Source organism: Streptomyces spongiae (genome assembly GCF_009377185.1).
GTDB lineage: Bacteria > Actinomycetota > Actinomycetes > Streptomycetales > Streptomycetaceae > Streptomyces > Streptomyces spongiae.
This window is the reverse complement of sequence record NZ_VJZC01000018.1, coordinates 1-49,165: the sequence shown is the minus strand read 5'-3', so window position 1 is coordinate 49,165 and position 49,165 is coordinate 1. Positions and strand designations below refer to the sequence as shown.

Annotated in this window: 42 protein-coding genes and 3 pseudogenes; 17 read left to right on the top strand and 28 right to left on the bottom strand. The window is 69.0% G+C overall.

Going from position 1 to position 49,165, the window contains the following annotated elements:
- Positions 1–53 precede the first annotated feature (53 nt).
- The 4 genes from FNH08_RS05120 to FNH08_RS05110 all read right to left on the bottom strand — a co-directional run bounded on the left by FNH08_RS05120 (position 54) and on the right by FNH08_RS05110 (position 6,051).
- Positions 54–1,115: a zinc-binding dehydrogenase gene (locus tag FNH08_RS05120; RefSeq protein WP_152770035.1), complete on the bottom strand. Its 1,062-nt coding sequence runs from the start codon at positions 1,113–1,115 to the stop codon at positions 54–56.
- Positions 1,116–2,600: 1,485 nt separating this feature from the next.
- Positions 2,601–3,047, bottom strand: a complete 447-nt coding sequence (locus tag FNH08_RS50600) for a response regulator transcription factor (RefSeq protein ID WP_194238382.1) — start codon at positions 3,045–3,047, stop codon at positions 2,601–2,603.
- Positions 3,048–3,925: 878 nt separating this feature from the next.
- Complete coding sequence (locus tag FNH08_RS51590) at positions 3,926–4,501, bottom strand: helix-turn-helix transcriptional regulator (RefSeq protein WP_228033911.1); 576 nt, start codon at positions 4,499–4,501, stop codon at positions 3,926–3,928.
- Positions 4,435–6,051, bottom strand: a complete 1,617-nt coding sequence (locus FNH08_RS05110; RefSeq protein ID WP_228033910.1) for an ATP-binding protein — start codon at positions 6,049–6,051, stop codon at positions 4,435–4,437. The genes FNH08_RS51590 and FNH08_RS05110 overlap by 67 nt, the downstream gene beginning before the upstream one ends.
- Before the next feature lie 321 nt (positions 6,052–6,372).
- Between FNH08_RS05110 and FNH08_RS05105 the strand changes: the two genes are divergently transcribed.
- From FNH08_RS05105 to FNH08_RS05095, 3 genes are read left to right on the top strand one after another with little or no spacing between them, the layout of a single operon-like run.
- The gene (locus tag FNH08_RS05105; RefSeq protein ID WP_322723721.1) at positions 6,373–7,719 is read left to right on the top strand and encodes a flavin-containing monooxygenase; all 1,347 of its coding nucleotides are present in this window, start codon (positions 6,373–6,375) and stop codon (positions 7,717–7,719) included.
- Positions 7,716–8,594, top strand: coding sequence for an SDR family NAD(P)-dependent oxidoreductase (locus FNH08_RS05100; RefSeq protein ID WP_152770033.1), 879 nt, complete (start codon positions 7,716–7,718; stop codon positions 8,592–8,594). The genes FNH08_RS05105 and FNH08_RS05100 overlap by 4 nt, the downstream gene beginning before the upstream one ends.
- Complete coding sequence (locus FNH08_RS05095; protein WP_152770032.1) at positions 8,591–10,015, top strand: aldehyde dehydrogenase family protein; 1,425 nt, start codon at positions 8,591–8,593, stop codon at positions 10,013–10,015. Before FNH08_RS05100 ends, FNH08_RS05095 begins: the two co-directional genes overlap by 4 nt.
- Positions 10,016–10,023: 8 nt before the next feature.
- Here FNH08_RS05095 and FNH08_RS05090 read toward each other — a convergent pair whose 3' ends face one another.
- Positions 10,024–11,091 (bottom strand): AraC family transcriptional regulator, encoded by a 1,068-nt coding sequence (locus tag FNH08_RS05090; RefSeq protein WP_152770031.1) that lies wholly within the window; start codon positions 11,089–11,091, stop codon positions 10,024–10,026.
- A 111-nt stretch (positions 11,092–11,202) separates the two neighbouring features.
- Positions 11,203–11,655, bottom strand: a complete 453-nt coding sequence (locus FNH08_RS05085) for a MarR family winged helix-turn-helix transcriptional regulator (protein WP_152770030.1) — start codon at positions 11,653–11,655, stop codon at positions 11,203–11,205.
- Between the two features lie 152 nt (positions 11,656–11,807).
- Between FNH08_RS05085 and FNH08_RS05080 the strand changes: the two genes are divergently transcribed.
- Together FNH08_RS05080 and FNH08_RS05075 are read left to right on the top strand one after the other, a co-directional pair.
- Positions 11,808–12,488 carry an alpha/beta hydrolase gene (locus FNH08_RS05080; RefSeq protein WP_228033909.1) on the top strand — a complete coding sequence of 227 codons (681 nt, stop codon included), beginning with the start codon at positions 11,808–11,810 and terminating at the stop codon, positions 12,486–12,488.
- A gap of 51 nt (positions 12,489–12,539) precedes the next feature.
- Complete coding sequence (locus tag FNH08_RS05075; protein WP_152770029.1) at positions 12,540–13,292, top strand: isochorismatase family protein; 753 nt, start codon at positions 12,540–12,542, stop codon at positions 13,290–13,292.
- Between the two features lie 63 nt (positions 13,293–13,355).
- Here the strand turns inward: FNH08_RS05075 and FNH08_RS05070 are convergent, their stop codons facing one another.
- Complete coding sequence (locus tag FNH08_RS05070; protein WP_152770028.1) at positions 13,356–15,377, bottom strand: SpoIIE family protein phosphatase; 2,022 nt, start codon at positions 15,375–15,377, stop codon at positions 13,356–13,358.
- A 604-nt stretch (positions 15,378–15,981) separates the two neighbouring features.
- On the opposite strand from FNH08_RS05070, the gene FNH08_RS05065 reads away from it, so the two are divergent.
- On the top strand, positions 15,982–17,382 hold the full coding sequence (locus FNH08_RS05065; protein ID WP_152770027.1) for an AI-2E family transporter: 1,401 nt from the start codon (positions 15,982–15,984) through the stop codon (positions 17,380–17,382).
- Between the two features lie 353 nt (positions 17,383–17,735).
- Positions 17,736–17,942, top strand: coding sequence for a hypothetical protein (locus tag FNH08_RS52985; protein ID WP_265579745.1), 207 nt, complete (start codon positions 17,736–17,738; stop codon positions 17,940–17,942).
- Positions 17,943–18,078: 136 nt separating this feature from the next.
- Here FNH08_RS52985 and FNH08_RS05055 read toward each other — a convergent pair whose 3' ends face one another.
- The 5 genes and pseudogenes from FNH08_RS05055 to FNH08_RS05045 form a co-directional block, all read right to left on the bottom strand.
- Positions 18,079–18,687 carry a TetR/AcrR family transcriptional regulator gene (locus FNH08_RS05055; protein WP_152770026.1) on the bottom strand — a complete coding sequence of 203 codons (609 nt, stop codon included), beginning with the start codon at positions 18,685–18,687 and terminating at the stop codon, positions 18,079–18,081.
- A gap of 117 nt (positions 18,688–18,804) precedes the next feature.
- Complete coding sequence (locus tag FNH08_RS50595; RefSeq protein ID WP_194238383.1) at positions 18,805–19,038, bottom strand: hypothetical protein; 234 nt, start codon at positions 19,036–19,038, stop codon at positions 18,805–18,807.
- 96 nt (positions 19,039–19,134) lie between these two features.
- Positions 19,135–19,333 (bottom strand): annotated as a pseudogene (locus tag FNH08_RS53920) (2-oxoacid:acceptor oxidoreductase subunit alpha); the annotation flags it as partial.
- A 28-nt stretch (positions 19,334–19,361) separates the two neighbouring features.
- Positions 19,362–19,514 (bottom strand): hypothetical protein, encoded by a 153-nt coding sequence (locus FNH08_RS53915; RefSeq protein ID WP_407704334.1) that lies wholly within the window; start codon positions 19,512–19,514, stop codon positions 19,362–19,364.
- Entirely contained in the window at positions 19,511–20,731 is a 1,221-nt protein-coding gene (locus tag FNH08_RS05045; RefSeq protein WP_152770025.1) for an MFS transporter, read from the bottom strand. The genes FNH08_RS53915 and FNH08_RS05045 overlap by 4 nt, the downstream gene beginning before the upstream one ends.
- A gap of 210 nt (positions 20,732–20,941) precedes the next feature.
- Between FNH08_RS05045 and FNH08_RS05040 the strand changes: the two genes are divergently transcribed.
- The 5 genes from FNH08_RS05040 (at position 20,942) to FNH08_RS05020 (ending at position 27,235) form a co-directional block, all read left to right on the top strand.
- Positions 20,942–22,231 carry a cytochrome P450 gene (locus FNH08_RS05040; RefSeq protein ID WP_228033908.1) on the top strand — a complete coding sequence of 430 codons (1,290 nt, stop codon included), beginning with the start codon at positions 20,942–20,944 and terminating at the stop codon, positions 22,229–22,231.
- Complete coding sequence (locus FNH08_RS05035) at positions 22,228–23,232, top strand: alpha/beta fold hydrolase (protein ID WP_322723718.1); 1,005 nt, start codon at positions 22,228–22,230, stop codon at positions 23,230–23,232. The genes FNH08_RS05040 and FNH08_RS05035 overlap by 4 nt, the downstream gene beginning before the upstream one ends.
- Positions 23,229–24,089 (top strand): SDR family NAD(P)-dependent oxidoreductase, encoded by an 861-nt coding sequence (locus FNH08_RS05030; protein ID WP_152770023.1) that lies wholly within the window; start codon positions 23,229–23,231, stop codon positions 24,087–24,089. Before FNH08_RS05035 ends, FNH08_RS05030 begins: the two co-directional genes overlap by 4 nt.
- Positions 24,086–25,588, top strand: coding sequence for a flavin-containing monooxygenase (locus FNH08_RS05025; protein WP_152770022.1), 1,503 nt, complete (start codon positions 24,086–24,088; stop codon positions 25,586–25,588). The genes FNH08_RS05030 and FNH08_RS05025 overlap by 4 nt, the downstream gene beginning before the upstream one ends.
- A 96-nt stretch (positions 25,589–25,684) precedes the next feature.
- Positions 25,685–27,235, top strand: coding sequence for a long-chain-fatty-acid--CoA ligase (locus tag FNH08_RS05020; protein WP_322723716.1), 1,551 nt, complete (start codon positions 25,685–25,687; stop codon positions 27,233–27,235).
- A 112-nt stretch (positions 27,236–27,347) separates the two neighbouring features.
- On the opposite strand, the pseudogene FNH08_RS51585 reads toward FNH08_RS05020, so the two are convergent.
- Positions 27,348–27,755 (bottom strand): annotated as a pseudogene (locus tag FNH08_RS51585) (pyridoxamine 5'-phosphate oxidase family protein); the annotation flags it as partial.
- Between the two features lie 175 nt (positions 27,756–27,930).
- On the opposite strand from FNH08_RS51585, the gene FNH08_RS05010 reads away from it, so the two are divergent.
- On the top strand, positions 27,931–28,515 hold the full coding sequence (locus tag FNH08_RS05010) for a helix-turn-helix domain-containing protein (RefSeq protein ID WP_322723714.1): 585 nt from the start codon (positions 27,931–27,933) through the stop codon (positions 28,513–28,515).
- 56 nt (positions 28,516–28,571) lie between these two features.
- On the opposite strand, the gene FNH08_RS05005 is transcribed toward FNH08_RS05010, so the two are convergent.
- The 10 genes from FNH08_RS05005 to FNH08_RS04960 all read right to left on the bottom strand — a co-directional run bounded on the left by FNH08_RS05005 (position 28,572) and on the right by FNH08_RS04960 (position 39,095).
- A complete protein-coding gene (locus tag FNH08_RS05005) occupies positions 28,572–29,357 on the bottom strand; it encodes a MoaF C-terminal domain-containing protein (protein WP_152770018.1) in 786 nt (261 codons plus the stop codon).
- A gap of 45 nt (positions 29,358–29,402) precedes the next feature.
- Complete coding sequence (locus tag FNH08_RS05000; protein WP_152770017.1) at positions 29,403–31,022, bottom strand: amidohydrolase; 1,620 nt, start codon at positions 31,020–31,022, stop codon at positions 29,403–29,405.
- Complete coding sequence (locus FNH08_RS04995) at positions 31,019–31,840, bottom strand: ABC transporter ATP-binding protein (RefSeq protein ID WP_152770016.1); 822 nt, start codon at positions 31,838–31,840, stop codon at positions 31,019–31,021. Before FNH08_RS04995 ends, FNH08_RS05000 begins: the two co-directional genes overlap by 4 nt.
- Entirely contained in the window at positions 31,833–32,831 is a 999-nt protein-coding gene (locus tag FNH08_RS04990) for an ABC transporter ATP-binding protein (RefSeq protein ID WP_152770015.1), read from the bottom strand. Before FNH08_RS04990 ends, FNH08_RS04995 begins: the two co-directional genes overlap by 8 nt.
- The gene (locus tag FNH08_RS04985; protein WP_152770014.1) at positions 32,828–33,685 is read right to left on the bottom strand and encodes an ABC transporter permease; all 858 of its coding nucleotides are present in this window, start codon (positions 33,683–33,685) and stop codon (positions 32,828–32,830) included. Before FNH08_RS04985 ends, FNH08_RS04990 begins: the two co-directional genes overlap by 4 nt.
- Positions 33,682–34,686 carry an ABC transporter permease gene (locus FNH08_RS04980; protein ID WP_322723713.1) on the bottom strand — a complete coding sequence of 335 codons (1,005 nt, stop codon included), beginning with the start codon at positions 34,684–34,686 and terminating at the stop codon, positions 33,682–33,684. Before FNH08_RS04980 ends, FNH08_RS04985 begins: the two co-directional genes overlap by 4 nt.
- Positions 34,683–36,119, bottom strand: coding sequence for an amidase (locus tag FNH08_RS04975; protein WP_152770013.1), 1,437 nt, complete (start codon positions 36,117–36,119; stop codon positions 34,683–34,685). Before FNH08_RS04975 ends, FNH08_RS04980 begins: the two co-directional genes overlap by 4 nt.
- Entirely contained in the window at positions 36,116–37,747 is a 1,632-nt protein-coding gene (locus FNH08_RS04970; RefSeq protein WP_152770012.1) for an ABC transporter substrate-binding protein, read from the bottom strand. Before FNH08_RS04970 ends, FNH08_RS04975 begins: the two co-directional genes overlap by 4 nt.
- A 28-nt stretch (positions 37,748–37,775) precedes the next feature.
- Positions 37,776–38,471, bottom strand: coding sequence for a TetR/AcrR family transcriptional regulator (locus FNH08_RS04965; RefSeq protein ID WP_194238381.1), 696 nt, complete (start codon positions 38,469–38,471; stop codon positions 37,776–37,778).
- Between the two features lie 234 nt (positions 38,472–38,705).
- A complete protein-coding gene (locus tag FNH08_RS04960) occupies positions 38,706–39,095 on the bottom strand; it encodes a hypothetical protein (protein WP_152770010.1) in 390 nt (129 codons plus the stop codon).
- A gap of 839 nt (positions 39,096–39,934) precedes the next feature.
- Between FNH08_RS04960 and FNH08_RS04955 the strand changes: the two genes are divergently transcribed.
- Positions 39,935–40,990: an MBL fold metallo-hydrolase gene (locus tag FNH08_RS04955; protein ID WP_152770009.1), complete on the top strand. Its 1,056-nt coding sequence runs from the start codon at positions 39,935–39,937 to the stop codon at positions 40,988–40,990.
- A gap of 557 nt (positions 40,991–41,547) precedes the next feature.
- Here the strand turns inward: FNH08_RS04955 and FNH08_RS04950 are convergent.
- From FNH08_RS04950 to FNH08_RS04940, 3 genes are read right to left on the bottom strand one after another with little or no spacing between them, the layout of a single operon-like run.
- Entirely contained in the window at positions 41,548–42,486 is a 939-nt protein-coding gene (locus FNH08_RS04950) for a PDR/VanB family oxidoreductase (protein ID WP_322723711.1), read from the bottom strand.
- Positions 42,483–43,700 carry a Rieske 2Fe-2S domain-containing protein gene (locus FNH08_RS04945; protein ID WP_152770008.1) on the bottom strand — a complete coding sequence of 406 codons (1,218 nt, stop codon included), beginning with the start codon at positions 43,698–43,700 and terminating at the stop codon, positions 42,483–42,485. Before FNH08_RS04945 ends, FNH08_RS04950 begins: the two co-directional genes overlap by 4 nt.
- A 41-nt stretch (positions 43,701–43,741) precedes the next feature.
- Complete coding sequence (locus FNH08_RS04940) at positions 43,742–44,242, bottom strand: HAD domain-containing protein (RefSeq protein ID WP_152770007.1); 501 nt, start codon at positions 44,240–44,242, stop codon at positions 43,742–43,744.
- Positions 44,243–44,749: 507 nt separating this feature from the next.
- Between FNH08_RS04940 and FNH08_RS04935 the strand changes: the two genes are divergently transcribed.
- Together FNH08_RS04935 and FNH08_RS04930 are read left to right on the top strand one after the other, a co-directional pair.
- On the top strand, positions 44,750–45,919 hold the full coding sequence (locus FNH08_RS04935) for an acyl-CoA dehydrogenase family protein (RefSeq protein WP_152770006.1): 1,170 nt from the start codon (positions 44,750–44,752) through the stop codon (positions 45,917–45,919).
- A 109-nt stretch (positions 45,920–46,028) separates the two neighbouring features.
- Complete coding sequence (locus FNH08_RS04930; protein WP_152770005.1) at positions 46,029–46,304, top strand: hypothetical protein; 276 nt, start codon at positions 46,029–46,031, stop codon at positions 46,302–46,304.
- Between the two features lie 295 nt (positions 46,305–46,599).
- Here the strand turns inward: FNH08_RS04930 and FNH08_RS04925 are convergent, their stop codons facing one another.
- Complete coding sequence (locus tag FNH08_RS04925; RefSeq protein ID WP_194238380.1) at positions 46,600–46,896, bottom strand: hypothetical protein; 297 nt, start codon at positions 46,894–46,896, stop codon at positions 46,600–46,602.
- Positions 46,897–47,243: 347 nt separating this feature from the next.
- Here FNH08_RS04925 and FNH08_RS04920 point away from each other — a divergent pair.
- Positions 47,244–47,429, top strand: a pseudogene (locus tag FNH08_RS04920) (helix-turn-helix domain-containing protein); the annotation flags it as partial.
- Between the two features lie 29 nt (positions 47,430–47,458).
- On the opposite strand, the gene FNH08_RS04915 reads toward FNH08_RS04920, so the two are convergent.
- Complete coding sequence (locus tag FNH08_RS04915; protein WP_265579742.1) at positions 47,459–48,958, bottom strand: MDR family MFS transporter; 1,500 nt, start codon at positions 48,956–48,958, stop codon at positions 47,459–47,461.
- Positions 48,959–49,165 lie beyond the last annotated feature (207 nt).

Genomic DNA, 49,165 nt, shown 5'->3' with positions numbered 1-49,165 from the left:
GCGGTGGGCCGCTCACCACCGCCGGAGCCTGCCGGTTCAGGGAGACCGGAAGGTCAGGGGACCAGGACCAGCCGGATGGGGTCGCCGACCTTCTTCTCCAGCCGCGCGACCGCGTCCGCGGCCTCGGCCAGCGGGATGTGGTCGGTGATGGACGGGGCCAGGTCGAGACGGCCGGTGGAGGCCAGACGGACGAGAGCCTCGACGTCCTCGGGCTGCGAGCCGTACTGCCCCCGGACCTGCTGGCCCAAGTAGCAGAACTTGATGCTGTCCTGCACCGTGAGCGGTGCGGGAGTGAGCCCTGCGAGGACCATGACACCGCCGGGTCCAAGGGTGGTGGCGGCCTGCTCACGAACGGCGGGGTGCCCGGCGAAGTCGAACGCGACCTCGATACCGCGGCCCCCCGTGGCCTGCGCGACAGCCTCGTCGAATTCCGGGTCGGAGGGGTCGAGCGCCACGTCGGCGCCGAAGAGCAGCGCGCGCTCACGGGCGGCGGGCAGCGGGTCCACGGCGACGATCGGCGCCCCGCCGGCCAGCCGGGCGATGCGGATGCCGTGGGCGCCCAGGCCACCCACGCCCCAGATCCCCACGGACTGCGCCGGACGGACCGCGCCGGTGCCCACGATGGAGGCGTAAGGGGTGGAGACGGCGTCCGGAATGATCGCGGCCTGGTCGAACGGCAGGTTGTCGGGGATCGGGACGAGGGTGTCCTCGCGCGCCACGGCGTACTGCGCCCAGCCGCCGTGGTAGTCCACGCCCCGGGTGAGGGGCTGTGCGCACGACCGGCCCCTCACACAACCGGCGCACTTCCCGCACGACTGCCCGGCCTGCAGAGTGACCCGGGCCCCCACCGCCCAGTTCCCCCGGACCTCCGGACCGAGGGAGTGGATGACGCCGGCGACCTCGTGCCCGAGGGTGACCGCACCCGTACGGAGCACTTCCTCGACGGCGAGGTCGGGGCTGAGGCTGCCGTCGATCAGATGGATGTCGGACAGGCACACCCCTGCGGCCTTGACCTCGATCAGCACCTCCCCGGGACCGGGAACCGGAACGGGAACCTCTTCGACGGCGAAGGTCTTGTCGTCCAGCCGAAGACGTCCGGCAAGCATGGTGCTCATGGGGGTACCTCGGTTCTATGAGTAAGTGAACGGAGAAACTGCGCGGATGATGGTCTGGAAGCCGACGGGTGGCCCGCCGGTCCGCTACCGGGAGCGGTGATCGGGCCCTCAGCGCGGGTCAGGGTGCTGAGCGGGCCTGGGCCGACGGTGAACAGTTCTGACGCGTCAGGGGTGTTCGGTGCCCCGCACCCACGGTGAGACGCACCCTGACCGCTCTGACCACGACGCCATCAGCCCGGCGGCTCCCGTCGGAATCAGTGAGAGCCCTGCTCTGGGCGACGTTCATGGGACTCCCCTTCATGCTGCCGCTCCCCCGGATGCCGGTTCGGTCCCTGTGGTGCGGCGGCTCGAGAACCAACATACACAGAAGTTTGTCGATTGACAATGTCGATTGATTCGATTGATTGACGAGGTCGCTTGATTGGGTCAGGGTGGCGTAGCGGAACGACCAGGCGCGCGGCGGCGCCGCATCTGTGGACCACGCGAGAGGACTGCCTGTGTGACGTGGGCATCGACTCCGGCAGTCCGTGCGGAGCCGACCGCTCGCGTGCGAGGACACGGCCGACGCCGATCCGGGCTGTGTGTCGGCACCGGCGCCATGTCTGCGAGGGCGATGGTGGCCGGTACCTTGTGGGCCGGTCGGCGCCGCCGATCTGATGGGCTCTTGATGGGCACAGCACTCCGGACATCGGATCTCCGACCGTCAGTTGACGGTGCGTGGGCTGAGAGGCGGGGCGGCTGGTCGGCCCGACTGGCGCTCGGCTGACGAGAGCCAGAGCCGGGTGTCGGACCTCCGCGTGCCGCGGGTGCGTCTGGTTCGGTACGTCCCACCCTGGGAACGCCGACGAGCGTCGACGTGTGCTGTGCACCGTGACAACAGGATGACGAATGCCGTACCTGAGCGGCAGAGCCGTCCCCTGCCGCAGCCGTCGAGCTCTGGACCTTCGCTGCGGTGCGAAGGCCGAGACGAGGGCCGGGGCATGGGTCAACGAGGACCGCCCACCGGCTCCGGTAGGGGGAGTGCCGGCGATCCGGTGGGCGGAGAGAGAGGGCGGCTTGAGGGGCCGTGGACGTCGAGCACCCCAGCTCGCCATCGCTGTCAGGTGATCGGATCAATCACAGAACCAGTGCCGGTAAGACCTTCCCGTACGGGCCGTCGGCCATGGGGTCCTTACTCATCCGATCGTGGTCCCGGTGTGACTCGCGCGTTCGCGTGCCAGGCGGCTGGTCTCTCCGCCATGCGCCCCGCCGCCCGCGCCAATGGCGAGACCAGCGGCGGTCATCTTGCCCGAGACCCAGGAAGCGTCGGTTTTCCACAGTGTTTTCTCTTTGTATTCATAAGATCTTCACGGCGATGACGAGAGGTGAATGCCTGTGCCCTCTCGGGACCGTGCGGTCCGCTCGCCTCATTCTCTGTGGCGGCCACTTGAGGGAACAGAGCAAAACATCACGACATGCGGGGATCGTCTGAACCGCTAGGAGCTCTTACCGAACTTTGACCGCCCCGGAATTGACCCACAGCAGGACAGCTGATACGCGGCTGGAGACTCCGAGCTTGCGATAAATATTGGCCAGATAGTTGTATACGGTCTTGGACGTCAGAAAGAGTTGCTTTCCGATCTCGCTGGCGTTGAAGCCGAGGGACAAGAGGTCCATCACGTCCTGCTCGCGCGGTGTCAGTGCGTCCCGCGTGAGTTTTCCGGCGTGCATGAATTCGGTCGGAAAGGTTGTTTCGCGCATCAGGGCCGCTCGGGCGGCGGGCGAGAGGTGCGTATGCCTCTGTGCCGCACTGGTGACGGCGTTGAGCAGCGTGTTGCTGGTGAAGTCGTTCTCCACCAGGTAGCCCGACGCTCCGTGCATCAGGGACTTCGTCACCTGCTCATGCGTCGCGGTGGGGCACACGATCAGGACGGGCCGCTCCTGATCACCCATGGCGCCACGGAGAAGGGCGAGATCTCTGGCGGGGTCGAGCGATCGCAGAACGATTACGTCACCGGGGTAGCTCCGTAATTCTTTGAATGGTGGATAGATTTTTGTTGGCTTCAGGGCCGTGCTGGCGGCAGACCATTCGCGGCAGGGCCAGTATTCATTGCTGCACGCGAATATGACGGTCAGGTCGGAAAGCTGTGGACACCGGCAGCAAATAGTCATCACTTCGCCTCTTTTGTTGAAGAGGGGTTCGCTCGATCTCGACATGGCGAGCGGGGGGTGTGGGGTCGCTCGCTCCTGGGAGTGGAGTGTACAGGCGATGTGGTCGGGTGACAATGTCGATCGACATGGCCAGGCGAACGGGGTTGGCGTGCGGGCCGGGTTCGTGTCGACCGTGACGATCCACCTCCAGAAGGGACTGGGTTGCGGATAAACGCCTGATCGGTGGTGGGTCACCACCGCCGGGTGCGCCCGGAACAGGTAACGACCCCGTACGAACTACCCATGTGTTCGTGTCGCTGCTCGGCCATCCTTCTTGTGCGACGCGCACTGACCTGGACGAGGTGCGAAATCCAGATGTCGACACTCAAGAGGTTCGGGACTCATGGGCAACTCGCTGATCAGCTCGGTCTCTACGCGGGATGCCGAAGACGGGCCGGGGCGGATGCCTGGTCGCCGCGGCCGAGGCGCCCCGGTTGAGCCTCGCGATGAACGCCGCCGACCTGCACGTCGTCGGATTCTACGATCATGCGAACAGGATCTACTACCGCATGGTGGCGGAGCCGCCCCATCGGAGACGCAGGCCATCTCCCTCAGCACCGTCCGAGCTCCGTCGGCCTGCTGAGCGACAGCGCCGAGCTGGGCCGGCGGGCGAAGCGCCGCTACGTGGCGGGTGTCCGACTCGCGGTCCACCAAGCCGCTATCTGCGCACGCCGGTTGAAGCCGAGCTTGGTCATGATGTGGTCGATGTGCCCGCCGACCGTACGCGGGGACAGGACCAGTTCGGCGGCGATCTGAACATTCGTCAGCCCCTGGGCCACAAGCGTGGCCACCTCGCGCTCCCGCCGTGTCAACGGGTTCGGTTCGGCCGCCGTGGTCCCGCTGGGCTTGACCTCCATGCCCCTGTCCAGGACGAGTGAGACAGCCCGGCCGGAGCTGCCGCACTTCGTTCCTTCCTCCAGTGCCTCCTCGGCAGCCGGGCCGAGGGCCTCCCAAACCGCTGTTTCGCAGGCGGAAAGAGATTCCAGGAGCCGTCTGTGGAACTCGGGGTTCATGCCCACCTCATGGCCGCGCAGCAAGGCACGCGCCGCACCGAGCATCCGTCCTGCCTGCTCGTGGTCGCCGCTCTGGACCGTCTTCTGGACCGTCTTCTCGACAAGGTCCGCCACCATCATCCCGGTGCCGGCGTAGTCGTTGAAAGCCCGTTGAATTCCCAGCCCCTCCCGCAGCAGCGCCATACCCTCGTCCCGGTCACCCCGTCCCCAGGTGGCCTGGCCCATCGCCCACAACAGGTAGGACCGGCTCCACCGCTCACTCGCGCCTCTGTGAGAGCCAGCCCGTGAGCCCCGGTCTGAAGGGCACGCGGGTCTCCCAGAAGGCTCTGGCAGAGGGACAGTTGGAAGAGCCAGAACGGCGCCGCCGCCTCGTCGTCGGCCACCTTGTGAGCGGCCAGCGCACTTTCGAAGTGGTGGATGGCCCGCTCGACCTGCCCACGGAACTGTGCCGAGGAGCCACGGAACCCTTCGACATAGGCCCGGACGACGGCATCGTCGAGATACTCACCCAACTGCTCCGCCTCGTCCAACCACAGCTCGGCGGTGTCCAGGTCGCTTTGGAGCAGAGCTACCCAGGCAGCCGCCCACAGGGCACGCGCCCGGCCCGGTGTCGGCTCGGGCGCTGCCGCCAGCAGCCGGTCGAACTGGCGTCGGCCCTCGCCGAGGTACCTGTCGGCGCACCAGTGGAATCGCAGCGCCGTCGCCAGTGCGAGGGCCGACTGCGCGTCTGCCGGACTCGGCAGCGTCTCCGCCGGGACAGCCGTGCGGTCGTCACTCCTTTTCTGGCCGGGCGACGGGGCGGGGGTACCGGTCGGCCCTCCGTACTCCAAGGCCAAGCGAAGATCGTCGTGTTCCAGGCGGAGCCGCGCAAGCGCCTCAGCCTGGCCGGGACCGAACCAGCCGTCAGCGATGTGCTCGGCCAGGCCGAGGAAGAAGTCCCGGTGCCGACGGAGCAGCGTGTACTCCTCCCCCGACTCCGTGAGGCGGTCCCGGCCGTACGCACGGATGGTCGTCAAGAGACGGTATCGGGGCAGGCCCTCGCGTTCGGTGGTCAGCACGATGGACTGACCGACCAGCCGGTCGAGAAGGTCCATGACCTCGTCCTTCGTGATGCCCTCGCCGGCACACACCTCTTCCGCGGCGTCCAGAGCGAAAAGCCCCGCGAAGACGGACAGCCTGCTCCACAGGATTCGCTCCGCCGGCGTGCTCAGCTCGTAACTCCAGTCGACGAGCGCACGGAGGGTTCGCTGCCGCGGACCCGCCGTCCGGTCTCCTCGGCTGAGCAGGGCGAACCTGTCCCGAAGCCGCTCCAGTGCCTGGCCGACGGTGAGCGTCCGAAGCCGGGAGGCAGCCAGTTCGATGGCGAGCGAAACACCGTCCAGCGCGGCACAGAGCTTGACGACCTCCGTCACGTCCAGGGCCTGTCGGCTCGTCGCCGGAATCCGCATGTCCGGAGCCGCGGACAGCAGCGTTCTCGCGAGTTCCGCACAGGCGCCGACCACATGCTCACAGTTGTCCAGGACGAGCAGAGCGTGATGCGAGGCCAGGCGCGCGACGAGTTGGGCGAGTACCTCTCCGGGCCCGCAGTCCGGTATGCCGAGAACGTTGGCCACGGTGGCTGCCACCACCGTCGGATCATCGTGCGCGGAGGCCAGGTCCACCAGCCGTACGCCGTTCGGGAACGCTTTGCTGGAGCCGGTGGCGGTCTCCAGCGCCAGTCGCGTCTCGCCCACCCCGCCGACTCCGGTGAGAGTCAGTAGCCGTCCCACCCCCAGGAGCCGGCGCACTTCCGCGGCCTCACGTCTTCCGCCGACAAAGGTGGTGAACGACGTCGGCAGATTTCCCGTATTCGAAGTCATCCTGGGCATGCCGCGCCTCGAATTCTCAGGGATGACGTAAAAGGTGGATTTCTCCACTCGGCGGGCGGGACCCCAACGGCCCCTTCTTGGCCGTTGTGGTCCTCTCCGTGGCCGCAGGAGTCAGTCCCGGCCCGGCTTCCGGCGCCATATGTTCCCCAGAACGCCTGCTGGGTGTCAGGGAAAGGAGGACTGCTGGTGAGCGAGAACCAGTACGACACATGTGTGGTCGGGGCCGGTCCCGCGGGGCTGGCGGTGGCCAGAGCACTGGCGGAGCGGGATCTTCCGTACACGCACATCGAGCGCCACACCGGGCCCGGAGGTCTCTGGGACATAAACAATCCCGGCAGCCCGATGTACGAGTCGGCCCACTTCATCTCCAGCAAGACGCTCTCCGGGTTCGGCGGTCACCCGATGCCGGACCACTTCGCGGACTACCCGCCCCACCGGCAGATCCTGTCCTATCTGACCTCGTTCGCCGAGGCGTACGGGCTGAGGGAGCGGATCGAGTTCGGTACCGAGGTCCGCACCGTGGAGAAGAACACGGACGGTACCTGGACCGTCACCCGGGCCGACGGGCGCGCGAGCGTGCACGCCCAGGTCGTGATGTGTACGGGTTCGCAGTGGCACCCCAACATCCCCGAGATACCGGGGGAGTTCACCGGCGAGATCCGCCACACCGTCACCTACCGCAGCGCCGACGAACTGCGCGGCAAGCGGGTGCTGGTGGTGGGGGCGGGAAACTCCGGCCTCGACATCGCCTGTGACGCCGCCCGCACGGCGGATCACGCCGTGATCAGCATGCGGCGTGGCTACTGGTTCATCCCCAAGCACCTGTTCGGGCGGCCGGTGGACACCATCGCCGCCGGTGGACCGCACCTGCCGATGTGGCTCCAGCAGAAGGTCTTCGGCACCCTGCTGCGGCTGCTCAACGGCGATCCGCGGCGACTCGGTCTGCAAAAGCCCGACCACAAGCTGTTCGAGACCCATCCGGCCATCAACACCATGCTGTTGCACCACCTCCAGCACGGTGACATCACGGCCAGGCCGGGGATCGTCCGCACCGACGGCCGTACCGTCCACTTCACGGACGGCACCAGCGACGAATTCGACCTGATCCTTCTGGCGACCGGCTACGTCCACAGAGTGCCCGCCGCACAGAAGTACTTCGGCGACGAACAGCACCCCGACCTCTACCTGTCGTCGTTCTCCCGGGACCACGAGGGTCTGTTCGGTGTCGGCTTCGTGGAGACGAACTCCGGGGCCTACCAGCTCTTCGACAGCCAGGCCCAGTTGATCGCGTCCTTCATTCGTGACGCGCGCCAGGGCCTGCCGACGGCCGAACGATTCGTCCGTATGATCCGCAGCGACCGGCCCGACCTGACCGGAGGGCTGAAATTCGTCGACTCCCCGCGCCACACCGGTTATGTCCACAGTGAGGCGATCGTGAAGTACCTCGACAAGGTGGCCGCGCAGATGGGCTGGCGCACGCAGGGCCGGCCGCCCCGAGTGACGTCCGCGGGCCGCACGGCGGTGACGTCATGACGTACGACTTCCGTGACAAGGTCATCGTGGTGACCGGCGGCGCCGGAGGCATCGGCAGCGCGATGTGCCACCGGTTCGCCGCCGGCGGCGCCCGACTCGTCGTGGTCGACATCGATGAGACGAGGGCGAGGCGGACGGCGGCGGAGCTGCCCGGGACGGGCCATGTCGGGCTGGGGTGCGACCTGCTGGACCGCGGCGCGGTGGAGGGGATGGCCGACCACGTCGCCGCCGCCCACGGCCGGATCGACGTCCTGGTGAACAACGTCGGCATGACCAGTGCCGAGCGCTTCGACGTGCGCAGCGTGGAGAGCATCGAGCGGGAGATCAACCTCAACCTGCTCTCGCCGCTGGTCACCACCCGGACAGCCATCCCCTTGCTGCGGGCCTCCGACGACCCGCGCGTGGTCACCACGGTGTCCCTCGGCGGAATCTTCCCGCTGGGCGAGACCCCGATCTACACCGCGTCGAAGTTCGGTCTGCGTGGCGCGATGCTCGCCATCGGGCTGGACCTGGGGTCCAAGGGCATCAAGGCGGGATCCGTACTGCCGTCCGCGACCGACACCCCCATGCTGCGTCAGGAGGCGGTCGACGGCGGGAACTCCATGCAGTTCCAGGATCCGCCGCAGCAGCCGGCCGACGTCGTGAACGCGGCCGTGAGCCTGCTGGACAAGCCGCGGCTCGAAGCCTACGTCCGCCCGGGGGAGTCCCGTCTGGTGCGGTTCGCGATGCTGGCACCGAACCTGCTGCCGAAGGTGTTCCCCTTGTTCCGCAAGCGGGGCGACCGGGGAATGGCCCGCTATCTGGAGGATCTGCGCCGCAGAGGTCTGGCCCGCCAGGTCGACGGCCGCTGGGAACTGGTGGAGGCGTCGGCATGAGCAGGGGCACGAGGACGACAGAGGAACTGCCCGTCGTCAATCCGGCGACCGGCGAGCTGATCACAACCGTGCCGGCGGCCGACGCGGACACGGTCGCGGCTGCGGCACAGCGCGCCCAGCGGGTGTTCGACAGCGGTGTCTGGTCCCGCAGGGCCCCGCGGGAGCGTGCCGCTGTCCTGCTGCGCCTCGCCGACCTCATGGAACGGGACGCCGAGATCCTGGCGCGGATGGACAGCGAGGACGCGGGCAAACCGATCACCGAGTGCCGCATGGGCGACGTACCCGGGGCGGTCGAGTCCATCCGCTGGTTCGCGGAGGCGGCCGACAAGGTCTTCGGCCAGCTCGCCCCCACCGGCTACGACAGCCTGGGTATGGTGAGCCGGGAGCCGGTCGGGGTGGCCGCCGCGATCCTGCCCTGGAACTACCCGCTCGCAATGGCCGCGTGGAAGGTCGGCCCGGCCCTCGCCGCGGGCAACAGCCTGCTGCTCAAGCCGGCCGAGGCGACCCCCCGTTCCACCCTGCACCTGGCCGCGCTGGCGGCGGAGGCGGGCCTGCCGGACGGCGTGCTCACGGTATTGCCCGGCTACGGGCCCGTCACCGGTACGGCACTCGCCCGTGATCCGTTGGTGCGCGCGCTGTCGTTCACCGGATCCAGCGCCACGGGCCGACGGATTCTGACCGCCGCCGCGGAGACCAACTTCAAACGGGTCTCCTTGGAGATGGGCGGCAAGAGCCCGCAGGTCCTGATGGCGGACGCGCTCGACTACGGTGACGAGCTGATCGAGAACATGGTCGAGGCCGCGTTCCTGACCATGGGCCAGAACTGCACCGCCGGTTCCCGTGTCCTGGTGCACCGGGCCATCGCCGACGAGGTCCTCGCCCGGTTCACCGCCGCCGCCGGAGCGCTGCGTGTCGGCGACCCGGGCAAGGCGGAGACCCGGATCGGTCCTCTGATCAACGCGGCCGCCTGGGACCGGGTGGCTTCGGCGGTGGAGGAGGCCCGGTCCGCCGGAGCGAGGATCCACACGGCCGGACTGCCGACCGGCCCCCATCCGAAGGGCGCCTACTACCCGCCCACCGTCATCACCAAGGCCGCCGAGGACAGCAGGGTGGTCACCCAGGAGTTGTTCGGCCCGGTCGTCACCGTGCAGACCTTCTCCACCGAGGAGGAGGCGGTACGTCTGGCGAACACCACCGAGTACGGCCTCGCTGCCTCCGTCTGGACCCGTGACCTCGACGTCGCCCTGCGCCTGGCCCGCGAGATCGAGGCCGGTGTGGTGTCGGTCAACGCCTACAGCGAGGGCGACATCACCACCCCCTTCGGGGGCTGGAAACAGTCCGGGTTCGGTGGGGCGGAGAAGTCCACGAGCGCCTTCGAGCAGTGGACCAGGGAGAAGACGGTCTGGATCCGTACCCGCTGACATCGGCTTCAGCCGGCCGGTGGTCCTTCCGGCGCGCGCAGCCGGCCGGGCGCCACGCCGTGCCAGCGATGGACCGCGCGTCTGAGCGCCCGTACGTCGGAGAAGCCCGCCTGGCGGGCGATGTCCCGCAGTGTCAGCTCCGGCCGGTGCAGCAGTTGTTCGACCCGCTCGCGCTTCACTCCGTCGACGACGGCCTCGTACGTCGTACCGCACTCGGCCAGCCGACGGCGCAGCGTGCGCTCGCTGGACGTGTGCCGACGGGCCTGTTCGACGAAGGAGGGCACGTCGGGGAGGCTCTGTGCGATGGAGATCTCCAGCACCTCCAGCAGGTCCTGCTGGTCTCGGCGGGACGCCATCTGCTCCTCCAGCAGTTCGATGGCGGAGGTGTAGGAGACGGGGTCGTGGCCGGGCATCGGACGGCGGGCCCATGCCGAGGGGAAGACGATGCGGTTCTGGGAGGCGGCGAATCGTACCGGGCAACGGAACAACTCGGTGAACACCAGCGTGTCCTGCGGTGCGGGAAAGGAGAACTCGACGCTCACCGGGGTGAATTCGGCGCCGGCGCTCAGCCGGGTCAGCGTGACGACGCTGGCGAGGGCCTCCTCGGTCAGGAAGACCGCGACGGTCGGATCGAGCGCGGGGTCGGGCGATTCGGCCCGCACCACATAGCCGATCTCCGCCTCCTCGGCCGACCACACCAGCATGGCCCCGGAGAGGTTCTGGAAGCGCACACCCGTCTCGATGGCGTCCCGCAGGGTTTCGGCGGCCAGCAGCGCGAAACCGAGCACGCCCCATGCGGTCAGGTGCTGTGCCGCACCCACACGCAGCCCGAGGTGCGGGTCACCGGTGAGCTCCACGGCGTTGCGGATGACGGTGCTGCCCTGCCGGTAGGAGACCCGCAGCGCGGCGGAACGCATCATCGTCTCGTTCAGTCCGACGCGGGCCAGCTCCGGTTGGAGGTCGACGCCGTATCCGTCCGCGACCAAGGAGAGGTAGCGCAGAATGTTCGGCGAGATGGTGGCCGAGGTGCTGCGGCTGGTGCCCGGAGTGACGTCTTTGGCGCGTCGACGGGGCATGGGCGTTCCTTTGTCTCCGGGGGCTCTTCGTCGCGTCCACAGTAGGCAGTGGTCCCATGCAGGCACGTGATCACACGGTGATGGCGGGGCTGTTCTCCGGCGGTCGGACTGTCAGGCGGTGGCGGTCCGCCGCAGTCGGTCCAGCAGCGCGTCCAGAGTGTTCAGGTCGTCCGGGTCGAAGTCGGCGAACGTACGGCGCAGATTGCGGGCGTGGACGACCGCGGCCCGGTCGAGCACCTCGCGGCCGGCGTCCGTGATGGCGGCGTAGGTGATGCGTCGGTCCGTCGGGCAGGGCCGGCGCTCGACATAACCGGCCGCCAGGAGGCGGTCGACGAGCCTGCTGACCCCGCTGGTGGTGAGGGCGGCTTCATCGGCCAGGGTGCTCATCGTCAGCTGTCCCTGCGAGGAGCGGGCCAGTCGGAGGAGCACCTCGAACCAGACGTGCGGCAGTCCGGTCTCGGCCTGTAGGGCGCCTCCGAGACGACGTTCGAGCTGACTATAGGCCTCCACCAGGCGGCCGAAAGTGGTGATCAGGCGGTCGTCGATCGGGCGTGGGGAAGACATGTCGCGAGTCTACGAGAAAAAGTTGAAGCGTCATTGGTTGCAGAATCAGATATTTATTAGTTACCGTGTCAATATCTGATTCTGCAAGCATATCTGTCGGCCGGCGGCACTCCTTCCGCACGCGCCATCGATCGGAACCGCAGAGGGGAAACATGTCGTTCGCCGCCAGCAACCCCGCCCATGAGTCGCCTGTCGTGATGGACCGGGGCGGCACCGAGGAGCCACTGGTCGTGCTGTTGCACGGGCGCGGTTCACGGGAGAGCGAGATCATCGGCCTCGCCGACGCGCTGCCGCCGGGGTTGTCGTACGCGGCGGTGCGGGCACCGCTGCCGGAGCACCCGGGCTTCGCCTGGTTCGCCAACCGGGGCATAGGCCGCCCCGTCCCCCAGTCGCTGCGCGCGACGATGGACTGGTTCCGTGAGTGGCTCGACCGAGCGGCAGCACCGGGGCGTCCGGTTCTGCTCGTGGGCTTCAGCGGCGGCGCCGCGTTCGCGGGAGGGCTGCTGCTGGACGATCCGGCCCGCTTCACCGGCGCCGCGCTCCTGTACGGCACGCTCCCGTTCGACGCGGGGGTGCCGGTGACGCCCGGCCGACTGGCCGATGTGCCGGTGTTCGTCGCGCACGGCGAGTACGACGAGGTCATCCCGCGTGAACTCCTCGACAGGACCTGGCACTACCTGACCGAGGAGTCGGAAGCCCGGATCACGGCCCGGCGCGATCCGGTGGGACACGGCATCGCTCAGCAGGCCCTGGACGCCCTCGCGGGCTGGCTCGCCGACCATTCCCGCCTCACGCCCCAGGAGGATCTCTTGTGGCACAAAGGTCTCGGCTGACGGAAAACCCTGATCAGCCCCCATCCCTCACCAACAAGGAAGAACAGCGCAATGAGCACCACCCCTGTCAGTGACATCGTGTCCTCCACCAAAGACTCCTCCCTGCCCGACGCCGTGAGCGTCGAGGAGGCCCGTCGGCTCGGCCGGTTCGGCCACAGCAAGCCCACGCCCGACAACAGCGTGATCCTGCTCATCGACCACCAGGTCGGGCTGCTGTCCGGCGTCCGTGACGTGAGCAGCCTGAGCGAGCTGAAGGCGAACATCCTCGGTCTCGCGGAGGTCGCCAAGGCCCTGGAGATCCCGGTTCTGCTGACGTCGTCCAACGCCCAGTGGCAGAACGGCGACCTCCTGCCCGAACTCAGGGAGCTCTTCCCCGACCTCCCTGTCATCCGCCGTACGGGCATCATCAACGCCTACGAGGACCCGACCTTCCGCGCGGAACTCAAGAAGATCACCGACACGGGCAGGGACCACGTCATCCTCGCCGGAGTCACCATCGGCACCTGCGCCACGTTCCCCACGCTGTCGCTGCTCAACGACGGCTTCCCGGTCTTCCCGGTCGTCGACGCGTGCGGTGCCTGGAACCGCTACGAGGCCGAGGCGGCGATGTCGCGGATGACCCTCGCGGGCGCCGAACTCACCACGGTCTTCGCGCTCGCCTGCGAACTACAGGAGGACTGGAAGAAGCCCACCGCGAACGCGATGCTCGCCCCCTTCCGTCACCACCTCCCCGAGTACAGCCTCGTCGTGGACAACTTCTGGAACAACTACGGCCAGAAGACCGTTCCGGACCCCTTCGCCTGAGCCGTCGTCCCCCCGCTCGAAAAGGCCGTTCGTCCCTGATCGTCACGGACGGACGGCCTGCTTTCACACTCGGTCGATCGACTGTTCGGTCCAGATCGTCTTGCCCGACAGACCGTAACGGCTCCCCCAACGGCTGCAGAACTGAGCGACGAGGAACAGGCCCCTGCCCCCCTCGTCGGTGGCCCGCGCATGACGCAGCCGAGGCTGGGTGTTGCTGGTGTCGGCGACCTCGCAGACCAGGACCCGGTCTCGGATCAGACGCAGTTCGGCCTGACTGCGCGCGTGACGGATCGCGTTGGTGACCAACTCGCTGGCGATGAGTTCGGTGGTGAAGGCGAGGTCGTCCAGGCCCCAGACGGCGAGTTGGCCCACCACCGCCTCGCGGGCCCGCGCGACCACCGCCGTGTCGGCGGGGAACGTCCAGGTGGCCGTGCTCGTCGACGGAATGGAGCGCAGTCGGGCGAGCAGGACGGTGGCGTCGTCACGGGTGCACCACGGGGTGGAGACCAGATCGTGGGCACTGTCGGCGAGGCTCCGCCCCTGACGGACGACGGAGTCCACCCGGTCGAGCAGCTGCTGCGGATCACGGTCGGGGTGCGTCAGACCGTCGGTGTAGAACACCAGAACGCTGTCGGCGGGCAGCGACAGCCGGGCCGTCCTGAACGGCAGACCGCCGACACCGAGCGGCGGACCCGGATCGAGGTCGACATAGTGTGCCGAACCGTCCGGGGGCACCACGATTGGCGGCGGATGACCCGCGTCGGCCAATAGACAGACCCCGCTGACGGGATCGTGGACGGCGTACAGGCAGGACGCCCCCACCACATCGGGATGGTCGGACTCGGCGGCGAGACGCTGGACCAGGTCGTCCAGACGCAGCAGCAGCTCGTCGGGGGCGATATCGAGATCCGAGAAGCTCTGCACGGCCGTGCGCAGCCGCGCCATCGTCGCGGCGGCGGCGATACCGTGCCCGATCACATCACCCACCACCAGGGCGACGCGCGCCGAGGACAGCGGGATCGCGTCGAACCAGTCACCTCCGACCCCGATGTGTTCCGCGGTCTCCCGATAGGCACCGGCCGTCTCGGCGGCGGCCGTGTCGGTTCCCGCGGGCGGCAGCAGACTGCGCTGGAGCGCGACGGCCGTCCGCCGTTCGCGGGCGTAGCGGCGGGCGTTGTCGATCGCCAGGCCCGTCCGGGTGGCGATCCCCGTCGCCAGCTCCTGGTCGCGCCTGGTAAAGGGCCGTGTGTCCTGGAAGCGGTACAAGGTCACTCCACCCACCGTCACCTCTCGGGCGAACAGCGGGATGTGCAGCGCCTGCCTCATGCCCGGGGGCACCAGCAGGGACACCAGACGCGGATCGTCACCCACCATGGCCGCGGCCTGCCGGGCATCGTAGACGAGGGCGTTGCCCTCGAAAGCGGCTTCGAACTCCGCCCGCCACGGCAGGGGCGGCCACCGCTCGCCGGCCCGCAGCAGCCCCGGCGGCCAAGGTCCGAGGACGTACTTGGTCGCGACCATGCGCAGGAACACGTCGTTCTGGAACGTCAAGGGCGGCTCCTCGCCCGTGAACACGGACTCGGCGATGGTCACACAGCCCATCTCCCCGAGTGCCGGGACGAGGACGTCGACCAGATCCTGCGCGGTCGTCACGAGGTCCAGGGAATGGCCGATCCGTTCCGACGCGTCCTGCATCACGGCCCGCCCGGCGTGCGACTCCTGCTCCGGATCGCCGGTGCCGTCCCCCTGCTCCTGCGGGAAGGCCACGACCTGGAACGTACGGGTTCCCGCCACCGGTACGACGGACAGGGTGACGCGCACCTCGCCGCCATCGCGCCGCCGCAGGACAACGACCGTGGCGCCGAGCCCGCCATCGGCCCGGTCCAGCACCGCGGACCAGGAGGCCGGAGCCGCCAGCATCCGGTCGACATCCTGCCCGACGGCCTCCTCCGCCCGGTGACCGAGCAGCGCGGCGGCGCCCTTGGACCAGTGCACGATCTCGCCGGCCGCGCTCACGACGAGCGTGGCCACGGCGGTGTCCGGGGGACTCCCGGTCCCCGCTCCGGAGACGGTCTGCTGAGGCATGAGCACCCCACGTGTTCGGTTTCGCGCCTGTGGGAGGCCAGTACCTCCCCAGTATCACGCCATCCCTGGCGGCGGGTATGTCTCACCGGGGGGAGGGATACGAGAGGGCATCGCTGTCCGGTTCGGCCGCGTGGTGTCGTGTGATCACCGAAGCTTCCGCTGCCGGTGACAGCGGAAGCGCGAACAGTGACAGGCCCCCTACGACCACAGACGAGCTGCTGCGCGCCCGGCACCACGAGGGTCGGCAGGTCACGGACCCGGCCCTGGCCACGGCCGAACCTCTTCAACCGGCGGTTTTGCCGCGCGCTGCCGAAACGGCCTCCAGATGCCCGACACCGAACCGGTCCGGCCCGAGGTCGCTCGACCACGATCACAGCGGCGTCCGGGCCGGACAGAGACCGGTGCGGCCCCCGGCGACACCCGTAGGGTCCACCCGAGGCACGAGGACATCCGGCAATCCGACGGCTCGACCGAGCCCCCGTCACCGATCAACCTCGCGCTGCCCTCCCTGCCCTCAGGCTGAGAACTTTCGCCCTGTACGGTCTCGTCGTCGCCGGCGACCCCAGAGGGCGGCGAGGAGAGTCGAGGGGGAAGAGGACGGATCATGTCGCGAGTGCCAGGGTGGCTCGGCCGGCTCGGTGCCGGGCTCACCGAGATGGGTGAGCGGCTCGACGAGCGGCGCGCCGAAGCCGACCGGGAACGTCGGGAGTCACGGGGCGAGCCCAAGGACGCCGGTACGGCCGCCGACGCCTCCGGCGCGTCCGAGGCACCCAGGAGCGCTCAGTCGCCGCAGGGCACCTCAGAACTGCACGGAGGCGACTCGCCGCCCCTGGTCGACTCAGACCCGCCGTCGCCTTTGGTGGCACGTCCTGAACCCGCCCTGGCCGTGCCGTGGGGGGTACGGGTCGCCGCGGAGGCGGGGTGGCGGCTGCTGGTGCTCGCCGGGACCGTCTGGGTGCTGATACGGGTGATCAGCGCGGTCCAGCTGGTCGTCCTCGCCTTCGTCGTCGCGCTGCTGCTGACCGCCCTGCTGGAGCCCGCCGTCGCCAGCCTGAAGCGGATCGGGGTGCCGCGCGGGCCGGCCACCGCGCTCACCGCGATCTTCGGGTTCGTCGTCATCGGCCTGACGGGCTGGTTCGTGACCTGGCAGGTCATGGAGAACATCGACAACCTCTCCGACCAGGTCCAGAACGGCATCGAGGACCTGCGCCGCTGGCTTCTCAACGGCCCCTTCCACGTCACCGACAAGCAGATCAACGGCATCACTCAGAATTTGGCCGATGCGGTCGGCGCGAACACGGACGCGGTCACGTCGATCGGCCTGGAGGGCGTGACCGTCGTCGTCGAGACCCTCACCGGCATCCTGCTCGCCTTCTTCTCCACCCTCTTCCTGCTCTACGACGGCAAGCGGATCTGGGAGTGGACCCTGAAGCTGGTGCCCGCGAATGCCCGGCCGGGCGTGGCCGGTGCCGGGCCGCGGGCGTGGGCCACGCTCACGGCATACGTGCGCGGCACGGTCCTGGTGGCGCTCATCGACGCGGTCTCCATCGGTATCGGCATCTACTTCCTGGATGTCCCGATGGCCGTGCCGCTCGCCGTCTTCATCTTCCTGTTCTCCTTCATCCCGCTGGTCGGCGCGGTCGCCTCCGGCACGCTGGCCGTGGTCATCGCGCTGGTGACACACGGCGTGTTCACCGCCGTGATGACGCTGGTGGTGGTGCTGGCGGTGCAACAGATCGAGGGCCACGTTCTGCAGCCGTTCATCCTCGGCCGGGCGGTGCGGGTCCATCCGCTCGCCGTGGTGCTCGCGGTGGCCTGCGGCGGCATGGTGGCGGGCATCGGCGGCGCGGTGGTCGCCGTACCGCTCGTCGCCGTCACCAACACGGTCGTCGGCTATCTGAAGGCTTACTCCGAGAACGCGGTTCTGCGCACCCCTTCCCAGGAGCGGAGCGCGCCGGCGCCGGACGCGCCGCCGCCCGTACCGCCGCCGGAGACATCTGCCTGAAGGCCATGGACGGCGAGGACCGCCGTCGTATGAGGTGGAGCCCTTCGGTGTGGCGGACGATGCCCAGCGCCCGGTGGCGTCGCGCAGCGCCGACATCAACATCAGCCGGTCAGGGCAGCAGACCGAGGAACTCAGGGTTAGCCTCCACGGCTTCGGGCAGCATGAGTCCGTAGACGGGCCAGGCCGCCCCCGTGGATGTGGAAGAGGACCAGGTCCTCTCGTGGCGACGGCGGGGTGATGAGCGGTGCCCCCGGGCCACCCGGGGAACGGAGACTCCGTGATGCCGTGCGGCGTCGGGGTCTGCGCCGCACGGCATCACGGCGAATTCGCGCTCCTGCGCGAGGGTGTCCTACGTGCGCGTACCCCGGCGCGAACACCCGCTGCGTGCCCTCGCCCAGCACCCGCGTGTCGTTGCCCACGAAGTGCTTGACGGTGGCCGCCATCCCGGCCGACTGCACGCCCCGGACGAAGCCGACCGTCGTGCGGGCGGTGAGGAGCGGGTCCTCGGAGCAGTACTCGAAGTACTGGCTATCACGGACGCCGGTTCGAAATGGATCTGACGGTCCCGCCGACCGCACGGTGACCGTCACTCCGACCGTCGGCTCGGTCCGCGAGGCCACTTCGGGCCGGCATTCGTACACCACTGAGGTGGACCCGGACCAACAGGGGAGGTGGCGGCGGACGACGGGGTCGCTGTCAAGCGTCGGCGACCCCGCTGTCCTTGAAGTTCGTGGCCAGGAGAGCCGTCGTCACGGCGATCGCGAGATCGCGCTCTTCCAGAATGTCGCGACCTGACTCCAGTGTGTCCGCCACGAGTTCGTTGAGCGCGCCGATGATCATCATGGCGAGGGGCCTGGGGGAGGGAGACAGGCCCTCGCGGCGGAACTCCTCGTTGTCGGAGAGCTTGTGGATGATCGCCACCATGGCATCGTTGCCGCGTCGGATCACCGGCTCCGCGCTCACGCCGAGATAGGGCAGCTCCCTGATGCCACACAGGTGCACCGCCGGGTGTCTGCTGACGTTGTCGAAGTAGACCCCGATGGCCTGGACGACCTGGTTCCGCCAGTTCGAGTGATCGTCGACGGCGAGGGAGAGATCCCGGACCAGGTCGTCGTTGATCTTGTCGATCAGGGCGAGCAACGCGTCGTCCTTGGTTGCGAAGACCAGGTAGAAGGTGCGGCGGGAGGCGCGTGCGGCCCGGACGACATCGGTGAGCGTCGTCTGGCGATACCCTTTCTCCTCGATGCACTGCCGCAGTCCGGACAGGAGACGATCCCTGGCATCGGCCGGCGGCGTTCGCTGCACGCTTCGGCCCGACTCATCGTTGTCTGCCTCTCGTTGAGATGTCACATGCACGACTGTAAGCCACGGCTGGAGTGCCTGGGGTTTCGCATCGTTGCAGGTCCCACCGCTCACGGGTGGTCACAGCACGGTCCAGGTGTTGCGTCCGGCGACGAGTCGACCGAGGGCTTCGGAGCGGTCGCCCAGGTCTGCCGAAGCGGTGGCGATCTGTCGGCGGATGCCGTCGTCGTACGTCGGGCGGTCGACCACACGGAAGATTCCGATCGGAGCCCGGTGCAGCACGCCGGCGTCGGTGAGCCGCGAGATGGCGAACGCCATGGAGGGGTCCGGGTTCCCCTGGTCGTGGACGAGCACATCGCCCGCCTTCTCCGCCGTGACCTCGACGATCCGCGCGCCGCCGCCTCCGTCGCGGACGACACCCTTGCTGCCCAGTCCGTCCTCGCCGGTCAGGTGGAGTATGTCGGAGGCCGGGGTGATCGGATATGTCCCGATGAAGAGGGGCAGTTGGGACCGGATCCCGCCGGCCAGCAGGTCCGTAGGCCAGTGCCAGGTTGCCGGAGATGTTCCGGTAGGTTCCGGCCGGCAATGAGGCGGGTCCTACCTCGTAGGAGACCGCGAACAGCTCGGTGGTCTCGCCGAAGCTCCAACCGGTTCAGAAATCGGGAAACGTCGCGAGGTCATTTGCCGTATGCCGCGGACTCGTGGGCGAACCGGTCACCGGTCAGCTGCATGCCGTCGCCGGAGTCCCCCGCGAATCGGATGATCACTCTGTCGAGCTGGTGGACCTGCTTGGGCGGACGGCTGTCCGGGGTGGAGGTGTTGCTCGTCATGTGAGGGCCCCTTCCGCTGCTCTTCGGGCTGGTTCGGAGCGATGCCGTTGTGCCAGCAGTGCCCAGGGAGCGGCGAGCAGAGTAAGGACCAGGATGGCGATCTCGGGTTCGGAGAGCAGGGGCTGGACGGCGAGGACGTACAGGGTGCCGCCGAGGTTTCCTATGACCATGAGAAAGCCGGCGACGGCCCCGGCGTGTTCGCGTCCGGCGATCACCTCCGACCAGTCGAGGGCCGCAGGCATGCCCGCCATCAGCACAAATCCCATGATTGCTGAGACCGCGAAGAGCGCGAGCGGTTCGCGCAGGAACAGGAAGGCCGGCATCGCGATCGTGGTGATCGCCCCGATGAGCATCAGCAGCCGACGTCGGTGCCCGAACCGTGTGGCCAGCGTCGGGAGGACCATGCAGCCGACGATGCCCGCAACGGTGATGACGGTCACCAGAGCGCCTCCGAGATCCGGATTGCCGAAGTCGGTCTGGATGGTGTCCAGCCAGGTGGCGAGGGCGTTGAAGAGGCCGAAGCCGATGAACAACTGCCCGGCGAGCAACCAGAGATCGCGGTTCATGCGGATGATTCCAGGTGAAGTCTTGACGGCGGCCTCGGCCGGAATCCGCGTGGAGATGCCGAGTGAGGCGAGGAAGACCGCGCAGGCTGTGGCGACCACGACGGCGTGCACGCCGACCAGCAGAGTCAGTCCGCCCTCTGCCATGAGCCAGCTTCCGGTCGACGCCGCCACCAGAATGCCGACGAACTGTGCTGCGGTGACGAGGGCGACAGCAACAGTCCGTCGCGTGGCCGTGAAGTGCCGCGCCGGCAGCTTGGTGATGGCGTTGATGACCAGTGGCTGCCCCACTGACAGAACGATCTGCCCGGCCAGCGCCCACGCGAAGGAGTGCGCGTCGACCGCCCTGATCACCGCGCCGGCGCCGCTGAGAACGGTGCCCACCACCAGGGTCGGACGGAACCATCGATCGAGCCACCGCCCCGACGGTATTCCGAGTATCACGTAGAAGAGGGGCACGACCACCGCGAGGTCCCCGACGGCCCCCTCCGACACCCCCAGGGCCGCGCTCGCCTCGTTGGTGACCGGCCCGTAGGTGAGCCACGGCAGCTGCGTGGACGCCATGAATATGCCGTAGGCGCCGATCGCCAGCCAGGGGCGGACACCTGTGCCGGACGGCGTGATGGGCCCCCCTTGACGCGTGTTTGCAGTCATGACCCTCCTCGGTCTGCTCGACGCGCGCACTCACTGCGACATCTGCGCGAAGAGGCATTGTCGTTTGTGTTACAGCGAAGTAGTCTGCGTCAGGGTACTGGGCAGTACCCACATTGAAAAGAGGCCAAGATGGGCACTCAAACCGCTCCAGATCTGGTCGTACTACCTCCCGGGCCCTCGCTTCCGGGGCCCGTACTCACCGGATCGTGGATGGCGTCCCGCAAGCGATTCCTCGGGGAACTCCAACGGCGCTACGGGTCGACGTTCGCCATGACACTGCCTCCGTTCGGGCCCAGTGTCTTCCTCTGCAGCGCCGACCTGACCAAGCACCTCCTGACCACGAGTCCGGCGATCGCGGGCCTCGGCCGGCCGAGCCTGGGCAACGTCCTCGGGCCCGGATCGATGTTCGCGCTCGACGGCCCCGAGCATCTGCGCCGACGCAAGCTGGTGGTCCCGCCCTTCCACGGCCGCAGGCTGCGCGCCTACGAAGAACTCATGGTCGAGGAGACCATCCGCGAGGCCGAGACCTGGCCGCAGGGCGTCGAGTTCGAGACCGCTCCGGCCTTCATGCGTCTCACCTTGAACATCATTCTTCGCGCCGTCCTCGGCGCCGAGGGTGAGCACCTCGACCGGCTGCGCGACCTGATGCCTCCGATCGCGGAACTCGGCGCCATGCTGACGGTGTCGCCGTTCGCCGACCGGGGCCGTTCCTGGGGGGCGTGGGCCCGGTACCGCCGGATGCGCCAGGAGTACGACGAGCTGGCGTTCGACCTCATCGACACCGTCAAGACGGACCCGAGCCTGGAGCAGCGCGAAGACGTCCTGGCCATGCTGGTGCAGAGCCGGTACGACGACGGCGAACCCATGTCGGACCAGGAGATCGCCGACGAACTGCTGACCATGCTCGGCGCCGGTCACGAGACCACGGCGAACACCCTGGCATGGGCGGTCGAACGGGTGACACGTCATCCGGCGCTTCTCGACCGCCTTGTGGCGGAGGCCGATGCCGGAGGCACCGAACTGCTGGCCGCGACGATCCTGGAGGTTCAGCGCACGCGGCCGGTCATCACCGACATCAGCCGCACGGTGCTCGCGCCGACGATGTCATTGGGGCAGTGGACCATTCCCCAGGGGCACCAGATCGTGGTCGCCATCGACTTCGTGCAGATGGACGAGAACGTCTTCCCCGAACCGGAGAAGTTCGATCCGGACCGGTTCCTGAACGCCCGGCCCGGAACCTACTCCTGGATCCCCTTCGGGGGTGGCACACGCCGGTGCATCGGTGCCGCCTTCGCGGATCTCGAGATGAACCTCGTCCTCCGCACCGTGCTCCAGAACTACGAACTCGGTACGACGTACGCGCCGGGCGAGAAGTGGAAGTCCCGTGGTGTCTCCTGGACTCCCGCACGGGGCGGCCGAGCCGTGGTCCACCGGCGTCACAAGGCCCGTGTCCTCTCCCGGAGTAAGACGGCCGCCGGCCAGAGAGGCGGCACACTGTGACGAACGTCGTGAAGGAACGATTCGCCGATGTCGGGCGAGGAATCACCCTGTGCTTCGATGAGATCGGTGATCCGGGAGCTACCCCGCTCCTGCTGATCCCCGGACTCGGACAACAGCTCATCTCGTGGCCGGAGCAGCTCTGCGGGTCGCTCGCCGGGCTCGGGTTCCGTGTGATCCGGCTCGACAACCGTGACAGCGGACACTCGACACACATCAAGGCCAAGCCGCCAGGTCCCCTCGCGATGATGACGGGGCGCTTTCCCCCGACCACGTACAACCTCCGGGACATGGCTCGTGACACCGAGGGCTTGCTCGACGCCCTCGGCATCGAGCGGGCCCATCTCGTGGGAGCGTCGATGGGCGGGATGATCGCGCAGGTCGTGGCGAGCAGGTACCCCCAGCGGGTGCGCAGCCTGACGTCCATGTTCTCCACGACCGGGGCGCCGAAAATCGGCAGGCCGGCGCTGTCGACCTGGATCAAGATGGCATCGGCGCCGACTGCCCACGTGGCGGAAGACGCGGCCAAGGCCGAGCTCCGGATGTTCCGCCACATCGGCTCGCACGGATTCGGGTTCGACGCCCAGGGGGTCGCCGAGCAGGCGGTCGCGGCCTGGGGACGCGACCCGACGTCCGGCGGAGTGTCCAGGCAACTGGCCGCGATCCTCGCCTCCGGGGACAGGACCGCGGAGCTCGCGGGCGTCACCGCGCCGACCCTGGTGGTACACGGCGACCGTGACCGCATGGTCGCCACGTCCGGAGGCCTGGCCACGCACCGGGCCATCCCCCACTCGACGCTGTGGATCGTTCCCGGGATGGGCCACGACTACCCGCGTGCCCTGTGGACCGACTTCACGCAGCGGATCGGCACGCACGCTGCGGACGCCGACACGGACCGGCCCGGTTCGAACGACGCACCGCATGCGCGAGCCCGGCGCCCACGCAAGCGCACAGAGTCCGTCGCCAAGGCAGGGGGCACATCGAACATTTCGGAGGGCGCATGAGAGCTCCACGACCCGAACTGCTGCGCGGTCAGGCCGTCGTCATCACCGGCGCGGCCTCGGGAATCGGCAGAGCGCTGGCCCAGCGGCTCTCCCGGCAGGGATGCCCGGTCGCCATCGCCGACGTCGACGAGGCCGGGCTGGCCGTGACCGCCCGGTCGCTGACCTCACCGACGCTGTCCAGGATTCTCGACGTACGCAGCGCCTCCGACGTGGCCGTCTTCGCGGACGATGTCGGGCGGTGGCGGCCGGGCAGTCTGGGGGCGGTGTTCAACAACGCCGGCGTGGCAGTGAACGCGACTGTGGTGGATGCCGATGCCGAAGACGACAAGTGGTTGTACGACATCAACTTCCACGGTGTGGTCAACGGAACGCGCGCGTTCCTGCCCCTTCTGCTCGATCAAGGGTACGGGGCGGTGGTCAACACATCGAGCGTGTACGGGCTCGTCGCCGTGCGCTATCACAGCGCCTACTGCGCCTCCAAGTTCGCGGTCCGGGGATACACCGAGGCGCTCCGCGACGAGCTCAGGGGAAGCGGCGTGCGTTCGGTCACCGTCCACCCCGGTGGGATCAAGACGAACATCGCCAACACGGCCCGCGTCCGCAGCGACCCCTCCGGTCGCGGACGTTCACAGGCTCAGATGGCCCGGGAATTCGACGCGGCCGCCATGACCACGCCCGAGCGGGCCGCGCGGATCATCCAGCGGGGGGTGGAGAAGGGGAAGTCGAGGATCCTCGTCGGGCCGGATGCCTTCCTGGTCGACGTCCTCGCACGCATCACGCCCACCCGTGCCGCCGATGCTCTCGCGGCCCTCGATTCGAAGCTGTCCGCCGCGTCGAAGAAGGAAATCGTCCGATGACAGATCCCGAGCAGAACCATGTCGATGTGCTCATCGTGGGGGCAGGGCTCTCCGGCGTGGGTGCGGCCTGTGCCTTGGCCCGTACCTGCCCGGATCGCAGTGTGCTCGTCGTCGAGGCACGCGACGACCTCGGCGGTACATGGGACCTGTTCCGCTACCCGGGTGTCCGTTCCGACTCCGACATGAACACGCTGGGCTACACCTTCCGTCCCTGGACGGACCCCGTCGCCATCGCCGACGGACCGAGCATTCTGAGTTATATCCGTGACACCGCCGAGGAGTTCGGCGTCACGGAGCGCATCCGCTACCGGCATCGGGTCAAGCGCGCGCAGTGGAACTCGGAGCGTGCGCGGTGGACCGTCGAGATCAGCCGTGGGGGCGGAGGCGGAAAGGAGGGTGCGCCGGAGGGCGAGGACACCGTGGCTCTCACGTGCTCGTTCCTGTACCTGTGCACGGGTTACTACGACTACGACACCGGCTACCAGCCGGACTTCCCGGGCGTCGACACCTTCGAGGGCGAGCTGGTGCATCCGCAGCACTGGCCGACGGATCTCGACTACGCCGACAAACGTGTTGTCGTCATCGGCAGCGGCGCGACCGCGGTGACGTTGGTGCCCGCCATGGCACGGGACGCGGCACATGTGACGATGCTCCAACGGTCACCCACCTACATCCTGGCCGGGCCGAGGCGGGACCGGACGGCGGCGCTTCTGGGCCGCTACGTGGGCCAGGACAGAGCGGCGCCCGTGGTCTTCTGGAAGAACGTGCTGCGCAGCCTCGGGCAGTACGAACTGAGCCGTCGCAGGCCGACGTTGGTCGCCGGCTTGGTGCGCAAGGACGCGGCCAGACAACTGCCCCCCGGCTTCGATGTCGCGCGTCATCTCACACCCACGTACAAACCCTGGGACCAGCGGATGTGCCTGGCACCGGACGGCGACCTCTTCGAGGTCATCCGGTCCGGGCGGGCCTCGATGGAGACCGACACCATCGAGACGTTCACACCGAACGGCATCAGGCTGTCGAGCGGCAGGGAGATCGAGGCCGACGTGGTCGTGTCGGCCACCGGGCTCACCTTGCTGAGCATGGGCGGAATCGACCTGGAGGTCGACGGGGCGAAGGTCGACATCGGTTCCACCGTCGCCTACAAGGCCATGATGCTGTGCGGCGTCCCCAATTTCGCGTGGACCGTCGGCTACACGAATGCCTCGTGGACCTTGAAGGCCGATCTCGTGGCCCGCTATGTGTGCCGGCTGCTCTCGTACATGGCCGAGCGAGGGTACTCGATAGCCGAGCCGCAGGCGCCGCGGACCGAGGACACGTTGCCCATGGTCGACCTGGCTTCCGGATACGTCCGGCGTGGCATCGCGAATTTCCCGAAGCAGGGTGTCGAGGAACCGTGGCGCCTCAAGCAGAACTACGTGGCCGACCTGTGGTCGTTGCGCCGCGACACTCCCACCGACCACATGAGGTTCGCCACCCGGGGAGAGACATCTACGTGACGGGGGCCCACCGAAAGGAAAGAAAGCACGTTTACGGCAAGTTTTGACAATGGGCGAGGTCTGGACGTTCAGGGTACTCGAAAGTACCCTAACCGCGTGAACCTCAGTGCACTTCTCGAAGAGTCCGCCGCCGCCTACGCGGAGCGGACGGCAGTCGTCCTGGGCGAACAGCGCCTGACCTACGCGGACCTCGACGCACGCGCCAACCAGGTGGCGAACCTGCTGGTCCGGCACGGGATACGCCCGGGTGACAAGGTGGCCCTGTCCTGCCCGAACATCCCCCAGTTCACCAGCATCTACTTCGGCATCCTCAAGGCGGGCGGGGCCGTCGTCCCGCTCAACGTGCTGCTCAAGGCGCGCGAAGTCGCCTACCACCTGGCCGACTCGGACGCGAAGGCGTACTTCGCCTTCGAGGGGACACCTGAGCTGCCGATCGGCTCGGAGGCATACGGCGGTTTCCTGGAAGCGGACGGATGCACCGACTTCTTCCTGATCACCGCCACGCCGGGCGGATCGCCGGCCGAGGGGGAGCAGCGGCACTTCCAGACCCTCGTCGCCGATCAGCCGTCCACCTTCGAGACGATCGACCGCGACGACGAGGACACGGCCGTGATCCTCTACACCTCGGGTACGACAGGTCATCCCAAGGGAGCCGAACTCCGCCATCGCAACATGCGTGACAACGCGCTCGTCGGGCGGAAGACCTTCCGCGCGGATCCCGCTCGCCCCGACACCTACCTCTGCGTCCTGCCGCTCTTCCACTCCTTCGGCCAGACGGTGGTGCAGAACACCGCCCTCGCGTTCGGGGGGACGCTCGTCCTGCAACCGCGGTTCGACCCGAAGTCCGCTCTGGAACTGCTGGCCAAGGAGCGGATCACGTTCTTCGCCGGAGTGCCGACCATGTTCTGGGGACTGCTGGGCGCCTTGGCGGGGGCCGCCGACACCGCCGGGATCACCGAGTCCCTGCGGATGGCGGTCTCCGGAGGTTCCGCCCTGCCGACCGAGGTGCACAAGGACTTCAAGGAGCGATTCGGCGTCACCATCCTTGAGGGCTACGGCCTTTCGGAGACCTCACCGGTGGCCGCGTTCTCGGTCTATGGCGAAGAGCCGAGGGTGGGCTCGATCGGGGTGCCGATCCCGGGCGTGAGCATGAAACTCATCGACGACAACTGGAACGAGATACCGGACGATCCGGGGACGATCGGCGAGATCGCGATCAGCGGGCACAACGTGATGAAGGGGTACTACAAGCGCCCCGACGCCACGGCCGAGGCGGTGCGCGACGGCTGGTTCCGCACCGGTGACCTCGCCCGCAAGGACCAGGACGGGTTCTACTACATCGTCGACCGGGCCAAGGACATGATCATCCGAGGCGGCTACAACGTCTACCCGAGGGAGATCGAGGAGGTTCTGATGACCCACCCCGCGGTGTCGCTGGTCGCGGTCGTCGGGGTGCCGCACTCCTCCCACGGGGAGGAGATCAAGGCGTTCGTGGTGCGCGAGCCGGGTGCCGAGACCACGGAGGACGACCTGCTCGCCTGGGGCAAGGAGCAGTTCGCGTCGTACAAGTACCCGCGCGTGGTGGAGTTCGTCGGCACGCTGCCGATGACGTCCACCGGGAAGATCCTCAAGCGCGAACTCGTGTGAGCGCAAGCCCCCGTGGGAGAACCGAGGTTGGCCCACGGGGCAGCCGCCCACCGGTCGTCAGTCCGCCGGGCGGGCGGGGTCGGCTTTCTCCGGGGGCTTTGCGGACGTGCACTTGGCCCATGGCCCGGTCGACGGTGATCTCGATGACCACGCGCTCCGGGTCGGGCGCGGGGGTACGTCCGTACCGTTCGGCATAGTGGGCCACGGCGTCCTCCACGGCCACGGGGTCGGCGTTGACCTTGGCGACGCCCTCCAGGGTGGCCCAGTGTCCGCCGTCCACCTGGCAGACGGCCACCCGGGCATGACCGGCGGCTGCCTGGAAGTGGGCGACCTTTCTGCTGGACTTGCGCGTGATGACGCGGGCGACACCCGCGTCGGGGTCGACCGTGACACCCACGGGCACGACGTGGGGACTGCCGTCCGGGCGCAGGCCCGTCAGAGTGCAGAGGTGGTGCACGGGTATGCCTCGCCGGGCGGCTTCGGCCCCGAGGGCCGCATGTGTGCGTGTGCTCTGATCCACTGCGTGGTGGCGTGACCGGGACGCGTGGCTCCTCGCCAGGGGTTCCCGCGTCGGCGGCGGGATGCGAAGGTCCCGCTCTTCGGCCGGGTGGGCCCGATTGGCCGCTGATCGCTCGAATGGGGAAGCGTTTACAGTGAGGGGTGTGTCCTCAGGAAATGCCGTGGTAGCGCGTAATGTGCGTCTTCTCAGAGAGCAGCGTGGTCTGTCTTCGGCCGAGTTGGCCCGTCAGGCCGGGCTGGCCAAGCAGACTCTGTCCAATCTGGAGCAGGGCACGGGCAACCCCACGGTGGACACGCTGTTCGCCATCGCGGCCGCCCTCGGTGTACCGGTCACGCGGCTCGTGGCGGAGCGTGAGCAGGTCATGACCGTGCAGCGTGGCGACGAGGTCGTCTGGCAGCAGCACCCGGGCTATGCCTCGCGCTCCCTCGACCACATCTACGGCTCCGGTGTCATCGAGAACTACGTTGTGCGTATCGGTGGGGAGAGCCGGGCCGAGGGCGCGGGGAAGCCGTCCGAGGCGCACCCGGTGGGCACCCTGGAGCATCTGTACGTCATCAGCGGCCGGGTGCGCGTGGGTCCCGCAGACACCCCGGTCGAGCTGTCGGCCGGCGACTTCGTGCGCTACCCGGGCGACCGTCCCCATGTGTACGAGTCACTGGACGGTGAGAGCGTCGTGCACATCGTGGTCAGTGTGCCGAGAGTGCAGCCGGGGACCGGGGGCGTGCATGTCGCGCGGAGCCATGGAGACGGACGGCGCTGACCGCACACGCCCATGATCGGCACGGCGCCGTGGGCCGAGGCCCACGGCGACCTCCTTCAGACCGGTGCGTACCCGCAGGGGTATCGCGCGTCCGCGAGCATGTGCAGCCGGGCGCCGATGCCCCCGTTGCGGATGCGGCCGTCCTCCTCGATGCTGAGGAACTTTCCCGTCGAGCGCAGCGCGGTGAGGTCGAGGAACAGCACCGACGCGCACGGGATGAGCCGCTCGCGGAAGGTGAAAACGTACCGGCCCTCGCTCAGGCGCCAGTACGAGGCATCGTCGCAGTCGCCGTGCCCCGGCTGCTCGCCGCGCAGACACTGCCAGGCGCAGAGCCGGGAGTTGAGGTAGACGTGCTCGAACACGATCTCCGGGCTGTACTCGTTGAACAGCCGCTTGCCCAGGAGGTCACGGGTCTCGGTGGGAGGCGCGGTCGCGGCGGGCTCTCCGCCGGGGCCCAGCAGCACGCCGGCCGTGATCGTCTGGCCGACGCGCGGCCGGCCGGGCCGCTCGTGTTCGCCCACGGTCGTCAGGACCGACAGCGCCCGCCCCGACGTGCGGTCGGCGATCAGGGTCCAGGCCTCCCGCTCGTCATGGCTGCGTCGCCAGATGTCGACGAAGAAGGTGCCGTCGGCGACCTCCACGGCGTCGTAGGCGTCCGTTCCGCTCGGACCGTCCCGGTGGCTCCAGGCGACGGTGCCGTCGGCGAAGCGGAGGGTGACGACGTCGGTGCCGAGCGCGGCGCCGACCGTCTGTCCCTCCAGGGCGTCCGTCTGCGGGAGACGGTTGACGTAGATGCCGTGCGGACCTTCTTCGTCCGTGCTGGCGCTGTCGTGCGAGTCCATGTCACTCCGGCCGATCGGTTGACGGAAGTACCGCGGTGGCGACGGTCAGCCGTCGAGGTCCGCGGCGCGGTGGACGACCTCGCCGTCGACCACGGTCAGCATGACCGGGTTGTGGACCAGGTCGTCGGGGGCGAGCACGACGGGGTCCTCGGCCAGCACGGTGATGTCGGCGAGGTACCCCGGTTCGAGGGCGCCGAGCCGGTCGTGGTCGCCGGTCGTCAGGGCCGGCCGCGAGGTGTAGCCGTGCAGGGCCGTGAGGGCGTCGATGCCCTGGTCGTCATAGGGGGCGCGCTCGGGATGCCCCGGCGGACGGCGCAACTGGGCCGCGGCCATGCCCTCCCGCCAGTCGTAGCTCGCCACGGGCCAGTCGGAGCCGAGTGTGACGACCGCGCCCGACGCGTGCAGCGCGCGCACCGGCATCGCCCGGTCGCAGCGCTCCGCGCCGAGCCGGCGCGACCAGTTGTCGGAGCGGTCGGGTTCGAGCCACATCATGTGCTGGGCCTGCATGGAGGCGATGACGCCCTCGGCCGCGAAACGCGGCAGGTCCTCGGGCCGCAGCGTCTCGATGTGCTCGATGCGGTGTCGAACGCCCGGAGCGGCACCGGCCGCCTTGTAGGTGTTGAGAGCCTCGTGCACACCGCGGTCGCCGGTGGCATGGGTGGCGATCTGGAAACCGTGCGAGGCGAAGAACTCCACGGCCCTGACGTACCGGTCGAAGTCGGGCCACAGCGGGGTCAGTCCCGCGCCCTCGCTGTCGGGCTCGAACAACCAGCCCGTGCCGGAGTCGATGACCCCGTCGATGAACAGCTTGACGACACCGCCGCGCCAGCGCTCGCCGCCCTCGTCACGGTGACGGGCGTACGACTCCCACACCTCCTCGGGGGTGTCGGGGTGTACCCAGTAGGGAACGACCATCCGCGTGGCCAGATCGCCACTGGCCTCCAGCTCGCGCAGCAGATCCCGTGTCTCCGGCTTGCCGTCCATGCCGTGGGCGCCGGTGATGCCGACCGCGGCGAACGCCCGCAGCTGGTCGGCGCACAGGCGGTAGCGCTCGGCGGGCGTCAGGGGCGGTATGGCCTCGCGCACCAGACGGATAGCGCCCATCTCGCGCAGCTCGCCCGTGGGGACACCCCGCTCGTCGACGACGATCTCGGAGTGTTCGCCGAAGCGTCGCGGTCCGTCGACGCCCGCCAGTTCCAGCGCGCGCGGCGTCGCCAGCTCGGTGTGGAAGTCGACGAAGGTGAGGAGCGCGGGACCGTCCCCGGCGGCCTCCGCGATCAGGTCGCCGCTGATCCCGGTGTGCTCGAACACGTCGTAGGCCAGGCCGAAACCGAGGACCCACTGATCCGGTGCGCATCTGGCTCGTTCCTCGGCCACCCGGCGGCGGACCTCGTCGAGTGTGCGTGCGTCGGTCAGGTCGGCTCCACGGGCCTTGAGCGCGCCGTGGAACGGGTGAAGGTGGCTGTCGACGATGCCGGGGAGCACCGTGGCGCCCTTCAGGTCGATGACCTGAGTGGTGGAGTCGGCCTCGGCACGGACCACGGCGTCGTCGCCGACCACGACGACACGGCCGTCGCGGACGCCGACGGCACTCGCCCGGGGCCGCTCCGGGCCGAGGGTGCGTACCCGCCCGTTGACCAGTGCGAGGTCGAGATGGCAGGTCATGAAGGCTGTGCTCCTTCGGTCAGGGCGCGCAGGGCGCGCGTCGGCTTCCAGCCGGCGTGCGGCACGCTGTCCCGCAGCACTTGGGTGTAGGGCTGCCGGGGGTGGGCGAGGACGTCCGCGGTGGGGCCGCGCTCGATGATCCTGCCCCGGCGCATCACGACCGTCTCGTCGGTGATCTGCCGGACGACGCCGAGGTCATGGCTGATCAGCAGGTAGGAGACGCCGGTGCGCTCGCGGATGTCGGCGAGCAGGTTGAGGACCTGGGCCTGCACCAGGACGTCCAGGGCGGCCACCGACTCGTCGAGAATGATCACCTCGGGCTCGGCGGCCAGCGCACGGGCGATGGCGATGCGCTGCCGCTGGCCGCCCGACAGCGCGCGGGGACGGGCGCGCATCTGGCGGGCGTCGAGGCCCACCAGGTCGCCGAGCTCGGCGACCCGGGCCTGCCGCTGCTGCTTGCCGTCGTCGGCGCGGTGCAGGCGCAGCACCTCGTCGAGGGTCTGCTCGGCGCAGTGCCTGGGGTCCAGGGACGCGTAGGGGTCCTGGAACACGATCTGTACCTCGCGCCCGCGCAGCCTGCGTTCCTTCGCCGACCTGGCCGGCCTGCTGCGGTCCCTGCCGCAGGCGGTGATCGTGCCGGCGGTCGGGGCGCACAGCCCGACGACCATGTTGGCCACGGTGCTCTTGCCGGAGCCTGACTCGCCGACGATGGCGAGCGAGCCGCCGCGGGGGATCTCGAAGTCGACGCCGTCGACGGCGACGACTCCGCCGAACTCCCGGCGCAGCCCGGTGACCCGCAGTACCGGTTCCTCAGTCATGGAAGGCGACCTCCTCGGCGAGCCGTCCGCGCAGCTCGTCGGCGCGGATGCAGCGGACCAGCCCGCCGTCCACGTACTCGGCGGGTGGACGTTCCTGGTGACATGCGTCGACGGCGTGGGGGCAGCGCGGTGCGAAGGGGCAGCCGTCCGGGGCCTCGAACGCGCTGACCGACCGTCCGGGGATCGCCGCGAGCCGGTCCACCGCCCGGTCGACGGCCGGACGCGCCGTCACCAGCGCGGCGGTGTACGGATGCAGGGGATCCTCGTGCAGCTTGGCGCTCTCCCTGGTCTCGACGATCTGACCGGCGTACATGACCGCCGTCCGGTCGCAGACGGCGCCGGCCAGGTCGAGGTCGTGGGTGATGAAGAGCAGGGCCATGCCGCGCTCCTGGCGGAGTTCGTCGAGGATGGCCATCACCTCCGCCTGGGTGGTCACGTCCAGTGCGGTGGTGGGCTCGTCGGCCAGCAGCAGCTTCGGTTCGGTGAGCAGCATCGTCGCGATCACCACCCGTTGCAGCAGACCGCCGGAGAGTTCGTGCGGATACTGCTCCAGGCGGCGTTCGCCGTCCGCGATGCCCACGTCGGCCAGCGCCGCCGCGGCCCGCTTGGCGGCGGTGTGCTTGTCCACGCCGTGCAGGGTCCGCAGGGCCTCGGTCATGAAGTCGCCGATCCGGCGCACCGGATTGACGTGTGCACGCGGATCCTGGAAGACGAGGGCCACGTCGCCGCGGTAGTCCCGCAGCGCACCCCCCTTCAGGGTCCGCACGTCGTGGCCGCCGTAGCGGATGGTGCCGCTGGTGCGCGCGCCCGGCGGGAGGAGCCGTGCCACGGCCCGCGCCGTCATCGACTTTCCCGAACCTGACTCGCCGACGAGGCCCAGCGCCTCGCCCTCGCCGAGGGACAGGGAGACCTCGTGGAGCACGGTGCGCGGCTCGCCCTCGACGAGCACGTCGACGACCAGTCGGTCCACTTCCAGTACCGGTACGGTCATCGTCCCTCGCTCCTCTGTGACAGACGCTCTCCCAGCAGGTTCACCGCGACCACGACCACGACGATGCACAGGCCCGCGGTCAGTGACTCGGCGGGATAGCCCTGAAGTACGCCGGGCTGGCCGGTGGACACCATCACGCCCCAGTCCGACGTCGGCGGCTGCACCCCGAGCCCCATGAAGGAGATGGCGGCGAAGTCGACCATCGCGTAGCCGAACAGCAGGGTGCCCTGCGCGGCCATCATCGGCGCGATGTTGGGGACCAGGTGCCGCAGGCAGATCGTGAACGCGGACAGGCCCTGGACCTCGCAGGCGGCGATGTAGGGCTGGGCCCGCTCGCGCAGTGCGGCGCCGCGCAGTACCCGGGCGACATACGGGGTGTAGGCGAGCGCGAGGACAAGGGTGGGCGCGGTGAGGCCGGGGCCGAACACGGCGGCGGCGAGCACGGCCAGCAGGACCGCCGGGAACGCGAACAGGACGTCCATGACGGCCGAGAGGGTGGCGTCGATCCAGCGGCCGGCCCACGCCGACACGACGGCGAGGACGGTGCCGCCCGCCATCGCCAGGACGACGACCAGGGCCGGACCGGCCATCGAGGTCCTGGCACCTGCCAGCAGCCGGCTCAGCAGGTCGCGCCCCTGGCTGTCGAAGCCCAGCGGGTGTCCGGCGACGGGGCCGACGTTGGCGTAGGTCAGGTCCGCCGCGTCCGGGTCGTGGGGCGCCAGCGCCGGTCCGAAGACGGCGAGCAGGAGGGCGAGCCCGACGATGGCCGCGCAGACCCAGACGACGACGGTGTTGCCCGCCACGCGCCGACGCCGGGTTCGTACGCCGTCGAGAACGGAGGCTGCGATGGTCATGACGCTCGGCTCCCTGCCTTGACTCGCGGATCGAGCACGGCGTACGCCACGTCCACCAGCGTGTTGACGACGACGAACGCGGTGACGAAGACCAGGGCGACCCCCTGCACGACCGCCACGTCACGGGCCAGAGAGGCTTCCACGAGTGCGGAGCCGAGGCCGCCGAGGCCGAAGGTCTGCTCCACCACCGCCGACATGCCGAACAGGGAGGCGATCGTGATGCCGACCACGGTGGTCACCGGGATCGACGCGTTGCGCAGAACGTGTCGGCGCACGAGGGCCGGATAGGGGATCCCTCGGCTGATAGCGGTCTGTACGTGTTCCCGGCCCAGCTCCGTCCGCACCGCCACACGGGTGATCCGCGAGACGATCGCGAGGGATGCGAGCGCCAGTGCCACCGCGGGAAGGGTGAGGTGCCACAGGGTCCCGGCGAGACCCTCACCGGTGCCGACGGCGGGGAACCAGCCGAGACCCACGGCGAACGCCGACAGCAGGACGGTGGCCGCCACGAACGAGGGCACTGCCGCGAACACCGTGGTGACCACGAGGATCGATGTGTCCACGACCCCGCCTCGCAGACCGGACAGCAGGCCGAGTCCGACCCCGACCACCACGATGATCAGCGCGGCGTACAGCACCAGCTGGAATGTCACCCCCATCCGGGCGGCGATGACCGACGACACGTCCTCGCGGTAGGTGATCGAGGTGCCGAGATCACCGTGCAGCAGAGTGTCGCCCAGCCACTGGAAGTACCGCGCCAGGAACGGGTCGTCGAGGTGGTACTGCTCGCGCAGCGCGGCCACGGCCTGCGGCGACAGCGTCCGGGAGCCGGAGAGCGTCGAGACCGCGTCGCCCGGAGCGAGGTAGAGCGCCCCGAAGATCACGAAGCTGGAGGTGAAGAGCGTCGCGACGAGCATGACCAGGCGCCGGGCGACGAAGCGCGCCACGCCCGTCGCCCGCCCGGACCGATGCCCGGCCGGACGCACGGCGACGGCGGTCACGACCCTGTTCCTTCCGGACGTCGTCCGTCCGGGGCGAACCAGGGCCGGACGCTCTCCAGGGCGGCGCCCGCCCGGAAGACGATCTCGTCGTCGTACGGCGCGCCCACCAACTGCACACCGGTAGGAACGCCGTTGGCGGCGAACCCGGACGGCACCGCGAGCACCGGGCAGCGGCCGAGGACGTTGAACGGCAGGGTCAGCACCGTGTCGATCGGGTCCCAGAACACCTCTCCGTCGACCTCGATCGGCACGTCGCCCGCGTAGTCCTCGTCGGCCGACAGACCGGTGGTGGCCACGGTCGGGCACAGCAGGACGTCGAAGGAGCGCAGAACGCCGGCGACCGGTGCGTAGAGCTCCGACTCAAGGGCGTACTTCTCCGCGATGTCGCCGCCCCGGCTCTGCCGTCTGATGCGCTCCACCACGGCGGCCAGATACGGCGACGTGTCGTCGGGCCGGCCGGCGATCAGCTCCTCCAGGAAGCCGATGGTCAGGCCGTAGTGGATCGACGCGGCCCGGTTCACCTGCTCGCGCGGCAGGGACAGGTCCACCTCCTCGACCACGGCCCCGGCCGACCGCAGCGCGTCGGCCACGTCGAGCGTGTTCTTCCTGATCTCCGGGTCGACGGTCCACCCGCCGAGGTCCACCGAGACGGCCACCCGCAGGCCCTCGGCCGTGCCGAACCGGTCCGGCAGTTCCAGCCGGGGGGACAGTGAGGCGATGTCCGAGGGGTCCGGTCCGGCGATCACGTTCTGGAGCAGGGCGGCGTCGGCGACGGTACGGGCCATCGGGCCGTTGTGCAGATAGGTGTCGTGGTTGAATGGCGGGTCCACGGGCACGCGGCCGTAGGGCGGCTTGTAGCCCACGACGCCGTTGAACGAGGCCGGGATGCGGATGGATCCGGCGATGTCGGAACCGCTGGCCAGGGTCGTGGTCCCGGCCGCGAGCGCCGCGCCGGAGCCTCCCGAGGAGCCGCCCACGGCGTAGTCGGGGTTCCAGGGGTTGCGGGTCGTCCCCCACAGCTTCGACCGGGTGATCGCGGCGGCCGAGAACTCGGGGACGGTGGTGCGGGCGTGCATGATGGCGCCGGAGTCGAGGATGCGCCGGGCCAGACAGGAGGTGTGGTCGGCGATCTCGTCCTTGAGGAGGAGGGAGCCCTGGGTGCACGGTTGGCCAGCGATGGGTTCCTCCTCCTTCACGGCCAGGGGGATGCCCTCCAGAGGGCGTGGCGCGGGGCCCCGGCCGGCGTAGCGCGCCTCGGCCTGGCGAGCTTGATCCAGTGCTGGCTCGTAGAGGGTGTGGCACAGTGCGTTGACGGTCGGCTCGACCTGCTCGGCACGCTCGATGACAGCAGTGAGCAGTTCCACCGGGGACAGTTCCCGTGACCGGAAAAGGCGTAGGGCCTCCGCCGCCGAAAGGTAGGCGAGTTCGTTCATTTCCGCGCCGCGCCGATCATGTTCGCCCAGGGCCCGTTACCGAACACGGACGAGGCCGGAGCCCCGGTGATCTTCTTGGACATGTACACAACCGAGTACGGGTGCGCGATGGGAATCCAAGGCAGCTCCTTCGTGATGAGCTGGTCGGCCTCGGCCACGAGCTTGGCCCGGTTGTCGTCACCGGCGGTCTCCCTGGCCGCGGTGAGCAATCGTGTCACCTTGGCGTCCTGCCAGCCGGAGAAGTTCTGGCCGCCGCCCGGCAACGTGTACGTCGCCAGATAGGGTGCCGGATCGCCGTGGTAAGGGCCGTTGAGAGTGGGGAGCAGGTCGATGCCCTCGCGCGCCTTGGGGTCGACGAACAGAGTGCCGAACACGTCCGGAGAGAACGTCTTGAATTCAATCTTAAGGCCCAGAGCCCGAGCCGCCTCCGACACGACCGTCGACAGTGTGTTGATGCTGGACAGGGCGGGCACGACTGCCATGACGAGAGTCCTGCCCTCGGCACCAGCCTGTCGGACGAGTTTCTTCGCCTGGTCGAGGTCGCGGTCGAGCGGCGACGCCTTGCCGGAGGTTTCCGCGAAGACGGATGTGCCATAGGCCCAGGTGCCGGGGTTCGTCGAGGTCCGGGGCGTGGCCACTTGGTCGTGGTACACGGCCTGACTGTAGGCCGACCGGTCGATGGCGAGCGACAGGGCGCGACGCACGCGGACGTCCCCCAGCGGCCCCTGCAGGTTGGTGATCGCCAGTGCGTCGGTAGCGAGGGCGGGGCCGGTGGCCACGGTGAGGCGGGCGTTCTTCTTGAGTTGCTCGTAGCTCGACAGAGTCGGGCTGTAGTAGCCGTCCAGGTCGCCGGTGCGCAGTGCGGCGGTCTGGGCAGAGGAGGATTCGACGGGCTTGAACGTGATCCTCGGTGTCTTGGCCCGCTGGTCGGGATTCCAGTACGTGGAGTTGCGCTCGATGACGGTCTCTCCGCCCGCCTTCCAGGACTTCAGCCGGAACGGGCCCGTGCACATGACACCGCCGGACGGGGTGCCGAACTTCTTGCCCTTTCGCTCGGTGTCGTTCTTCTGGACGATTGTTCCGGCCATCGTGGACAGCTCACCACGCAGCCAGTAGTCGGGCTCGGACAACTTCAGCTCGACTTCGTGCGGGCCGGTCGCCTTGATCGAGGCGACCCGCTCGAAGACGGTGGAGTAGTAGCCGCCGGCTTTCGGGTCGCGGGCGCGCTGGAGGCTGAAGACGACATCGGCGGGCGTCAGCAGCGTCCCGTCCCAGAACCGCACATCCGGGCGCAGTTTGAGCACCAGGGTCCGGGGGTCGGTGTACTCGGCCGATTCGGCCAGCCCCGGGGCGAGTGCGAAGTCCGGCTTCTGCAGCAGCAGGCTTTCGCACAGCGAGTCGATGACGGAAGACTCGGGGATGTCGATGGCGGTGAGTGGGTCCAGCGAACTCGTGGCGCGGTAGAGACCCCAGGTGAGCGGGCCCGTGTCGCCGACCGGTACCGCGGTGGTGGCCGACAGAGTGGCCGTCTGATGTTGGCCCTTGGTCGGAGGCGGGGAGCCGCAGGCCGCGGCTCCCACCGCCGCCACCACGGCTACTCCCAGCAACTTCGTCCTGACTCGCACCATGGACCCGCTCCTTCCGGAGATTCGGTGATTAACGTTCCGTTTTCTGCTGTCTTTCAGCCATGCGCTCGACGGTGTCAAGCACGACCTCGATGGCCAGGTCGAAGAGCCTGTCGTCGTCCTCAAGCAGCGTGGGTGCCGCCGCGACCACGTTCGGGAACCGGTCGGGGTGCAGTGCGCCCAGCGCGCGCCGTTCGGCGCCGCGGCCGGGTACGCGTCCCTCTTCTGCTGCGTGGCGCAGGAGGGAGGTGTACAGACCGAACCCGACTACGAAGTTCTCGGTGAGCTGGTAGACGCGGGCTGCCTGTTCGAGCGTCAGGCCGACTTCCTGGAGGGTCACCAGCGCCCGTTCCATGTGCGCGGCGAGAGTGTCCGTCGTGTAGGGCCTGAGAGCCACCAACCGGGCGAGATCCGGGTGTACATCGAACCGTCCGACCGCGTGGCGCAGCTGGCTCCGGAGAGTCTCCCGCCAATCGGTGCCCGGTGCCGCCTCGGCGCGCCGATCCAGCAGACGGTCGGCGACCTGCTCCAGCAGTTCGTCCTTGTCCCGGAAATGCCGGTAGACCGCCGTGTGGTTCATGCCCAGTTCTGACCCGAGCCTGCGCATGGTCAGTCCTGCGGTGCCCTCGGTGGCCGCGATGCGTTCCGCGACGTCGAGGACGTGCTCGCGGTCCAAACGGGTCGTGCCGCGGGCGCGCTGTGCTCCTGATTCCCCAAGTGTCTTCATAACGGGAAAGCCTAGTGGTGTCACCGGTGGTGTCAACACTGTTCTCGTTTTCGTCGGGCTGCATAACTCCATGTCGTACGCCTTCCTTGTCCGGCTGCCCGGCTCACGCAGGTCAGCCCGGTCTTCCCAGGGGCTCTCCCGGCGCCGGTGAGGATGCTGTCGCGGTGCTCGACCTCGCCCTCGACGATCCGTGTCGCAGGTACCGCACGTTCCTTCCGGTCATGAGAACGGCGGCTACACGCCTGCGGCCTCCGCGGCCTCGCGTCCGCCGTCGTCGATCGGCATCCACGGGCGGTCGCCGGCGTTGGCGGCCAGGGCGCGCGCCTTGTCGAACTGCACGGGCAGGGACCGCCAGGGGGTGGCAGGCAGTTCCAGGGCTTCGTGCAGTGCGGTGTGGGCGTTGTGCCCCCAGGCGCTGACCCGCACGATCTCCAAGTCGCGGGCCGGTAGCTCGATGATCGCCGGTGCGGTGACGGGTGCGGAGATGTTCCGTTCCCGCCGCTCCCAGGCAGTGACGTGATGCTCCGTCGCAGGGGTGCCGACGGGTTCCGTGAACACCAGTACTCCGTCGACGTCCAGGCCCAGCACCGGGCGTTCCGCCGTGTCTGCTTCTGCCTGCTGCATAGCGGGAGTGAAGCAGCCGTGAACCAATGGTGTCAACAGTGTTCCCAGGGCGAGGTCGTCCGCCGTGCGGGTGCCGGTGTTACAGGCCCCCGCGCCGGGGGCCGTGCCTGGCGGTGTCCGGTCCCAACGTCTTGCCGTCGGATGCCCGGCCGGCGTCGGATGCCCGGCCAGGGCGTGCGGGGCGTCCGCGGCGGGGTTGTCGGCGCGTTCCCGTCGAGAGCCGAAACGGTCCGATGGCTGGGCGCTGTAGGTCCTCGGCTATCCCGGGCGGGATGTGCGGAAGCCGCTCGCGAGGCCGGCCGGTTCCCTGGGGCGTACACGCGGACCATCTGGGGGAGAACACTGTTGACACCATAGGTTCGCCGCTGTTTGACTTTCTGCAAGAGCAGACGGCCACAAATCCCGCGGGTCCTTCTGCTGGTTCCCGATGGGCGGAGCGGTGAGTGGCTGACGGCGTACCGCAGCCGCAGCAAGGGTCTGGCGCGCACGGGACCACGCGTGATCGCCGCCTACCGTGACGGCCGCTCGCAAAGGCTCCTCACGAGTACACGACTCGCCAGGTGCCATTCCCCGATCCAGGGCCTGTGCTGAATACGAGCAATGCTCACGGTGTTGCCAAGCGTGCGGTGACGCAGAGTCGTCGACATGCCACGCCACGGCGGACCCGCCGAGACTCGATGCGAGCCCCTCCGCTTGATTGCGGCGGTCCGACCCTGTTCCGTCCGCGACACGCGAGTGTCCGGCACGTCCGGAAGCCACCCCGACGATTGCTCCCACAGGCTGCCTGGCCATCCGTGACAGGTATCGGGAACAACCTGAGGAGAAAGGTGTGACGACATATGTCTGACGGAGGAGCGTCCCAGCACGCACTGCATCGTGTCGGTGCTGAAGCGATGCGGCAGCCGACGGATGCCGGCCGTGGCACGGAGTTGGTCCTGTTGGGCACGGCAGGCGGGCCGCCTCCGGTGCGCGGCAGACAGGGGATCGCCTCGGCGCTCGTGGTCGGCGGCCGGACCTACCTGATCGACTGTGGGCGAGGCGTGGTCAGCCAGTTCGTGCGAGCAGGCCTGGACATGTCAACATTGGCAGGCGTCTTCATCACGCACCTGCACTCCGACCATGTGTGTCATTACTTCGACATTCCTCTCCTGGTCGCCGGTGCGAGCGATGAGGACGCGCCTCGCCCGATCGATGTCTACGGCCCTGCCTCGGCCGGCAGCCTGCGGACACCACCGATTCTCGCGCCCGACGAGCCCATGCCCGGAATCGCTGGGCTCACTGAGAAGTGCAACGCTGCCTTCGCCTACTCCACCAACGTCTTCGCGAGTGAGGGACTGGGCGTCAAGAACCCGGCAGAGTATGTGAGAGTCCACGAGTTGATGCCGCCCGCCGGGACCGGTGCTTCTGCCCTGGGGGACACGGCGCCAGCGATGGAACCGTTTCAGGTGATGGAGGACGACTCGCTACGAGTGACCGCGATCCTCGTCCCGCACGGCCCGGTCTTCCCGTCGTTCGCCTATCGCTTCGAGACCGAGCACGGCAGTGTGGTGTTCTCCGGCGACACCGCCCTCACCCCCAACATTCCCACGCTCGCCGAGGGCGCGGACCTGTTGGTCCACGAGGCTGTCGACATGGACTGGCTGGCAGACCAGGGAGTGACGGGGGAGACCCTGGAACACATGAGAGCCGTACATACGGACATTGATGCCATCGGTCGGATCGGCGCGGAATCAGGCGTGCGCCGGATCGTGCTCTCGCATCTGGTCCCAGGTGACGTCGTCGACTACCCACAGGAGCGTTGGCAACGACGCGCCGATGCCAGCAGAAAGGCGGGGCGGTATGAGGGCGACATCATCGCCGGAGCTGATCTGCAGCGGTTCCGTGTACCACGCTAGCCTCGATCTCTTGTCAAGGTTCGTCGGCGGGGTCGGCGGACCGTTCGCTTTCCGGGACGGGTGGTGAGCATCTGTTGAAGTCCGAGGGCAGGGCGAGCACCCAACTGTGCGAAACCAGGGACCCGTAGCGGGGCCGATGAGGTAGACGGTCACCTGGGAACTGAGTTCGTCGACGACGTAGAAGGCTTCCGCTTAGCGCTCAACGGGCTTGTCTGGTCGAACAGTCTCCCGGCACGCCTCCGCCTCCGGCACGGACATGATCCGCTGGCAGTCCGCAGGCAGGGCGCGCTGCCATACCCTCAGCCCATCGCGGCACCACCGACCCGACCCAGCCACCGCACTGTACGCGCGTTCTCGCGTCCCTGCCGGCCTGCGGGCAGGGACGCGGCGCCGCCGGCACGGCCGGGCCGGGGGCTTCTCCGGACTGCTGGCGCGGCTGTCAGCGAAGTCGCGGGCGATCGGGTACTCACGCATGGAGCGTGTCACCATTGGTGTCAACATTGGTAAGCAATGTACCGCCGCTGTGTTCCGCAGGTCTTCATCGTCCACCGGCCCGATCACAGGTCCAGTACCAGGCGCGCGCAGTCGGCGCGGCTCACACAGATCAACATGGTCTCTCCGGAGGCGCGTTCGGCTTCGGTGAGGATGCTGTCGCGATGGTCCACCCGGCCTTCGACGACCCGTGTCTCGCAGGTGCCGCAGGTCCCCTCCAGACATGAGGACGGCGGCCACACACCCGCGGCCTCGACGGCTTCGAGGATGGACTGGCCGCCGGCGACCTCCACCTTGACGCCTGAGCGCAGCAGCTGCACCTCGAAGCCGTCGCCGGCCCGCGCCGCCTCGGCCGGGATCACCGGAGCGAACCGCTCGACGGACACCTGGCGGTCCCGCTCGGCACACAGCCGGACGACCGTGTCGACCAGCGAGGGCGGGCCGCAGCAGTACACGGCCGCATCCGCCGGCGCGTCGTCCAGAACCGCTTCCAGATCGATCCGTCCGCCCTCGTCCCGCGGATACAGGGCCACCCGCTCCCCGTACCCGGCCAACTCCTCGACGAAGGCCATGCCGACGCGGCTTCTGCCGCCGTAGTGCAGCCGCCACTCCCGGCCCGCCGCCGTCGCCCGCTCGGCCATCGGCAGGAGCGGCGTGATGCCGATGCCGCCGGCGATGAACAGATACGCGGGGGCGTCGACGAGGGCGAAGTGGTTGCGCGGCCCTCTGACCGGGAGCGTCGTACCGGGCCGCAGCCGGTCGTGTACCCACGCGGAGCCGCCGCGGCCGTCGGCCTCGCGGCGTACGGCGACCCGCCAGGTCGACGCGTCCGGGCGCCCGCACAACGAGTACTGGCGCTCCAGCCCCTCAGGGAGGACCAGGTCCAGATGCGCGCCCGGCTCCCAGGGCGGCAGCGGCGCGCCGTCGGCCGCCTCCAGCTCCAGCGAGACGACACCGTCGGCCTCCCACCGCAGTGCCCGCACCCGCACGGCGCGCTCGCTCACGGCGTGGCCTCGGCACTGTCGTCGGTGAGCGGTTCGATGTAGTTGCCGCCACGTACGCACACCAGCTCGTCCTTCTCGTCGAAGACGAGACCCGGCGGGTCCCCACCGTCCGCGACCTGCCGGGCGACCCTCGCCATCATGCGCCGCAGCATCGTCACACCCTGGTCGGTCGTCGTCAGGTGGTCGTCGGTGTGCAGGCTGATGCGGCCCTGGCTGCTCTGGGCCTCGTAGTCTCCGGGCATCCGCCGGTGCTCCTCGTCGTTCAGCTCGGCCCAGCGCTTGCCGCCGAAGGCCGTGCGCATCTGCGAGAGGCGGTCCGGGTCCGCGGAACGGAACAGCGTGAAGATCTTGAAGTTCTCGTCGTCGACGGGCACCACCCAGCCGAGCACGTCACACGCTCCGAGACTGAGCCGGGGATCGGCGACGACCCGCAGGTTGGGGAAGACCGCCTCGGTGACCCGCCGCAGCGTGCGGCCGTCCGGCAGGGTCCGCGTGGACTCGGAGCGGATGCCGTGGTCCAGGTAGGAAAAGGACACCTCGGGCATGATCGCCATCTCGGGCACGAACTGGTTGCCGCTGAACCGGGCGTGCAGGATGGGGACGTGGAAGGGGTCCATCACGTTCTCCCAGTGGGACACCCAGTTGAAGTCCAGCTCGGCCGGGCCGCCTCCCGAGAAGCCGGAGTCGTCCGCGTGGACGGCCTGGCCGGGGCCGAGTTCCTCGAAGACGTCGTAGCGGGGCAGTACGGGCTTGCGCTCCGGCGGGCCCATGTAGGCCCACACCAGCCCGTAGCGCTCGGTCACCGGGTACCAGGGCTGGCGTACGCGATCACGGTGCAGTCCGAGCTCCGGCTCGCAGGGCTGCTCCAGACAGCGGCCCTCGACGTCGAACACCCACCCGTGGTAGCAGCAGCGAATGCCGTTCTCCTCCACACCGCCGTAGTACAGCGAGGCCCCCCGGTGACAGCACCGCGGATACAGCAGGCCCGGCCGGCCGGTGCCGTCGCGGAACAGCAGCAGGTCCTCACCGAGCACACGGACGCGCTGCGGGGTCTGGGTGACCTTGTCCGTCAGGGCGACCGGCTGCCAGTAGCGTCGCAGCACCTCACCCATCGGGGTTCCCGGACCGACGCGCGCGATCTGTTCCAGGGGGCTGCCCGGGGTGAAGCCGTACGCGGTGCCGACGTCGACCGCGGCCTGCTGGTCGTGAATCATGGCGGGCTCCTCTTGCTGTACGGGAAGGGTGGACGACTCGGTCACGGGCGGCTGCCACGCCGGTGGATCTCTCGATACGGCAGGCCGTGCACGGCTTCTACGAGTTTCTCGGCGTCCACCTGGTCGAGCCCGCGCCGCGGATCGACCCGCACGACCGTGCCGGACTCGGAGGGCTCGTCGTCCAGGCCGTCGTGGACCAGTGCCCAGGGCCGGTCTCCCGCATAGGCGGCCACGGCCCTGGCCTTGCCGAACTGCACCGGCAGAAAGCGCCAGGGCACATCAGGCAGACCGAGCGCCTCACGCAGCGCGGTGTGCGCGTTGTGGCCCCATGCGCTGACCCAGACGATCTCGAAGTCGCGAGCCAGGCGGCCGATGATCGCCGGCGCGGTGGCCGGGACGGAGACGATCCGGCCCCAGCGCCCCCACGCGCTGACGCGGTGCTCCGTCACGGCCGTGGCGAAGGGCTCGGTGAGCACCACGACTCCATCGACGTCCAGGCCCAGAACCGGGCGGTTCGCCGCTCTTGCTCCTGCCTGCTGCATAGGGGGAGTGAAGCAGCGGCGAACCATTGGTGTCAACGGTGTTCTCAATGGGATTCACGGCGAGTGGCGTTCCGCAGCCACCGCGCTGCCGGTCATGCGGACACGCGAGTTGCGCACCTCGTCGACGGGCCAGGCCCGTCCCCTCGGCCTCCCTGACATTCACGGCGTGGATAACTCCTATGCGAAACATTCCGTTGTCCTGAACTCCCTCAGCTCGTAACGTCGGCGTCAGTCGCGGGAACGACGCCTCGGGGAGGAGGTTCGCGAGGGCTTTGGCCTGGTCGGTTCGCCGTGTCGGCGGCGGAAATTGCGCCCGCCCGCCACACCGATGCCCGTGTGCGCCGCCGACGAGGAGGGCGGGGAGCCGTAGGGGCGAGCCCGTCGCCCGGGGCTCCGCGCCACAACAGCGCTTCGTTCGGCCCGACCCGTGGGCCAGGCCCTGGCCCCGCCGCGTGCCCCCTGGGCACCGGACGGCATCGACGGCAACCCTTATCCGAGGAGAAGACGATGACCATCCCCGCTCCGACCCTGTCCACCGCGGAGGAGACCCTCGGCCGGATCCACGACGTACTTCCGGTCATCGCCGAACACACTGCGGCGGCCGAGCGGGAACGCACCCTGCAACCGGCGGCCGTGCGGGCGATGGTCGAAGCCGGAATGGCCCGGCTGCTGGTGCCGCAGTCGCACGGGGGGCTCGGCCACGACCTGACGACCTGGTTCGACGCCACCCGCCTGATCGGACAGGTCGACGCGTCCCATGCATGGTGCGCGTCCCTGATGGCGGGGCAGGCGCACGACATCTGCCGCTTCGCTCCCGAAGCCCAGCAGGAGGTGTGGCGGGACCACCCGGACGCCCTGATCGCGGCAGCACACGCTCCCGGGTGTCGGGCCACCCCAGTTCCCGGGGGATACCGGCTCTCCGGCCGCTCGCCGTGGATGAGCGGGATCGGGCACGCCACCTGGGCCACCTTCACCGCCATGCTGCCGGGGGACGACGGGCAGACGCCGGTGCGCACCCTGTTCCTGCTGCCGGCCGACGACTTCACCATCGAGCAGACCTGGGACATGGTCGCGATGCGCGGCACCGGCAGCAACACGGGCATCACCGACGACGTCTTCGTTCCGCACCATCGGGTGCTGCCCATGACCGATCTGCTGGAGGGCGTCACCGAGGGCAGCCTCCAGTACACCGCCGAGCACTACCGCAGCCCCTATGTCACCTATGCCCCGGCGGCTTTTCTCGGCCCGATGCTCGGTGCGGCGCTAGGCGCGTTGCGGGCGTTCCGGGAGCGCGCCACGGCACCGGGCAGCAGGGTCGCCGGTTTCGAGAACGTGCAGTACCGGATCGCCCGGGCCGCCGCCGATCTCGACACCGCCGAACTGCTCTGCCGGCACTCCCTCACGATCGTCGAGTCCGGCGGCCCGTTCGACCTGGAGTCGCGGGCCCGGTGCGCCCGGGACTACGCCAGGGCCGCCCAGCTGATCGTGGACGCCGTCGACTCCCTCATGAAGATGTCCGGGTCGAGCGGTTTCGCGGAAAGCCAGCCGATTCAGAAGGTCTGGCGGGACATCCACCTGGCCGCGTCGCACGTGGCGCTGAACACCGAGCACAGCTTCGTGCACTGGGGACGGCTGAGGCTCGGCCTGGAGCGCCTGGCCTGGCACGGCTTCTACTAGTCACGCCTCCGGCGCCCCGGCAGGGGCGCCGGCCCCCGTACGGAACCCACTCCCCTCGTCGAGCGAAGGTGAAGTCAATGACGACACACACCAGTTCGGAGTGTGGCCGATGAACACCCCAACCGCCTCGGCATCGTCGGCGCGATCCCGGTCCGCCGTGCGGCTCGCACTGAGACTCGGCATCGTCGGCGGGACCATCGGCGCGATAGTGAGCAGCTCCGTCAACTACGTGATCGTCGGCATGCCGGACAGCGTCGCGGGCAACGTCGGCAATCACGCCCTGAGCGGCCTCATCAGCGGATTCGCCTCCGGATTCTTCGGGCTTCTGGGGCATCTGCGCGGCAAGCGCTCCGCACGGCGCGTCGATGCGGCCGGTCAGACCTGAGGTGAGTTCCGACCGGCGAGCGGGCGCGGTCCGTGTGGCCGGATGCCGCCACCGCGCAGGTGCGACCCGCCACCGCGCGTCCGGTCGTGGCGCCTTGCCGGGCCCCGGCTCCCGGTCAGGAATGCGGAGGCGACGGCACGGCGGATCAACGCGGTGCGCCCGGCCGCTCGGAGCCGTGCAGCCAGGCGGCGCCCTCGGGGCAGAAGTGGTCGACTGCCCCGCCGACCAGGCCGGGGAGTCCGGGCTTCACGGTGAACCCGGCCTTCGTCTGGACGTAGCCGAGGTGGCGGTCCTTCTAGTGGATAGGCTGCCTGCGGACGATGACCCACTCGCCGTCGTCGTCCCGGGTCAGGAAGTCGTAGAAACGGCCGGTGCACACCGCGCTTGCCAACACCCCGCCCACCTCGGCTTGCTGACTGATCGTCACTTGTCCTGGCGCGATCGCACGGCGCTCCGCCATGTCCGAGGTGTGTCCGCCCAGAAAGTGCTGGATGCTGACGCCGCTGTCGAATCCCTGTTCGCCGGCGGCTATGAAGTCCGTGGCAGGAGCCCGGAACCAGGCGGGGATCACATATGGCGCCCAGTACTCCACCGGCTGCTCTCCGTCTCTTGATCGATCGGTCCGGGGTCGGGGAAAGCAGGGCCAGCAGGGTCGCGAGACACGCCGAGACGGCCGTGCGACGATGCGTCAAGCTCTCCGGGCTGCATCAGAAGATCTCTAGAGCAGATTGTCGATCCGGCGATCCCTCAGAAAAGGGGCGGCGGTCTTGTCGCGTCGGGTCAGGTTCACCTTGAGATGGTTGCGGCTGTAGATCTCGATGTACTCGTACAGCCAGACCTCTTCGGCGACCCGGGAGAAATGGTTGTTCAGCCCTTGGCGGGTGGTCCCGGCGTCCGTCAGATGGGAGCATGGCCTTCGCCCAGGCGACCGCCCAGAACCTCGTCGACCGCCTCACCCCTCAGGAACTCCAGGTCGTACGACTTGCCGCAGGCGACCACAGCAGCCGTCAGATCGCCGCGCAGCTCTTCCTCAGCCCCCGCACCGTCGAGTACCACCTCTACAAGGCGTACCCGAAGCTGGGCGTCGGCTCGCGGCGCGAACTCGCCGAACTGGACCTCACCTGATCAGGATCGGGCCGACCGGCTCCGCCCGCTCACGTCCCCTCCATGGCCATGGGCGGGGGAGCGGTTTCTTCCTCCGGGGCCGTGTGCTTGTCGGCCAGTCGCTTCTCGGGCAGGAGGAAGGCCAGCACCAGGGCCAGGGCGAAGAGGGGCACCAGATAGCGGAACACCGGGGTCAGCGCGTGCTGGTAGGAGAGGACGACCGCCTCTTCCAGCTTGGCGGGCAGGGCGTGCACGCCGGCCGGTGTCAGGGAGTCGGTACTGCCGACCGCCTTGACCGCGTCGGCAGGGACCCGTTCGGCGATCTGGTCGGTGAGGCGGTGGGCGAAGACGGCACCGACCGCCGCTGTGCCGAGCGTGGCGCCGATCTCACGGAAGAAGTTGTTGGTGGAGGTCGCGGTGCCGACGTCGGAGGCGGGGAAGTCGTTCTGCACGGCCAGGACGAGGGTCTGCATCATCGTGCCGAGGCCGGCGCCGAGCAGCAGGAAGTAGCAGCAGACCACATAGATCGAGGTGTCGGGCTCCAGGGTGGACATCAGCAGGGAGGTCAGAGCGACGACGGCCGTGCCCAGGATGGGCCACATCCTGTAGTGGCCGGTCCTGCTGATGACGGTGCCGGAGAAGACGGCGGTGAGCATGATGCCCACGACCATGGGCAGGAGCAGCAGACCGGACTCGGTGGCGCTCTTGCCGTAGACCATCTGGAGGTACGTCGGCATGTAGCCGACGACCGCGAACATTCCGACGCCGGTCACGATCATCCCGATCAGGGTGGCCATGTTGAAGATCCGGCTGCGGAAGATACGCGGTGGAATCACCGGCTCCGGGACGCGGGCCTCGACGAGGAAGAAGGCCGCCCACGCCACCACGGCACCAGCGGCCAGGCCCAGGATGACGGGGTCCGACCAGGGGTACTCGGTGCCGCCCCAACTCGCGAACAGGACGGTGCAGGTCACCGCGGCGGCCATGAGCGTGATACCGGGGTAGTCGATGACCGGCTTCTTCGCCCGGTGGGGCAGCCGCAGGGTGAACGCGCAGACGGCGAGGGTGATCACCCCCAGCGGCAGGTTGATCCAGAAGGCCCAGCGCCAGTCGGCGTGGTCGGTGAACCAGCCGCCGAGCAGCGGTCCGACGACGGCGGCCAGGCCGAAGACCGCGCCGATGGGAGCCATGTAGCGGGCGCGCTGCCGGGGCGGGACGAGGTCGGCCACGATCGCCTGCGAAGTGATCATCAGACCGCCGCCGCCCAGGCCCTGCACCGCACGGCCGATGATGAGCACGGTCATGCTCTGCGCGGCTCCGGCGACGGCGGATCCCACGATGAAGACACCGATGCCGCCGAGGAAAAGGCTTTTGCGGCCGACGAGGTCGCCCAGCCGGCCGTAGACGGGCATGCCGATGGTGGCGGCGAGGATGTAGGCGGTGGTCACCCAGGCCATGTGCCGGACGCCGTCCAGTTCGCCGACGATCGTCGGCAGCGCGGTGCTGACGATCATCTGGTCGAGCGAGGCGAGCAGCATGGCGGTCATCAGGCCGGCGAATATCAGGCCGAAACGGCGAGGTAGGGCGGTGGCGCCCTCCTCCTCGCTGCCTGCCGCCGCCTCGGCGGCAGGGGCTGGTCCCGGCCATGGCGGCCGGGATGGCGGCGTCGGTGACCGCGGCCCTGCGGCTGCCCGTGAGCAGTGTGGTGCTGGTCGTTCTGCTGCTGGGCAACGTGGACACGGTCGCGGTCGTGGTGC

Bases quoted from the DNA above. Each gene is read 5' to 3' on its own strand.
- FNH08_RS04945 (WP_152770008.1), bottom strand. From the start codon at position 43,700: ATGATTCACGACCAGCAGGCCGCGGTCGACGTCGGCACCGCGTACGGC.
- FNH08_RS04975 (WP_152770013.1), bottom strand. From the start codon at position 36,119: ATGAACGAACTCGCCTACCTTTCGGCGGCGGAGGCCCTACGCCTTTTC.
- FNH08_RS53915 (WP_407704334.1), bottom strand. From the start codon at position 19,514: ATGACGAGCAACACCTCCACCCCGGACAGCCGTCCGCCCAAGCAGGTC.
- FNH08_RS05100 (WP_152770033.1), top strand. From the start codon at position 7,716: ATGACGTACGACTTCCGTGACAAGGTCATCGTGGTGACCGGCGGCGCC.
- FNH08_RS05045 (WP_152770025.1), bottom strand. From the start codon at position 20,731: ATGACTGCAAACACGCGTCAAGGGGGGCCCATCACGCCGTCCGGCACA.
- FNH08_RS05005 (WP_152770018.1), bottom strand. From the start codon at position 29,357: ATGGACTCGCACGACAGCGCCAGCACGGACGAAGAAGGTCCGCACGGC.
- FNH08_RS04965 (WP_194238381.1), bottom strand. From the start codon at position 38,471: ATGAAGACACTTGGGGAATCAGGAGCACAGCGCGCCCGCGGCACGACC.
- FNH08_RS50600 (WP_194238382.1), bottom strand. From the start codon at position 3,047: ATGGGTGATCAGGAGCGGCCCGTCCTGATCGTGTGCCCCACCGCGACG.
- FNH08_RS05090 (WP_152770031.1), bottom strand. From the start codon at position 11,091: ATGCCCCGTCGACGCGCCAAAGACGTCACTCCGGGCACCAGCCGCAGC.
- FNH08_RS04940 (WP_152770007.1), bottom strand. From the start codon at position 44,242: ATGCAGCAGGCAGGAGCAAGAGCGGCGAACCGCCCGGTTCTGGGCCTG.
- FNH08_RS04960 (WP_152770010.1), bottom strand. From the start codon at position 39,095: ATGCAGCAGGCAGAAGCAGACACGGCGGAACGCCCGGTGCTGGGCCTG.
- FNH08_RS05095 (WP_152770032.1), top strand. From the start codon at position 8,591: ATGAGCAGGGGCACGAGGACGACAGAGGAACTGCCCGTCGTCAATCCG.
- FNH08_RS04930 (WP_152770005.1), top strand. From the start codon at position 46,029: ATGAACACCCCAACCGCCTCGGCATCGTCGGCGCGATCCCGGTCCGCC.
- FNH08_RS05000 (WP_152770017.1), bottom strand. From the start codon at position 31,022: ATGACCTGCCATCTCGACCTCGCACTGGTCAACGGGCGGGTACGCACC.
- FNH08_RS04935 (WP_152770006.1), top strand. From the start codon at position 44,750: ATGACCATCCCCGCTCCGACCCTGTCCACCGCGGAGGAGACCCTCGGC.
- FNH08_RS04985 (WP_152770014.1), bottom strand. From the start codon at position 33,685: ATGACCATCGCAGCCTCCGTTCTCGACGGCGTACGAACCCGGCGTCGG.
- FNH08_RS05070 (WP_152770028.1), bottom strand. From the start codon at position 15,377: ATGCCTCAGCAGACCGTCTCCGGAGCGGGGACCGGGAGTCCCCCGGAC.
- FNH08_RS05065 (WP_152770027.1), top strand. From the start codon at position 15,982: ATGTCGCGAGTGCCAGGGTGGCTCGGCCGGCTCGGTGCCGGGCTCACC.
- FNH08_RS04990 (WP_152770015.1), bottom strand. From the start codon at position 32,831: ATGACCGTACCGGTACTGGAAGTGGACCGACTGGTCGTCGACGTGCTC.
- FNH08_RS05080 (WP_228033909.1), top strand. From the start codon at position 11,808: ATGTCGTTCGCCGCCAGCAACCCCGCCCATGAGTCGCCTGTCGTGATG.
- FNH08_RS05120 (WP_152770035.1), bottom strand. From the start codon at position 1,115: ATGAGCACCATGCTTGCCGGACGTCTTCGGCTGGACGACAAGACCTTC.
- FNH08_RS04995 (WP_152770016.1), bottom strand. From the start codon at position 31,840: ATGACTGAGGAACCGGTACTGCGGGTCACCGGGCTGCGCCGGGAGTTC.
- FNH08_RS04970 (WP_152770012.1), bottom strand. From the start codon at position 37,747: ATGGTGCGAGTCAGGACGAAGTTGCTGGGAGTAGCCGTGGTGGCGGCG.
- FNH08_RS05030 (WP_152770023.1), top strand. From the start codon at position 23,229: ATGAGAGCTCCACGACCCGAACTGCTGCGCGGTCAGGCCGTCGTCATC.
- FNH08_RS05075 (WP_152770029.1), top strand. From the start codon at position 12,540: ATGAGCACCACCCCTGTCAGTGACATCGTGTCCTCCACCAAAGACTCC.
- FNH08_RS05085 (WP_152770030.1), bottom strand. From the start codon at position 11,655: ATGTCTTCCCCACGCCCGATCGACGACCGCCTGATCACCACTTTCGGC.
- FNH08_RS04955 (WP_152770009.1), top strand. From the start codon at position 39,935: ATGTCTGACGGAGGAGCGTCCCAGCACGCACTGCATCGTGTCGGTGCT.
- FNH08_RS05025 (WP_152770022.1), top strand. From the start codon at position 24,086: ATGACAGATCCCGAGCAGAACCATGTCGATGTGCTCATCGTGGGGGCA.
- FNH08_RS51590 (WP_228033911.1), bottom strand. From the start codon at position 4,501: ATGGCGCTGCTGCGGGAGGGGCTGGGAATTCAACGGGCTTTCAACGAC.
- FNH08_RS05040 (WP_228033908.1), top strand. From the start codon at position 20,942: ATGGCGTCCCGCAAGCGATTCCTCGGGGAACTCCAACGGCGCTACGGG.